Consider the following 57197-nt stretch of genomic DNA (forward strand, 5'->3'; position numbering starts at 1 on the left):
CGTGAAGACGAGCCGGCGGTGCCTGCCGCCTGGCTGGCACCAGACACCCCGCTGCGCCTGATCGGTGATTACCGCAGCGCCAGCGATGCCAGTAGCGGTACGGCCGACGGTACCGAACGCCGCGAACAGCAGCGCCTGTTGTCACTGCTGCTGACCTGGATCGAGACCAGCGGCCTGAACCTCTACGCCACACACCTGAAAAAGGACCTCACCGGCCAGTTCGCCGAGCTGCGCAGTGTCGCCAGCCGCTACCCGTTGCTCGAAAGGGTGCCGGCCAGCAACTACCTGGAAACCCGCCTGGACATGAAGCACATGATGATGCTCAAGTCCCGCCTGCGTGAAGCTACGGTGTTCGGCAACCACCGGCGCCATGGCCTGCTGCTGGACTGCGTCGACCAGATCAAGGGGCGCAAGCTTTTCAACAACCGCAGCGAAGACGGTTTCGATTTCCAGGGGCATCATCTGTATTGGGGTGGCAGCCGTACGTCAGGCCCGCTGCTGGCGCTGGCCCTGTACTCACCGACCACAGCGGGCAGCCACTTCTACGAACTGATCCACGTGGCCAGTGTGCCGGTGCTGTCACGCGCGCACCTGTTCCCGGTGTACCGTGACGAAGAGCGTGAACCGCTCAAGGCGCTGGTCTCGCTGATCGACTGGATGGCGAGCAAAGGCGTGAAAGTGCAGATGCGTCGCCCGGTGATCGGTGGGCAGGTGATGGATGAGCTCGTGCTGACCTCGGATCAGGACCGGGTCCTGTCGGTGTCGTTGCTGGAGAAGCCGATCGGGCCGGAGCCCGATGCCGAGAACTTCAAGCGCTACGCGGACTTCAAGAGCCTTGAGACCTTCCGCAAGTATGTGGCCGGGTTCTTCATGCGTGAGCGCTGAAGGCCGCGTCGCCTGCTTCGCGGCTGTAGGAGCGGCTTTAGCCGCGAAGAGGCCGGTGCAGCCACACATCCCTGACTATCAGAACGCAGCCCGGAAGATCCCCTCGATCTCATCCTGGCTGGCCGACCGCGGGTTGGTCAGCCCACAGGCATCCTTCAAGGCGTTCTCCGCCAGAATGCCGACATCCTCAAGCTTGGCCCCCAGCTCCGCCAGCCCCGCCGGGATACCCACCGCCACTGCCAGGTGCTCGATGGCCGAAATCGCCGCCCCCGCGCCCTGCTCCGCATCCAGCCCACACACCTTGATACCCATGGCCTTGGCCACATCGCGCAAGCGCGCGGCACTGACCTTGGCATTAAAGCGCTGCACATGGGGCAGCAGCACGGCATTGCATACACCATGGGGCAAATCGTAGTAACCGCCCAGCTGGTGCGCCATGGCATGTACGTACCCCAGCGAAGCATTGTTGAACGCCATGCCGGCCAGGAACTGCGCGTAGGCCATGTTCTCACGTGCCTGCAGGTCGTTACCGTCGTTCACCGCCTGGCGCAGGTTCTCGCTGATCAGGCTGATGGCTTTGAGCGCACAGGCATCGGTGATCGGCGTGGCTGCCGTGGATACATAGGCTTCGATGGCGTGGGTCAAGGCATCCATGCCGGTGGCTGCCGTCAGCCCCTTGGGCATGGCGACCATCAGTGCCGGGTCGTTGACCGAGAGGATCGGCGTGGTGTTGCGGTCGACGATGGCCATTTTCACGTGCCGCGCCTCGTCGGTGATGATACAGAAGCGGGTCATCTCACTGGCCGTGCCCGCAGTAGTGTTGATCGCGATGAGTGGCAGCTGCGGCTTGCGCGAGCGGTCGACACCCTCGTAGTCGCTGATATGCCCGCCATTGGTGGCGCACAGTGCAATACCCTTGGCGCAGTCATGGGGCGAACCACCACCCAGCGACACCACGCAGTCGCAACGCTCACGCTGCAACACCGCAAGGCCGGCCTCGACGTTGGCGATGCTGGGGTTGGGCTTGGCGCCATCGAACACCACCGAGTCGATATCCTGCAGGGCCAGCATGCGGCCGATGCGGGCGGCGACGCCGGCCTTGGCCAAGCCCTGGTCGGTAACGATCAGCGCCTTGCGCAAGCCATAACCGGCGATCGCGGCCATGGCCTCGTCGAGGCAGTCGATGCCCATGATGTTGACGGGCGGGATGAAGAATGTGCTGCTCATGACCGGATCCTCCTGGTGGGTCTGTCTACTCACGAGGATCCGCCCGTTCAATGCACCTGATGTTGATCCAGAGCAACGTTAGCCAAGGAACAGCTGGTACGCCGGATTAGCGGTTTCGTCCCAGTAGCGGTAGCCCATTTCGTCCAGTGCCACTAGCAGGCTGGCCTGCTCGTCGGCCGGCACTTCCAACGCCGCGAACACCCGCGCTTCAGCCGCCCCGTGATTACGGTAATGGAACAGGCTGATGTTCCAGCGCTTGCCCAGCCGTTCCAAAAAGCCCAGCAGCGCCCCAGGCCGCTCGGGGAACTCGAAGCGCAGCACCCGCTCATCGGCTCCTGGGGCTGCATGCCCACCCACGGTGTGGCGCACATGCAGTTTGGCCAGTTCGTTGTCGGTCAGGTCGAGCACGTTGTAGCCCTGCCCGCGCAGGCTGCCCAGCAGCTGCTCGCGCGGGTCGTGCAGCGGGTGGGTCTGCACGCCGACGAACAGGCGCGCTTCCTTGCCTGGGTAATAGCGGTAGTTGAACTCGGTGATCTGCCGCTTGCCCAGGGCTTGGCAGAAGGCCCGGAAGCTGCCGGGCTGTTCGGGGATGGTGACGGCGATGATCGCCTCGCGCTGCTCACCCAGCTCGGCGCGCTCGGCCACGTGGCGCAGGCGGTCGAAGTTGACGTTGGCGCCGGAGTCGATGGCCACCAGGGTCTGCCCCTGCACACCCTCGCGGGCCACGTACTTCTTGATCCCGGCCACAGCCAGGGCACCCGAAGGCTCGGTGATCGAACGGGTATCGTCGTAGATGTCCTTGATCGCCGCACACAGCTCATCGCTGCTGACGGTCACCACTTCATCGACAAAATGCCGGCACAACTCGAAGCAATGGGCGCCAACCTGCGCCACCGCCACGCCATCGGCGAAGGTGCCGACCTGCGGCAGGATCACCCGCTCGCCCGCCGCCAAGGCTGCCTGCAGACAGTTGGAGTCTTCCGGTTCGACACCGATCACCTTGACCTCGGGGCGCAGGTACTTCACATACGCGGCAATGCCCGCGACCAGCCCACCACCGCCGACCGGCACAAAGATCGCATCCAGCGCACCCGGCTGCTGGCGCAGGATCTCCATGCCCACGGTGCCTTGGCCGGCGATCACGTCCGGGTCGTCGAAGGGTGGCACGAACGTCGCCCCGTCGCTGTCGGCCAGTTTCAGCGCGTGGGCCAGGGCATGGGGAAAACTCTCGCCGTGCAACACCACATGGCCACCCCGCGAGCGCACCCCTTCGACCTTGAGCGACGGCGTGGTGATGGGCATGACGATAGCCGCCTTCATGCCCAGGTGCGCCGCGGCCAGGGCCACGCCTTGGGCATGGTTGCCGGCAGAGGCGGTGATCACACCCCGTTTGCGCTGGGCCTCGGTCAGGCGCGACAGCCGGGTGTAGGCGCCGCGGATCTTGAACGAGAACGTCGGCTGCAGGTCTTCGCGCTTGAGCAGCACCTGGTTGCCGAGGCTGGCAGACAGCGCGGGGGCGGCTTGCAAGGGCGTCTCGATGGCCAGGTCGTATACCGGCGCAGACAGGATGCGGCGCACCTGCTCCGACAGCAGTTGCTGCGCGCAGGTGGGTGTACGGGGGCTGACGTTGAGGCTGGTCATCGATTGCAACTCCTTGGCTTGTTTCACGTTGCCCAGGAGTCAGAGAGAAGAAACCCGCCTCCAGGGCGGGTTCGGTGCACGTACGCGCTAGCCCGCCAAGCTGATAATGGCGGTAATAATAATGGCGTTCACGTGCGGGAAGGTTTTCATGGGATGGGACGTTATCTCGCCTGGCTTGGCCAAGTCAACACTTTGCTTGTTGCGCCGACAGCGGCACGTCGAAGACCTTGTCGAAGCCCCACTGGAACACGAAGGCATAGACGAAGAAGAACACAAACAATGCCAGGTTGGTGAGCAACGCTGCCCACAGGCTGACATTCAGCCAGTACGCCACCAACGGCAGCAGGATCAGTACCAGCCCGCCCTCGAAGCCTAGCGCGTGCAGGACCCGGCGCAGCACGGTGCGCTCACGCTTGCGCTGGCGCGCCTCCCAGCGCTCGAACGCCCAGTTGTAGGCCATGTTCCAGCTCATGGCGATGCCCGACATCAGCACCGACAGCACCGTCGACTGCGCCATCCCGGCCCCGAACGCCAGCTCCAGCACCGGCGCCACGCAGGCCACAGCGATGGCTTCGTAGAGAATGGCCTGGACCACCTTGCGCGCCTTGCCTTGCATGTTCAGCTCCATCCGAAAAACGGCCTTCCAAAGTACAAGATGAAGGCTGTAAGAAAAAGCCTGAAATACTTTATTGACTGACCGTTCAATCAGGAATTATTAAGCTTTATCGTTTCTGCAATCCCCTTCCCCTGGCGTCCCGCCCCTGCTTGCCTGACACGGCTTCATCCGCTCACGCATTGGACAACCCTGCATGCGACTGCTTGTATCTATCACTTGCAAGCGGTGACATGCCGCACTTCGTCCAGGGAATTGAACGAGGAACAAGACGATGACGTACAGCGTCATGATGGTGTTCGGCACCCGACCCGAAGCGATCAAGATGGCCCCGCTGGCCCGCGTGCTGCGCACCTGGCCCGAGGTCGACCTGCATATCTGTTCCACTGGCCAGCACCGCGAGATGCTCGAGCAGGTACTCACCGCCTTTGGCCTGAGCGTCGATCAAGACCTCAAGGTGATGACCCAGAACCAGACACTTAACGGCCTTGCCCGTGACTTGCTGGACAAGCTCGACCAGGCCTACGAACAGGTCAAGCCCGACATCGTGCTCGTCCATGGCGACACCACCACCAGCTTCATCGCCAGCCTCGCGGCCTTTCATCGGCACATTCCCATCGGCCATGTCGAAGCCGGCCTGCGCACCGGCAACCTGCAGCAGCCCTGGCCCGAAGAAGCCAACCGGCGCCTGACCGGGGTGCTTGCCGACCTGCACTTCACCCCGACCCGCGACTCGGACGCCAACCTGATCCGCGAAGGCGTGCCGCCGGAGCACATCGAAGTCACCGGCAACACCGTCATCGACGCCCTGCTGTGGATGCGCGATCACCTGGCCGAACGGCAATGGCAGCCCGCCGCCGACTCGCCCCTGAGCAAGTTGCGAGCAGAGCAGCGCATGGTGCTGATTACCGGCCACCGCCGGGAGAACTTCGGCCCGGGCTTCGAGCGCATCTGCCTGGCCCTGGCGCAACTGGCCGAACGTTACCCCGACGTGCAGTTCGTCTACCCGGTACACCTCAACCCGCAGGTGCAAAAGGCCGTGTACGGCGTGCTGTCGAACCGCAACAACATCCACCTGGTCGCCCCTCAGGACTATCAGCACTTCGTCTGGCTGATGAACCGCGCCCAGGTCATCCTCACTGACTCCGGTGGCGTGCAGGAAGAGGCCCCGGCACTGGGCAAGCCAGTGCTGGTGCTGCGCAAGGTCACCGAGCGGCCCGCCGTGCTCAAGGGCGGCACGGTCAAGCTGGTGGGAACCCTGACCGAACGCATCGTCGAGGAAACCAGCCGGCTGCTCGACGACCCGGTGGCCTATGCACGCATGGCGCGGGTCTACACCCCGTTCGGCGACGGCCATGCCAGCGAACGCATCGCCGAACGGCTGACACGCTGGTTCGCGGAAACGGCCAGCCAGCGAGATGACGCATGAGCCTGGCCTTCATCGATTTCCTTACCTATGTGCTGTTCGGCCTGAAGGTCCTGGCAATCATCCTCGCCTCGCTGATGTTCCTGCTTGGCCTGGACGACCTGTTCATCGACCTGTGCTACTGGGGCCGCAAGCTGATTCGGCGTTTCCGCATCTACGACAAGTACGAAAAGGCCGATGAAAAACGCCTGTTCGAGGTGCCGGAAAAACCCCTGGCGATCATGGTCCCGGCCTGGAACGAGGTGGGCGTGGTCGGCGAAATGGCGCGCCTCGCCGCCTCGACCATCGACTACGAGAACTACCAGATCTTCGTCGGCACCTACCCCAACGACCCACAGACCCAGGCCGACGTCGACGCCGTGTGCCTGCATTACCCTAACGTGCACAAAGTGGTCTGCGCGCGCCCCGGCCCGACCAGCAAGGCCGACTGCCTGAACAACATCATCGACGCCATCCTGCGCTTCCAGGACGATGCCCGCATCGAGTTTGCCGGCTTCATCCTGCACGACGCCGAAGACGTGATTTCGCCCATGGAACTGCGCCTGTTCAACTACTTGCTGCCGAACAAGGACATGATCCAGATCCCGGTGTACCCCTACGCGCCGGAATGGAAGGGTTTCACCGCCGGCCACTACGTCGACGAATTTGCCGAGAACCACGGCAAGGACGTGATCGTGCGCGAGGCTCTGACCGGCCAGGTGCCCAGCGCCGGCGTCGGCACCTGCTTCAGCCGCCGCGCCATCAGCGCCCTGCTCGAAGACGGCGACGGTATCGCCTTCGATGTGCAGAGCCTGACCGAAGACTATGACATAGGCTTCCGCCTGAAACAGAAAGGCATGAAGTGCATCTTCGCACGCTACTCCATCACCGACCCGGCGCTGGCCCTCAAGCACGAGTGGCGGCCAGGTATGAGCCGTGAGTTTTCGCAGGTGATCTGCGTACGCGAGCACTTCCCGCGCGACTGGCAGCACGCCATCCGGCAGAAGTCGCGGTGGATCGTCGGTATCGTCTTCCAGGGCACCAGCAACCTGGGCTGGAGCCGTACCGGCGCGCTTAACTACTTCCTCTGGCGCGATCGCCGGGGGCTGTTCGCCTACCTGCTGAGCTTCCTGGTCAACCTGTTGCTGCTGGTGCTGCTGGCCATGTGGCTGGTGACCGTGATCGCCCCGGATTCCTGGCGCTTCATGTCAATCCTCAGCGACAGCCAGCTGCTCACCACCCTGCTCTGGCTCAACGGTCTGATGCTGGTCAACCGCCTGTTCCAGCGTGGCTGGTTCGTCACCCGCTATTACGGCATCTTCGAGGGCCTGCTGTCGGCGCCGCGGATGATGTGGAGCAACTTCGTCAACTTCTTCGCCAACCTGCGCGCCCTGCGCCAGGTCATGGAAATGGGCGACTCGCGGCGGGTGGCGTGGGACAAGACCACCCACGAGTTCCCCGCCCTGGCCTCGCCTGCGCGTACGCCGCTGGGCCATCGCCTGGTGGAAAAGGGCTATATCACCGAAGAACAGCTGGAGCAGGCGATCACCAGCCCGGTGCGTAGGCGCCTGGGCCGTGAACTGCTGCTGCGGGGCTGGCTGACCAGCGAGCAGCTTGTACAGACGTTGGCCGAACAGCTCGACCTGCCTTGGGCTCCGCTCAACCCGTTCAAGCTCGATCCGCAACTGATCGCCCAGTTGCCACGCCGGTTGGCCACCCACTATGGCGTGCTGCCGGTCGGCGAAGATGGCAACACGTTGCTGCTGGCCAGCGAGAGCCCGGTCAGCCAGGTGTCGCTGGGGGTGATCAGCCGCCAGCTGAAACGCCCGGTCAGCTGCCGCCTGGCGCCCCAGGGCCGGGTCACCCTGGGCCTGCGCTATCACTACCCGAGCCCATGGCAGAAGCCCGAAACCCACGACATGCTGGCCGTGCTGGAGCGTCACCAGGATGATGCCGACCTGATCGAGCGGGTCAGCCACCACCAGGTGATGCTTGGCGCCCTCTTGCAGGTACGCGGCATGGTCCCGGTCACCCTGTTCAATCAGGCACTGATCGATTTCGACCCCGAGCATCAGAGCCTCGGCGAGCACCTGATCGCCCGCGGCATCATTACCGAAGCGGTACTGCAACAGGCCCTCGCCGAACAAGCCAGCGAACAGCAGGCTGCCTTTGACCTGACCCGGGAGGTGGCATGAAGCCGCGTCTGTCCCTCACCCTTTCCGGCCTGTTGCTGTGCTCCACCGCACTGGCTACCCAGGCGGCGCCGATGACCGAATTCCAGCGTTTCACCAGCTACCCGTTCATGGAGCGCAGCTACCGCGAAGCGAAGAAGGATAACTGGGCCGAGGTCGAACGCCTCACCCGCCACGTACTCAGCCGTGTGCCGAACAACGACGAGGCCCGTGCGCTGCTGGTCGAGGCGCTGGCGCACCAACGCCGCTACAAGGAAGCCGAAGCCGTGGCCGAGCAACTCGGCCATGGCCCCGAATATGCCAACGCCCTGCTGGAGCTGCGCCTGACCTGGATCGAGCAAGACCCGCCACCGGCCAGCCAGGTGGAAGCCTGGCTGGGCAGCGCCGATGGCAGCCAGCGCGTGCGTCTGTGGCAGGCCTACAGCCTGAGCCTGGCCAAGTTCGGCGGTGCCGGTAAAGCCCTGGACTGGCTCAACCAGCTGCCGCCGCGCGACGATGGTCAGGTGTTGCGCCTGGCCCGGGCCAACTTTGCTGAGCAGCTGCGCAACTGGAAGGAAACCATCGACCAACTCCAACCGTTGGCTGACAAGGGCCAACTGCCGCCAGAGGACTGGCAGCGGCTCGCCAACGCCTATGTCCAGCAAGTCGACGAAAAGGGCCTGGAAAAGCTGCTGCAAAGCGCCCCCTCCCCTGCGGTGGCCAACCAGACCCGCCTGGCCATGGCCAACCGCGCCATCGCCGTCGGTCATAACCAACTGGCGCAGCGCTGGTTGGAAAAATTGCCCACCGAGCAGTTGCAGCAACCTGAGCAACGCCAACAGTTGTGGGAACTGGCCCGTGAAGGTGATGACGCACCGCTGGTGCGGCGCTTGAGCAACGAGCTGCAGCGACCTTGCCTGGAGACCGTCGACTGGTTGTCACGCCGTGACCCGGACGTTGCCCGCGAACAGCTCAAGGACTGCCCTGCCAGCGCAGACCCGCGCGCTTATGCAGTGCTCAAGCAACGCCTGTATGGCGACCCGGTGCAGCCGCCACAACCCCGCACGGCCGCCGAATGGGAAAAACGCTACCGCCAAAGCGGTGACCTGGCGGCACTGGAGCAAGCGACATTCCTGTTGCTGCAACAAGGCCAGGGCGAGCACGCCCGCACCTTGCTGGAGCAGGCCTACGACCGTCGCCAAGGGCGCCTGACACCTTCGCTGCTACAGCGCCTGGGCAATCTCTATGCACGCAACGATGGCCCGCTGAACAGCCAACGCATGCTTGGGCTGATCCCCAGGGTCGACGCCAATACCCGCACCCAGCTGCTCGGCCGCCTGGCTGAAAACGGCCAGTGCGATGCCGTGCGCCGGGCCATCCCGGCAACCCCGACCGAAGCCGGCCAGTACCGCGCCCTGGGCCGCTGCGCCATGCCCGATCAACCCGGCGAAGCGGTGGTCTACTACCAGGCTGCCGAGCGCCTCGGCGACAGTGGCAACCGCCTGCCCCTGGCCTATGCCCTGGAAGCCGCTGGCGATTCCGAAGCGGCGCTGCCGATCTGGCGCGACCTGCCACCCGGCGCCTGGAACGACAATGCCCGCCTGACCGCCGCGCGCGGAGCCTTGAATGCCGGCGATGCCAACGCTGCACGCCGCTACTGGGAGGCTGCCGCCCACAACAGCGCCGATGACTGGGCGCTGGGCGCCGCCATCGCGCAACGTCAGGGCGACCTGCAAGCGGCCCTGGGCTTCCAGCGCCAGGCCTTGGCGCACAACCCGCGCGCCGACCACTACTATGCCGCCGCCAGCACCGCGCAACTGGCCGGCGATAGCGCGCAGAGCACCGCCTGGCTGGCCGAGGCCGTGCGCCTCGAGCCCAACCAGCCGCGCTACCGCGCCGATTACGGCATGCGCCTGGCTGGCTCGCAGGACAAAGCCCAGCGCCGCCAGTCGATACCCTACCTGGAACGCGCCACCCACGATTTCCCAGAGGACTATCGCCTGGGCGAGACCCTCGCCCTGCGCTACGACGAAGCCGAGAACAGCGCCGCCGCCCGCCGCGAACTGCGCCGGGTGATCGACGTGGAAGAGAACCTGGTCGATGCCGATGACGAATACGGCAGTCTCGAAGCCCGCAAGTACCGCCAGCGCCGCGCCCACGAAACCCTGTCACGGCGCGACACCATCACCCTGGCCAGCACCTGGTCGCCCGCCGGCACCTCGACCAACGACAAGTTCCTCGATAACGGCCAGCGCAGCGGCACTTCACGGCGCGCGCAATCGCAGAACGTGCAGCTGGCCATGTGGGACCACGCCCTGGGCGAGGAACCCAGCCGCAACGGCAGCACCTTGTCGGTCTATGGCCGGGTGCTGTTCGGTGGCCAGAGCCGCACCGATTACGCGCAGAGCATGGGCACCGGCGTCGGCCTGCGCTACAAACCGCTCGGCCAAGCCAACCTCAACCTGTATGCCGAGCTGTACCACCAGCGGCAGATCGACGATAACCATTACAGCGGCCTGAGCCTGGGCGAGCTGTTGAGCCCGGCCAAGGTCGGCGGCAACTGGGGCGATTTGCGCCACCATGCCGAATCGAGCAACGACCTGTTGCTGCGGGCCACGGCCTCGTTCCTCGACCAGGGCGACTGGCGCAACGACTGGCGGGTCGACGAGGACGACTGGAACGAGCGCTTCCTCTATCTCGATGCCGCCTGGTGGACCCGCACCGGTGACCACGCCTGGCTGTCGCGCTACCAGCAGGGCCACGCCTGGAAACTGCCCGGCAACTCGCCGCAGACGCTCATGCCTTATGGCTTCTTCGAATTTTCCAGCCAGGACCCGAGCAGCGACTGGCGCCAGGACGCCCGCGCCGGGGTGGGTGTGCGCTGGCAGTGGTGGTTCGACGACGACCGCTACAACGCCTACCGCGGCTCGCTGAAAGTGCGCGCCGAATACCAGCAGTCGCTGGGTGGCAACCTCTACAAGAGCGCCAATGGCGTACTGGTTGGCGCGGAGATGACCTTCTGATGCGTACGCTCCTGGCAATCTGCATGCTCGCCCTGTGCCTGCCCGTCCTGGCCGACCAGCGCCTGTTCTACCAGCCGCTCAACCGCGATGCCGCGGTGACCCCGGCGCAGTGGCAGCAATTGTGGCGCGCCACCAAGGCGCAAGGCGGCAAGACCCTGATCGTGCAATGGAGTGCCTATGGCGACAGCGATTTCGGCGGCGCCCAGGGCTGGCTGGCCAACAGCCTGCGCGAGGCCCACGCCCAAGGCCTGGAGCTGGTACTTGGGCTCTACATGGACCCGGCCTACTACCAGCGCATCGAAGCGCTCGACGGTGACGGCCTGAGCACCTACTGGAAGTCGCAGCTGGGCCGTTCGCTGAGCCAGTACCAGCACGTTCGCGAGGGCTGGCAGTTGCCGGTCGCCGGCTGGTACCTGCCCATGGAACTGGACGACCTGCACTTTCGCGATGCCGCCCGCCGTGAGGCGCTGTACAGCCAGTTGCAGGCGCTCAACCGGCGGCTGGACAGGCCGCTGCACATCAGCGCGTTCAGCGCCGGCAAACTGGCACCGCGGGTCAATGGCGCCTGGCTGGATCAACTGGCCGGGTTGGGCTTGACTGTGTGGTGGCAGGACGGCGCCGGGACCGGGCGCTTGCCACCGCTGGTGCGCCAGAACTACGAGCAGGCGCTGCCATGCCGGGTGGGCGTGGTGCGCGAGGCGTTTCGCCAGGTAAGCGCGCCGGGGCAGGCGTTTCGGGCTGAGCCTGCGGAGCCGAAGCTCAATGCGGGGTGCCATGCCGAGGCGGTGTTTGCCTTGCGCTACCGGCCTTGGGCAAGAGGTGTTCTGCCACAGAATTGAGTCAGCGTTCGCCGGCACGCCCGCTCCCACAGGGATTGCACAGTTTTCAAAAACTGTGGAGATCCTGTGGGAGCGGGCGCGCCCGCGAAGAGGCCGGCACAGGTGATGCAGTACTCCCAGGAGCCCACCGATGCTCAAGACCATCGAAGAACACGTGCGCAAGCAGGTCGCCCCCGCCGCGCTGCGTGCCGAGTTCCGCCAGCACGAATTCGAGTCCATGCGCCCGTTCTGCATGCTGGTGTTCTGCGTCAGCATCGCCATCTGGCTGGTCTTCGACCTGCTCGTCAGCTTCCTCGGCGGCCAGGGCTTCACCTGGCTGTCCTACCTGTTCATCGCCTTGCTCGGCTGCCTCACCGTGGTGCTGCGCTTTACCCGCAACAGCCATCACTTCGACGTGCTCAACCTGCTGTTCATCGCCGCCATCACCCTGGGCATGCGCCTGGTGATCGAAGGTATCCCAATGAACCTGCGCCCGGTGTGGTTGGTGCTCGGCGTGTCGACCGTGCTGTACGCCGTGTCGGTGCTGCCGGTGCGGCGCTGGTCGTTCTTTTGCGCCATGGTCATCGCCTGGACCGTGCTCAACCCGTTCTACCACACACGCATTGAGCCGGACGAACTCGAAGGCGCGATGCTGATCAGCTACGCCGTGTTCCTCAGCGGGCTGGTGATCTACAGCTACCTGCAGATCCGCCAGGCCAAGCTGCACAATTTCTACCTGTCCAAGGTGCTGCTGGAGCAGGCCTATGTCGACGCCCTGACCGACATCCCCAACCGCCGCTCGTTCATGGCCAAGGCCGAGCGCCAGTTGCGCCTGGCGACGTCAGCGCAGTACCTGGCGATGATCGACATCGACAATTTCAAGCGAGTCAACGACCGCTTCGGGCATGACGTGGGTGATGAGGTGCTCAAGCGCGTGGCGGTGCATATCAAGGCCGGCGTTGACGGCAATGAGTTCGCCCGGCTGGGTGGCGAGGAATTTGCCATCTTTTTCCAAGGGCTGGACCAGCAAGGGGCCGAGCAGCGGGTCAGGGCCCTGTGCCAGCGGGTGCGTGACGACCAAGGTGTGCCGCCCGTGACCATCAGTATCGGCCTGGCCCGGGTCGACCGCGGTGACAGCCTGAGCACCGCCCTGGTGCGCGCCGACCAGGCACTGTACGAGGCCAAGCACAGTGGCAAGGATCGCTTCGTGCTGTGGACTAGCCAGCTGGCAAGCGAATCCTGAACTGTGCCCCACCCAAGGCAGACTGCGCGACCGTCAGGGTTCCGCCCTGCCCTTCGATCGCCCGGCGGCTGATTGCAAGGCCCAGGCCAAAGCCGCCAGTATTGCGATCGCGGCTGCGGTCCAGGCGGTAGAACGGCTGGAAGATCCGCTCACGCTCCTCGGCCGGGATACCGATGCCATCGTCCTCCACGGTCAACAGGCAGGCACCGTCTGCCTCCAGGCGCAACCTGAGCAACAGGCTTTCATCGCAATAGCGCATGGCATTGCGCACCAGATTCTGCACCGCCCGGGCGGTCAGCCGTGGGTCCAGCACGAAGCGTGGCAGGTTGTCCTCGGCCTGCACTTCCCACTGGATCCCACGGGTGTCGAGCTCTTCGGCAAAGCTGCCGAGCACGCTGTCGACCAGTTCCAGCAACGACACTTCGACCCGCTCGCGGGCCTGGTCGGCATTGTACAGGCGGCTGTACGACAGCAGTTCGAGCACCAGCTCGTCCAGCTCGCGCACATGCCCGACCAGTTCCAGCAGGCGCTTGCGGCTGGTTGCTGGCACTTCGTCGAACAGCAGCACCAGGCCGAAGTCCAGCCGGGTCAACGGTGTGCGCAACTCATGGGAAACCGCGTTGAGCAGCTCGCGCTGCTGATTGACGTGGCGTTCGAGGTCGCTGGCCATGGTATCGAACACGCCCGCCAGCTCGCCAATGTTCGAGTGCGGTGAAATGTGCGTGCGCTCGGCCATCTGCCCCTGGCCGAGGCGCCGGGCGGTCTCCTTCAGGCGCTCCAGGTCGCGCCAGTGCGGCCATACCCACAGCAGCAGGCACCCCAGCATGGCCGCACCGATCAGCACGGTCACCCCCCAGGACAGTACGTTGATATCCAGCGGGTCCGGCGGTGAATGGAGGCTTACCAGCCAGCCCTTTTCCAACGGTGCCAGCACGGTCTGGTAGTAACCCCAGTCACCGATGCGCACAACGTACAGACCGTGTTCCAGGCGCGCCCGCTCCTGCGGGCTCAGGCCGGCCTTTTCGCTGCGTAGCAGCTCGACCTCCAGTGGCGCGAAGGCTTTGGCCAGCTCCTGCTCCACCGCTGGCCATTGCGCTTGTGGCGCCTGGCGGAACTGGCGGACGATCAGCGATTGCACGCCCTTGGCCTGGTCCAGGTTATAGGCCATGAAGCGGTCATGGAACAGGCCGACAATGGCATCGGGAATCAGCAGCAACGCCCCGGCGTAGGCGACGATGATCACCAGATACAGGCGCACCAGGATCTTCAGCATGGGGCGTCAGCACTCCCACTCGACGCGGCTGAACAGGTAACCCTTGCCCCACACGGTCTTTATCTTGCGCGCCTCGCCGGCACTGTCATCGAACTTGCGGCGCAGCTTGGAGATCGCCACGTCCACCGAGCGGTCTGTGCCGTTGAACTCGATGCCACGCAGTTGCTGGAGGATGCGGTCACGGCTGAGCACCACCCCGGCATTGCGCGCCAGCACCACCAGCAGGTTGTATTCGCCGCTGGACAGCTCCACCTCTTCGCCGCGCCAGCTGACCAGGCGCTCGGCCAGGTCGATGCGCAGGCCGCCGATGAGGATCTGGTGGTTGTCCAGGCGCGGTTCGTTGACGCTGCTGCGGCGCAGCAAGGTGCGCACACGGGCCAGCAGTACCCGTGGCTCGCACGGTTTGGTCACGTAGTCGTCGGCGCCCATCTCAAGGCCCAGCACCTGATCGTGGCTGTCGTCGCGGGCCGTCAGCATCAGGATCGGCAAGCTCTGCGACTCCTGGCGCAGCAGGCGGCACAGTTGCAGGCCATCGATGCCCGGGAGCATCAGGTCGAGAATCACCAGATCGGGGTTGTCCTGCCGGAACGCATCCAGCACATGGTCGCCACGGGCAATCACCCGGACATGGAAATCGTTGCGTTGCAGGTAGCTGGCGATCAGCTCGGACAGCGCACTGTCGTCTTCGACCAGGAGAATGTTGGGCATAAAGGTCAGCTTGTAGGAGCGGATTCATCCGCGATAAGGCCAGAACAGGTGCCTGCAGAATATAGAAACCTACAAACCGGTAGGACTGTTCTTAACACTTTTTCACACAGGCCCTACAGGTGTTAACAGCCTCCCGCGGAACGGTTGCCTTAGTATACGCAAGGTCATCATCGGAAGATCCGCATGCCTATTACCCTCCCCCCGCACCTGCGCCCCCTGGCGCTCGTGGCGCTGCTTGCTCTGCCCCTGGCCGGTTGCGACGACTCGGCCGAGCAGGACGATAAACAACCCACGCCCCAGGTCCGCGTAGAAACCCTGCAACTGCAGCCGCTGGCCATCAGCACCGAGCTGAGCGGGCGCATCCTCGCACCGCGCACGGCAGAAGTGCGTGCGCGCGTCGCTGGCGTGGTGCTCAAGCGGGTGTACCGCGAAGGCAGCGACGTCAAGCAAGGCGATGTGCTGTTCCTCATCGACCCGGCGCCGTTCAAGGCCGACCACGACAGCGCCCGCGCGACCCTGGCCAAGGCCGAGGCCACGCTGTACCAGGCGCGCCTGCAAGAGCAGCGCTACCGCCAGCTGGTCGACGACAAGGCGGTCAGCCGCCAGGAATACGACAACGCCCGCGCCGCGTTCCTCCAGGCCGACGCTGCCGTTGCCGAAGCCAAGGCTGCACTGGAGCGCGCCCGCCTGAACCTGGGTTACGCCACAGTCACCGCACCCATCTCCGGGCGTATTGGCCGCGCCCTGGTGACAGAGGGGGCTCTGGTCGGCCAGAACGAGACCACGCCGCTGGCGACCATCCAGCAGCTCGACCCGATTCACGCCGACGTCACCCAGTCGACCCGCGAGCTCAACGCCCTGCGCCGTGCGCTGCGCGCCGGTGAGTTGCAGCAGGCCGGCGACGGCCAGGCCCGCGCCACCCTGATCCAGGACGATGGCAGCGCCTACCCGCTGCCGGGCAAGCTGCTGTTTTCCGACATCAGTGTGGACCCGAGCACCAACCAGATCACCCTGCGCAGCGAGTTCCCCAACCCGGACCTCGACCTGCTGCCAGGCAGCTATGTGCGCGTGCGCCTGGAGCAGGCCGTGCAGCCCAAGGGCTTGAGCGTGCCGCAGCGGGCCATCCTGCGTGACAGCGCCGGGGTGCCGAAAGTGCTGGTGGTCGACGACCAGGCGCGTGTCAGCGAACGCCAGGTGGTACTGGGCAACGCCCAGGGTGACCGCTGGCTGGTCAGCGAGGGCCTGGCGCCTGGCGAGCGCGTGGTGGTCGAAGGCCTGCAGCACGTCAAGGCGGGCGATCAGGTGGAGGTCGACCCCGCCGCTCAGCCCATCGTTCAGCACACCGGCCAGTGAGGGCCTGATCCATGCCGCAGTTCTTCATCGACCGCCCGATATTCGCCTGGGTGGTCGCGCTGTTCATCCTGCTCGCCGGCGCCCTGGCCATCCCCCAGTTGCCGGTGGCGCAGTACCCCAACGTGGCGCCGCCCCAGGTGGAGATCTACGCCGTGCACCCGGGCGCCTCGGCGGCGACCCTGGACGAAAGCGTGGTCAGCCTGATCGAGCAGGAGCTCAACGGCGCCGACAACCTGCTGTACTTCTCATCGCAGAGCAGCCTGGGCAGCGCCACCATTACCGCGACTTTCGAGCCGGGCACCCACCCCGACCTGGCCCAGGTCGACGTGCAGAACCGCCTCAAGGTGGTCGAATCGCGCCTGCCGCGCCAAGTCACCCAGCAAGGCCTGCAGGTGGAAAAGGTATCCACCGGCTTCCTGTTGCTCGGCACCCTCACCTCGGAGGATGGCAGCCTCGATGAAACCGCGCTGTCCGACATCCTCGCGCGCAACGTGATGAACGAAATCCGCCGCCTCAAGGGCGTCGGCAAGGCGCAGCTGTATGGTTCCGAACGCGCCATGCGCATCTGGATCGACCCGCGCAAGCTGATCGGCTTCAACCTCACGCCCAACGACGTGGCCGAGGCCATCGCCGCGCAGAACGCTCAGGTTGCCCCCGGTAGCATCGGCGACCTGCCCGCCCGCGGCACCCAGGAAATCACCGCGAACGTGGTGGTCCGGGGCCAGCTGAGCACGCCCGAGGAATTCGCCGCCATTGTCCTGCGCGCCAACCAGGACGGCTCCACCGTGACCGTCGGCGATGTCGCCCGGGTCGAGATCGGCGCCCAGGAGTACCAGTACGGCACCCGCCTGAACGGCAAGCCGGCCACTGCCTTCAGCGTGCAGCTGGCACCGGGCGCCAACGCGATGGAAACCGCCACCCTGGTGCGGGCGAAGATGAAAGAGCTGTCGCGCTACTTCCCCGAAGGGGTCAAGTACGACATCCCTTACGACACCTCACCGTTCGTCAAGGTGTCGATCCAGCAGGTCATCAACACCCTGTTCGAAGCCATGCTGCTGGTGTTCGCGGTGATGTTCCTGTTCCTGCAGAACCTGCGCTACACGCTGATCCCGACCCTGGTAGTGCCGGTAGCGCTGATGGGCACCTTCGCCGTGATGCTGGCCATGGGTTTTTCGGTCAACGTGCTGACCCTGTTCGGCATGGTGCTGGCCATCGGCATCCTGGTCGACGACGCCATCGTGGTGGTGGAGAACGTCGAGCGGATCATGGCTGAGGAAGGCCTGCCGCCCAAGGAGGCTACGCGCAAGGCCATGGGCCAGATCAGCGGCGCCATTATCGGCATCACCCTGGTGCTGGTGGCGGTGTTCTTGCCGATGGCTTTCATGAAAGGCTCGGTGGGGGTGATCTACCAGCAGTTTTCGGTGTCGATGGCGGTGTCGATCCTGTTCTCGGCGTTTCTCGCCCTGAGCCTGACCCCGGCCCTGTGCGCCACCTTGCTCAAACCGCTGGCCAAGGGCGAGCACCATGAACGCAAAGGCTTCTTCGGCTGGTTCAACCGCCGTTTCGACAGCATGAGCAACGGCTACCAGCGCTGGGTGCTGCAGGCGCTGAAGCGCAGCGGCCGCTACCTGCTGCTGTATGGCGTGCTGCTGGCCGTGTTGGGTTATGGTTTCAGCCAGCTGCCCACGGCGTTCCTGCCCACCGAAGACCAAGGCTACACCATCACCGATATCCAGTTGCCACCGGGCGCCAGCCGCATGCGCACCGAGCAGGTGGCGGCGCAGATCGAGGCGCACAACGCCGAGGAGCGGGGCGTGGGCAACACCACGATGATCCTTGGTTTCAGCTTCTCGGGCAGCGGCCAGAACGCCGCGCTGGCCTTTACCACCCTCAAGGACTGGTCAGAGCGCGGCAGCGATGACAGCGCGCAATCGATCGCCGACCGGGCCACCCTGGCCTTTACCCAGCTCAAGGACGCCGTGGCCTATTCCGTGTTGCCGCCACCGATCGACGGCCTGGGCGAGTCGACAGGCTTTGAATTGCGCCTGCAGGACCGCGGCGGCATGGGCCATGAGGCGTTGATGGCGGCCCGCGACGAACTGCTGGCCGGCGCACACAAAAGCAAGGTACTGGCCAACGTGCGCGAGTCCTCGCTGGCCGAAAGCCCGCAGGTACAACTGGAAATCGACCGCCGCCAGGCAAACGCCCTGGGCGTGTCGTTCGCCGACATCGGCTCGGTGCTGGACGTTGCCGTGGGCTCCAGTTACGTCAACGACTTCCCCAATCAGGGCCGCATGCAGCGGGTGGTGGTGCAGGCCGAAGGCGACCAGCGCAGCCAGGTGGAAGACTTGCTGAAGATCCACGTACGCAACAACAGCGGCAAGATGGTGCCACTGGGTGCTTTCATCCAGGCCAAATGGGTCAGCGGCCCGGTGCAGTTGACCCGCTATAACGGCTATCCGGCGGTGTCGATTTCAGGCGAACCGGCAGCCGGTTACAGCTCAGGCGAAGCCATGGCCGAGATCGAGCGCCTGGTCGCGCAATTGCCGGCTGGTGCCGGCCTGGAATGGACCGGCCTGTCGCTGCAGGAAAGGCTGTCCGGTAGCCAGGCACCGCTGCTGATGGCGCTGTCGCTGCTGGTGGTGTTCCTGTGCCTGGCGGCGCTGTATGAAAGCTGGTCGATCCCCACTGCAGTGTTGCTGGTGGTACCGCTCGGGGTGCTCGGCGCGGTGCTGGCAGTCACCCTGCGCGGCATGCCCAACGACGTGTTCTTCAAGGTCGGCCTGATTACCCTGATCGGCCTGTCGGCGAAGAACGCCATCCTCATCATCGAGTTTGCCAAGCACCTGGTCGACCAGGGCGTGGACGCCACCGAAGCCGCCGTACAGGCCGCCCGCCTGCGCCTGCGGCCGATCGTCATGACCTCGCTGGCGTTCATCCTCGGCGTGGTGCCGTTGGCCATTGCCACGGGCGCGAGCTCGGCGAGCCAGCAGGCGATCGGCACCGGGGTGATTGGCGGCATGCTTAGTGCCACGCTGGCGGTGGTGTTCGTGCCGGTGTTCTTCGTGGTGGTGATGCGCCTGGCCGGACGCAGCCGCACCAAGGCCGAACAGGCGCAGGCCCGCGAAGCCTGACTGGACAAGCCGGGCGTTGAATGAGAGGGTTCCGGGCATTGAATGCCCGGAACCCTTTTTCATGTCTGATGCCCTGCCCTCCTGTTCCGTCCTGATCCTCGCCGGTGGCCGTGGCCAGCGCATGGGCGGGCGCGACAAAGGCCTGGTGGAGTGGCGCGGCGAGCCCTTGGTTGCGCATGTCCATCGTACCGTGCGGCCGCTCACTGATGACCTGGTGATTTCCTGTAACCGCAACCAGCAGGCGTATAAGGCTTATGCCGAGCAGCTGGTCGGCGACGCCGAGGCGGACTTCCCCGGGCCGCTGGCCGGGGTAATTGCCGGGCTTAAGGCGGCAAGGCACGAGTGGGTGGTGCTGCTGGCGTGTGATGCGCCTTTGGTTGACCAGGCGTTGATCAACGCGCTGCGGGAAGTAGCCGTGTCCAGTGACAGTGCTGCGATGGTGCGCCAGGGTGGGTATTGGCAGCCGATGTTCAGTGTACTGCCGCGTCGGGTGCTGCCGGTGCTGGAGCAGGCCTGGGCCCGGGGTGAGCGGAGCTTGCAGAAGGCCTTGCTGCGGGAGACTGTGAAGGGGGTCGAGTGTGCCGAGGATGATCGCAGGTTGAGCAACTTCAATAGCCCTGAGTTGCTTCAAGGCTGAAATCTCTACTGCCCTTGCCGACCTCTTCGCGGGCTCGCCCGCTCCCACCGGATCTGCGCATTACTTGAGCTATGCGCTGTACCTGTGGGAGCGGGCGTGCCCGCGAAAGGGCCGGCACAGGCGATACATCAACTGGCAGTCAGTTCATCGATGCTGATCTCGCGCATCCTGAACTTCTGCACCTTGCCGGTCACCGTCATCGGGAACTCGTCGACGAAACGGAAATACCGGGGCACCTTGAAATGCGCAATCCGCGCCTTCGCCCACTCGCGCAACTCGTCCGCGCTCGCGGTATGCCCCGGATGCAGCCGCACCCAGGCGACGATCTCCTCGCCGTACTTGCTGCACGGCACGCCGATCACCTGCACGTCGGCCACCGCCGGGTGGGTGAAGAAGAACTCTTCCAGCTCCCGCGGGTAGATGTTCTCACCGCCGCGAATGATCATGTCCTTGCTGCGCCCGACAATGCGCACATAGCCTTGTTCGTCCATCACCGCCAGGTCACCGGTGTGCATCCAGCCGTCACCGTCGATGCTTTCGGCGGTGGCTTTGGGGCTGTTCCAGTAGCCGAGCATCACGCTGTAGCCACGGGTGCACAGTTCGCCAATCTCGCCACGCGGCACGGTGTTGCCGTCGCTGTCGATGACTTTGTTTTCCAGCCGTGGCTGGGTGCGGCCGACGCTGGTCACCCGGCGCTCCAGATCATCGTCGGGCCCGGTCTGCAGCGACACTGGACTGGTCTCGGTCATGCCGTAGGCGATCTGCACCTCGGCCATGTGCATCTCGCCGATCACCCGGCGCATCACTTCGATCGGGCAGGTGGCGCCGGCCATGATCCCGGTACGCAGGCTCGACAGGTCGAATTCGCCGCGCTGCGGGTGGTCCAGTTCGGCGATGAACATGGTCGGCACACCATACAGCGCCGTGGCCTTCTCCTCGGCCACAGCGCGCAGGGTCGCCAGCGGGTCGAAGGCATCGTTGGGGTAGATGAGCGTGCTGCCGTGGGTCATGCAGCCGAGGTTGGCCATGACCATGCCGAAGCAGTGGTACAGCGGCACCGGTACCACCAGGCGGTCGTGCTCGGTCAGGCCCAGGCTTTCGCCGACCATGTAGCCGTTGTTGAGGATGTTGCTGTGGCTGAGCGTGGCACCCTTGGGGAAACCGGTGGTGCCGGAGGTGTACTGGATGTTGATCGGGTCGTCGCAGTGCAGTTGCGCCTGACGCTCGACCAGGGCTGCACGGCTGACCGCCTCGGCGCGGGCTTGCAGGTCATGCCAGGCGAGGAAGCCGGACGGTGGTGAGACCGCCAGGCTGACCACCCCGCGCAGCTCGGGGAAGCGTTCGCAGGTCAGCGCGCCGGGCTGGCCGTTCGCCAGGCCCGGGATCAGGCCCAGCAGCATGGCGTGGTAGTCGGAGCTCTTGAAGGCGTCGGCGCAGATGACCCAGCGGCAGCCGGACTGGCCGAGGGCGTAGTCCAGTTCGCTGGAGCGGTAGGCCGGGTTGATGTTGACCAGAACCGCGCCGACCTTGGCGCTGGCGAACTGGGTGATGCACCACTCGGCGCAGTTGGGTGCCCAGATCCCCAGGCGATCGCCGGGTTGCACGCCCAGGGCCATGAGTGCGCGGGCGTGCTGGTCGACGGCTTCGGCCAGCTGTTGCCAGGTGTAGCGCAGGGCCTGGTGGCGGACCACCAGCGCATCGCGCTCGGGGAAGCGGGCGACGGTGGTGTCGAAGGCGTCGCCGATGCAAAGGCTGAGCAAGGCCTTGGTCTGGTTGCCCTGGGAGTAGCTTGGCTGGGGCATGGGCGTTCTCTTGTTGTTCTTGTGTAGTTTGAACTGGCCTCTTCGCGGGCATGCCCGCTCCCACAAGGATTTCCACTAGTCTGACCCTGTGGGAGCGGGCACGCCCGCGAACAAGCTCACACTGATTTAACGGATGAACACCTGCGGCGTAGTGGTGGACATGTCCCCCCCAGGCAACTTGATGTTCTTCACTTTCTCCAGCGTCTCGGGGTTGAACACCGCCAGGTCGTTGAAGGTGCCGCCCAGGTACAACTTCTCGCCCTTCTTGTCGAAGGTCACGCAGTAATAGGTGTGCTCCAGATTAGCCGCCTTGATCAGCTTGCGCTGCTTGATGTCGTACTTGGCCAGGCGGTTGAGCACGCCGTAGATCTGGTTCGGGTCCTTTGGTGAGCGCAGGCCGGTGAAGTAGAGCTCGGTCAGGTCGGCGAACTCCTGGGTGTGGGTCTTGCCGGTCTTGAGGTCGACGCTCAGGTAGCCATACAGCGGCTGCGCCTCGTTCGGGTCTTGCTTGGCATCCTTGAACCTGGCGATGGTGTAAAGCATCGAGAACTCGTGGCGCGGGCTCTGGTGCGGCCAGAAGTACAGCACATCCGGGGCGCTGTAGCCCTTGCGGTTCCAATTGCGCAGCGGCAGGGCCACGGTGTATTTGCCGGTCTTCACGTCCATCTTGTAGATGTCGGGCCCGGCAACGTACAGGCTGCCGTCGTCGGCCGCTCGCATCAGGTACACCTGCCGCGGCATCGGGAAGGTCCGCACCGGCTTGGCCTCCAGGCCGTCGGCGGTGTTGTACACCTCAAGGCGCGGCGGCTTGACCACGTAGTGGTCGTTCAGGCGCTGGGTCGGGTTGACCGTGGCGTACACCTCTTTGCCATCCGGGCTGAGGGCAAAGGAGTACATCGACTTGCCGACTTCACCGGGCACGCTGGACAGGTTGGCGTGAAAGGTGGTCTTGCAGGTGTCCAGGTCGATGCCGTAGATGTCGGCATAGTGGTTGTTGAGCACGTAGGCGGTACGGTTGTCCGGCGCCATCATTGCGGTGCCGGGGCCGAACCTGTCGGGCATCTGGCAGCTCTTGTACAGCGTGTCGCTGGCCACGTCGATGACGTGCAGGTTGTTCGGGTAGTTGGTGGTGATCAAGTATTCCTGGCCAGCCTTGAGGGCCGGCCCGGCATCATCGGCCTGTACCGCCCAGGCGCAGGCCGTGGCGGCGATGGTCAGCGCGAGTTGCGCGCAGCGTCCAGCTTTCATGCGGTTTCCCCTTGTCATGCTTGTTGGGCCGGTCACTTGTCTTTCGGGAACACGGTGCCGAGGTTGCGCCAGTCTTCCTGGGAGTTGTTCGCCTGGGCGTTCCAGTCCTGGTAGGTGCTCATCATGTCCGGCACCTGGGCCGGCCACCAGCAAGGGTCGGAACAGCCATACAGGTCGGCCTCCATCGGCTGGCACAGCGAGCTGACGCCACCAAAGGCGTCCACTTCCCAACCCGGGTCGGTGGTGGCGGTGCAGCCGGCCACCGCGCTCATGGCCATGACTTCTTCGACGCGGTCTTCGGCGGCGGCCTGCTCGAGGATGCGCGCCTTGTTGTTCAGGGGCTTCAAGTGCTTCATGTCAGTGGCCCTTGCGCGGGGTGATGTAGCGGTCGATGAAGGCCGGGTTGGCGGCCATGATGCGGCTGTAGACTTCGATGCCGAAGTCGACCCAGTCGCGCATCAACTCGCAGTAGTGGTAGGTCGGGTGCTGCGGGTCGCCGTAGCGGGCGTAGCTCTCGTGGTAGCAGCCGCCGGAGCACAGGTTGCGGATGCGGCAGCTGTCGCAGCCGGTGTTGCTGCGGTCCAGGCGCTGCGACAGGAAGTCGTTGAGCTGCGCTTGCTTCACGCCTTGGTGCACGTTGCCGAAAGTCGGCAGGCTGGAGCCGGTGAAGCGGTGGCACAGGTTCAGCTCGCCCTCGTGGTCCACGGCCAGCATCTTCAGCCCGGCCCCGCACGGCAGGGCCTTCTTGTGACCTTCGTGGATGTCGGTGATCAGCTGGTGCAGGTTGGAGAAGCCGATGTTGCGGTGCTCCAGCGCTGCTTCCAGGTACTGGCGGCCCAGCGCCTTCATGTTGGCGAACACCTGCACCAGCTCTTCGCCGGTGAGGTTGAAGTCGGCCATGTCGCCGGAGGTGACCGGGGCAAAGCCGACTTCGGCAAAGCCCATCTCGTTGAACAGGTGGTTCCAGATGGTCTCTACGTCGGTGATGCCACGGGTCAGCGTGACCCGCGCGCCCACCGGGCGGCTGGTGTAGCGCGACAGCAGCAGGTCGGCCTTGCGCCGTACCACGTCATAGGTGCCCTGCCCGCCGACGGTGATGCGGTTGCGGTCGTGCACGGTCTTCGGGCCGTCGATGCTGATCGACAGGCCGAAGCGGTGAGCGTTGAGCCAGTCGATGATCTCTTCGGTCAGCAGGGTCGCGTTGGTGGTCATGATGAACTCCACCTGCTTGCCGGCTTCGGCGAAGCGCCGTTCGCAGTAGGCGACCATGTGCTCGATCAACGGCCGGTTGGACAGCGGCTCGCCGCCGAAGAACACCACGCTGTAGCGCTCCTCGTTGGGCGATTCCTTGAGCAGCATCTCCACGGACGCTTCGGCGGTGGCGGTGCTCATCTTCTTGCCAGCGGACGGTTTGTCCAGGTCTTCCTTGTAGCAGTAGGTGCAGCTGAGGTTGCAACCGGTGTTGACGTTGAGTACCACGGTGTTCAGCGCCGTGCGCTCGACCTGCTTGAGGGCGATTTCCGGGGTCAGCGGCGAGCCGTCGCTGACCAGCTCCAGCGCAATCAGCTCGCGCAGGGTGTCCTGGATATCGTCGCCGGCGAACTGCTGGCCAAGGCGCTGCATCAGCTCCTCGGCCGAGCAGCCTTGCTGGCGCAGGGTGTCGATGATGCCGCCGGTCACCGCGTCAGCGGTGAACAGCGAACTGCTGGGGATGTGGAACAGCATGCGGTCAGCATCGACCTGCACTTCGTGCAGGTTGCGTTCGACCAGGTTCAGTAGCGCGCCCATGGCGACCTCCCGATAATCGATTCGTTGGAAAATCCGTTACGCCCTGCCCTTACGGCAGCGGCGGGTTGTTCCAACGCTGAACGGTGACGATCATGTGGCCTGCACCCCGCTGGCCGCCATCTGCCAAGGTGGCGACCACCTTCAGATTGCCGGCGTTGTTGGTCATCATCCTGCGCGCCGGGTTCGGCCCGGCACCGCCTGGCACGAACACGCCGTCGGCTTGCATCTGCCCGGCGAACTTGACGTCTTCGTCCTCGGCGGCACGCTCGTTGAACGGCTCGACCGCCCAGCTGGCCGGCAGGTAGCCGATACGCAGCGGCTGGCCGCTGGCGTCCTTGCCCCAGGCTTCGGCTTCAAAACGGCCCTGGACCTTGGGCACCGAAGCACCGTTCTCGCCGATACGGGCGATGGAGAACGCCGGCACGACCTTCACTTCATCGACCTTGTCGTAGACCGCCAGCTTGACGCCCTTGAGTTCACCTACCGCGACCTCGCGCTGGCCAGGCTTGGCATCGGCCGCAGCCCGGGCTTTCACGCGTACCAGGGTCGGGGTCTGTTCCAGTACCTCAGTCACTTCCACGCCAGCACCCAGTTCAGGCTTGCCGGCCAGGCCGGTGCCGACCAAGGTAATTTCGCTCTCGCCCCCGGCCTTGATGAACTCAGGCTGAACCGCCAGCAGGCGCGCCTTGCCCTGTTTGGCTGCGATGAAGTCCAGGCCGCGCTCGTCGTGATCGGCCTCGAACATGCGCCCCTTCATTTCGCCATCCAGTGCGGCGAACACCTGGCGCAGGTTGCTGTCGCCCACCTGCACATTGCCGCGCCACTCATAGCCGTTGTAGAGAATCGCCGAGCCACTGCCGTTGAACGGCGTGCCGTCAGCGTAGCTGCCCTTGACCTCGACCTTGAAGGTATCGCCCTGGTCGGCGCTGACCGTCATCACCCCGTGCACATCGCCCTTGGCCAGCATGTGGCCGCTGAACGCCCACTGCCCCGGCAGCGCGGCGGCGGTCGGCTTGGCCTTCTGCCATTCGGCCCAGGCCGGGCTTTGCAGCGGGAAGCGCTTGGCCAGGTCCGGCACCACTTGCTTGAGGGCGATTTCCAGCCAGTCACGGTCACGTGCCTGGGCCTGGTATTCGAGGGACGGCCATTGGCCCAAGTGGAAGTTGACCAGGTGTTCCCATTCCTGCGCCGGGCGCCGCTGCAAGGCGACACGGGCACCGGAGTGGCAACGGCCACAGGTTTCGCTGAGCTGGGTGTCGAAGTGCTCGACGGTGTTGAGCCGGCGCTCCATGGCGTAACGCACGCCCTCGGTCTCGCTTGGCGCCAGGCCTTGCTTGTCGGCCAGGTACTTGACCAGGGTTCGACGGTCGTCGTCGCTGATCTGCAGACCATGCATGACCTGCATGCGGGCGATGCTCATCAGCCAGCCTTCCGGCGTCTTGCGTTGGTGGCTGATGCGGCTGTAGGTATCGTTGCCCTCGGGGATATGGCACCCCATGCACTTGTTCTGCAACAAGCTCGGGCCCTGCTCGGCCGCCATGGCCTGGGTACCCAGCAGTGCGGCAGCGACCAGCGCCAGTGTGCCCGCATGCCGCCGGAGTCGAGTCGTCTTCAAGGTCAGACCTCCACGGTTGTTGTTCTTATCGTTTTCACACGCTTTGGTACAGCAGGTGTGCTTGTGACGGTTGTGATACAGAAACTGTGCCAAGTGGGGCAAAAACTTTGTATTTCAGGCTTTTAGCAGTTTTCGTCAGGGCTGTTGGAGGGTTGCCTTGGCCGTGGGAGCGTGCCATTTCGCGACAGGGTGTTTCATCCTGAGACAGGGCCTGCAAAGCCACTGTTTCACACCGTCTCACAGCGTCTCAATGTGCAACAGCGCACGCCTGCAAGGCTGGCCTTGCACAAAAGCAAAACCCAGCCAGTTCAACACCTTGCGCCCATTGCACCGGTTTGGCACGCGCCTTGCGCCAGTGCCTGCCACATCCAATGACAAGAGGCACAGCCCCATGCTTTCCGACCTGCCCATCCTGCCCGCCACCCGCGCCTTTCTCGAGCGCAAGCTGAAGATGCGCATCGGCGCCGACTGGCAGGACGCCGCCAGTGGCCGCACCCTGTCGTTCCGCAACCCGGCCACCGGTGAAATCCTGGGAGAAGTGCCCGCCGCCGAGCAAGAGGACGTCGACCGCGCCGTGCGCGCCGCCCGCCAAGCTTTCGACGACTCGGCGTGGAGCCGCGTACGCCCACGCGAGCGGCAGAACCTGCTGTGGCGCCTGGCCGACCTGATGGAACGCGACGCGCAGCAACTGGCCGAGCTGGAGTGCCTGAACAACGGCAAGAGCGCCGCCGTGGCCAAGGTCATGGACGTGCAGCTGGCTATCGATTTTCTGCGCTACATGGCCGGCTGGGCCACCAAGATCGAGGGTAGCACCGTCGAGGCCTCCATGCCGTTGATGCCCAACGACCAGTTCCATGGCTTCGTACGCCGCGAGGCCGTTGGCGTGGTTGGCGCCATCGTCGCCTGGAACTTCCCGCTGCTGCTGGCCTGCTGGAAGCTTGGCCCGGCCTTGGCCACCGGCTGCACCGTGGTGCTCAAGCCAGCCGACGAAACCCCGCTGACGGCGCTCAAACTGGCCGAACTGGTAGACGAGGCCGGCTACCCGGCCGGGGTGTTCAACGTGGTCACCGGCACCGGCCTGAACGCCGGCGCCGCGCTGAGCCGCCACCCGGGCGTGGACAAGCTGACCTTCACCGGTTCCACCGAAGTGGGCAAGCTGATCGGCAAGGCGGCCATGGACAACATGACCCGCGTCACCCTCGAGCTCGGCGGCAAGTCGCCGACCATCATCATGCCCGACGCCAACCTGCAGGAAGCCGCTGCCGGCGCCGCCACGGCGATCTTCTTCAACCAGGGCCAGGTGTGCTGCGCAGGCTCGCGCCTGTACGTTCACCGCAAGCACTTCGACAACGTGGTAGCTGACATCGCCGGCATCGCCAACGGCATGAAGCTCGGCAGCGGCCTGGACCCGGCGGTGCAGATGGGCCCACTGATCTCGGCCAAGCAGCAGGACCGGGTGACCGGCTACATCGAGCTGGGCCGTGAACTGGGCGCGACCATCGCCTGTGGCGGTGAGGGCTTCGGCCCGGGCTACTTCGTCAAGCCGACAGTGATCGTCGACGTCGACCAGCACCATCGCCTGGTGCAGGAGGAGATCTTCGGGCCGGTGCTGGTGGCGATGCCGTTCGACGACATCGACGAAGTGATCGGCATGGCCAACGACAACCCTTACGGCCTGGGTGCGAGTATCTGGTCCAACGACCTGGCGGCGGTGCACCGGATGATTCCAAGGATCAAGTCCGGCTCGGTGTGGGTCAACTGCCACAGCGCGCTGGACCCGGCGCTGCCGTTCGGGGGGTACAAGATGTCGGGTGTCGGCCGTGAAATGGGGGCGGCTGCCATCGAGCACTACACCGAGTTGAAGTCGGTGTTGATCAAGCTCTGAGAGTCAGCCTGGGGCTGCTTTGCAGTCCCAGGCACTCAGCTGTAACCCTGATCAGCCAGCCACCGGCGAAGCATCATCTGCTGCGCAGCAGGCTGCCCCTTCAGCAGGCCCTCAATGGGCAAACCCGCCTGCAACCCTGACACCACCGGCGCCAGCTCTACCCCCTGCAGATGCCACACCCCCAGCGGCTGATCCGCCGTCACCACCACCTCGGCCTCGTCCACCAACCTCTCCCGCAACACCGGCCGCCGCGCCACCCGCACCGCCGTCCAGTCCGCCGCCAGATGCAACGGCTGCGCATCCGGCCATGCCCGGCGGCGTTCCCAGAATGGCTGCCCTACCCGCTCAAGCTCCTGCCCATGGAAATCCCGCCCGATGCGGGCAAAGCGCAAGAACAGCTGCTCGATCCGCTGCTGATGAAACTGCTTTGCCAAGGCGGCACGCTCAGGCCGGCGCAGCAAGGTATTGATCACCACCGGCGCCTGCAACGCCGAGGACAGCGACTGGAAAATGCCATTTCCCGACAATGGGTCAACCGCCATCGCTGCATCACCCACCCGCAGCCAGTCATCCCCGATACACTCGCCCGCGAGGATCGCCGTGCTGCTGCGGGCATGCACCTGCGCAGGTTCCAGCGCCCGCGCATCGAACACCTCGGCTACCAGTGCCGATGCACCACGGCGTGCGGCGCAATACTCAGGCAGCGCCGCCTTGCCCGGCAGCCCTCCGGCGTCCAGGGTCACCTGCCAGTAGCACCGCCCATCGGCCAGCCGGGCCATCCAGGCCCAACCATCGTCCAGGCTTTCCACTGCCGACGCAGGCGCGCCAGGTTCCGACTGCCAGAGGTTGAGCAGGCTGACCGTTTCCGGGCCACGCAAGCGGTCAGCTGCCAACGGCGCCTGTCGGCCACGCGCCTCGACCAGAAAGTCGCACTCAAGCAGCTGCCCGCCATCCAGCCGAACCTGATAGCCCTCCGTGCGCGAAATCTCCCGCACACGCCCTTCCACCAACCTCACCCCTGCGCGCAGCAAGTCATCACGCAACGCACGATCGAAGCGCTGGCGGTCGAGCAGAAACTCCTGATTGAGTTGCAGGTGCTGGCCATTCCAGCGCACCTGACGTGTCGCCGGCACCGCCGCCTCGGCCAAGGCACCGCCCAAGCCGGCATGGCGCAGCCCTTCCAGCACGCGTTGCGAAACCCCTTCCACGGCAGCGAAACGCCGCCAGTCGGAAGCCACCGTCACCGGGTAACCCAACCGGCGCAGGCCAAGCGCGGTAGCCGCACCCGCAGGCCCGGCGCCCAGCACCAGAATACGTGGCTCACGCATCCGCCACGCCTCGTCGCTCCGGCCCGCGGTAAGCCGCATGAGCCTGTAGCCAGGCGTAGACCTGTTGCCGGTTCAGGCCAGGCTGCTGCTGCAACAATTTCGCAATCCGCCCGCTTACCGCCGCGCAGCCAAGACTCGCACCCGCCCGCCCGCGTTCGCCCACATGGCCACCGAAGTCGGCCTGAGCGCTGCCGAGCCACGACCACTGCCCTGGCGCGCAGCGGGCATCACCGGTAATGCGGATAACCCCCGGATACGCCGCCGGGTATACCGCATTGCCCTGCGCCGGGCTGGACGCGCACAGCAGCACCCCAGCCTGCTGCACTTCAACGCAGGCCTGGCGCAACACCGCCCGATCCTGCTGCAGGCCAAGGCTCAGGTTGATCAACATCACCCCCTGTTCCACCAGCCAGAACAACCCGGCGGCGACCTGCAAGGCGCTAGTGCTGCCTTGCTCGGTAAACACCTGGGCCAGCACCAGCGGAAGTTCGCCCGCCTCGGCGTGCAGGCTCGCCAGCACGGCGCTGCCATGGCCGAGGCGATCAGGTTGCAACGCCCCCTCGCACAACACGCCCTCGTCCAGCCAGAAGCGCCGGGCCGAGACCAGTGCCTGCGACGGCGCACAACCACTGTCGATCACGCCAACCCTGAACTCAGTGGCCATGCTTGATCGTCTCCTGAGGCAGTACGCGCAGTTGCCCACCTTGCAGATGCAGGTGCAGGTCGGCATCGGCCAAGGTTGATGCGCGGTGGCTGATCAAGATACGTGTACGGCCGGCGAACAGTTCGTCGATGGCGGCAATCACTTCGCGCTCGGTAGCTTCGTCTACCGCCGAGGTGGCTTCGTCGAGCACCAGGATCGAGGGCGCCTGCAGCACTGCCCGGGCGATGGCGATGCGCTGCTTCTGCCCGCCCGAGAGCTGCTGGCCGCGCTCGCCGAGCAGCCCGTCCAGGCCCATCGGCAAGCTCTCGACCAGGCTGTCGAGGTGGGCCAATTGCACCACCCGTTGCAACTGCTCACGGCTGGCCTTGGGGGCACCGTAGGCAAGGTTCTGCGCCAGGGTGCCGCGGAACAGCACGATGTCCTGGCTGACCACTGCGATACGCTGGCGCACGGCGCCCAGATCGAGCTCGCGCAGGTCGGCGCCATCGAGCAGGATGCGCCCGGCATCCGGGTCGTAGAAGCGCTGCAGCAGGTCGATCAGGGTCGACTTGCCGACACCGGAGGCACCGCTGATGGCGACTTTCAGGCCGCCGGCGATGCAGGCATCGACCTCTGCCAACACCGCGCCCTGGCGCCCGTCATGGGCAAAACTCACGCCTTCCAGGCGCAGCTCGCCCGGCCCTCGCGGCATGGGCCTGGGCGATTCGGCTTCGCGCACCGCCACGGCTTCCTGCTTCAGCTCCATTACCCGGCCCAGGCTCACCGCCATGCGCTGCACCGCCACGTACAGGCCCAACAGGCTCTGCACCGGGCCGACTGCCATGCCCATGTAGGTGGAAAACGCGATCAGCGCGCCAAGCTGCCAGGTGCCCTGGATCACCCACCAGCCACCGACCAGAAACGCGCAGGCGCGGCACCACGAGGTCAGGGTGCCGGGGATTGCCTGGGTGAAGAACTCAGTCACCTGCACCTTGAGCAGCTGGCGCATGTAACCCTGCCCCAACTGATCCAGGCGCCCGGCCTCACGGTTTTGCTGGCCGGACGCCTGGATGAACTTCATCGCCGGCAATGTCTCGACCAAAAACGACGACACGTCGGCCGAACGCTCGCGCAGGGTGCGCACCTCGCGCTCGACCTTGCGCCGCATCCAGCGCAGCCACAGCACTTCGATCGGGATCAGCAGTGCCAGCAGCAGCGACAGTTGCCAAGACAGCATCAACATCAGCGTCACCGCACCGGCCAGGCCAATCACCGCCGACACCGCCGAGAACAGCGAATCCACGGCAAAACGCTGGATCTCGGCGACATCACCGTCGAGCCGCGAGAGGATGTCGCCGGTGCGCCGACGCCCGTAGAAGGTCGGCGACAGTTGCTGCAAATGGCGGTACAGGTCATCGCGCAGGGCAAACAGGATGCGCCCCGACAGACGTGTGTGCAGGTAGCGGTTGACGCCGGCCAGCACAGTGCCCAGCAGGCCGGCGCCAATCATGATCGCTGCCATGTGCCAGAGGGTCTGGTAATCCTTGGCCAGCAAGCCCTCGTCGATCAGCGTCTTGACCAGCCAGGGTTGTGCCAGGGCCAGCAGCGACGCGCCGAAGGACAAGCCCAACAGCACGCCGATGGCCCGTTGATGAGGGCGGACGAAACCATAGAGCCAGGCCAGGGCCTGACGCATGAGTACCGGGTCGCTGGTGTGCACCAGCCTTGCGAACAGGCCACCCATGTCAGCCACGCAACTGTTTGAGTTTGCGGTACAGCGTCGCCCGGCTGATGCCCAGGGCTTCGGCGGCGGCCGAGACATTGCCTTGATGACGGGCCAACGCGCTGCGGATCAGCTCCAACTCGTTGTCCTTGAGGCTACCGGAGGGGGTCGTACCGCTGGCCAGTTCATCCAGCAGGCAGTCGGTCAAATGATCGAGGGTCAATACCCGCTCGCCGTCCTCGCGCATGGCCACGGCGGTGCGCACGACCATTTCCAGCTGGCGGATATTGCCCGGCCAGTCGAAGCCTTCGAGCAACGCCGCCAAAGCTGGGTCGAGGCTGACGCCTTTGGCCCCGGACTTGTCCAGCAAGCCCTCGATGATGTTCGCCAGGTCATCGCGCTCGCGCAGCGCCGGCAGGCGCAGGGAGATGCCATTGACCCGGTAGTATAAATCTTCGCGAAAGTGCTGTTCCTGCACCCGGCGCTTGAGGTCGCGGTGGGTGGCGCAGATCAGCGCGACGTCAATCTCCTGCTCGTCGCCCGCACCCAGCGGTGCCACCCGGCGCTCCTGCAGCACGCGCAACAGCCGCGCCTGCAGGGCCAACGGCATGTCACCGATCTCGTCGAGGAACAGCGTGCCGCCATGGGCCTGCATCAGCCGCCCGACCATGCCGCCCCGGCGTGAGCCGGTGAAAGCGCCCTCACGGTAGCCAAACAGTTCGGACTCGATCAGCCCCTCGGGAATCGCCGCGCAGTTGACCGCGACGAACGGCTTGTCTGCGCGCGGGCTGGCCTGGTGCAGGGCACGGGCCACCACTTCCTTGCCGGTGCCGGTCTCGCCCAGCAGCAATACGGGCAGGCCATTGCCCAGGCCCTGGCGGGCCATGCGCAGGTTACGCGCCAGCCGCGCATCACCGCCGGCCAGGGCATCGAGTGCCGGTGATGTGGCGGATGCTGCTGGTTTGGCATGCGCCGCGCTGCCATTGAGCGGGCTGTGCCGCGGCAGCTGCAGCGCACGGAAGAAGAACTCGCCCTTGGCCGTTTGCACGTTGCTCACCCCGCCCTGCCACAGGCGGGCGATGAAGGCCGGTGAGCGTTCGCCCAGCAGGTCGCTGCTACGCCGTCCGATCAGGCCCTGGCGCGGCACCTGGAGCAATTGGCACGCATTGTCGTTGGCGGCCAGCACTTCGCCATCCAGACTCAGGGCCAGCAGGCCTTGCCAGGCGCTGTTGAGGTATTGCGGGCGGCTGTGGAAGGCCAGCACCCACTGCTCGGGGTGGCACAGGCCGAACATCCGGCTTTCGATGTTGCCAGCTGCCAGCATCAGCAGGCTCAGGCTGTCCTGCGGCTGGGCCATGACCCCTTCGCGGGTGATGTCGAGCACGCCGATCACTTCGCCGCGTGGGTCGCGCAGCGGTACCGAGGTGCAGGAGAACGGGCTGAGCCGGTCCAGGTAATGCTCGCCGCAGTTGATCAGCGTCGGTCGGCCTTCGACCACGGCGGTGCCGATGGCATTGGTGCCCCGCAGCGATTCGCTCCAGCAGCTGCCGGGGTGCAGGTCGCGCAGACCTTCGCGCTCCAGCACGTGCTTCTGCCCTTCGATGGCCAGCACGTTGGCCTGGGCATCGCCGAGGATGATGATGCCGGCCTTGCCCTGGCGTGATACCAGGTAGTCCAGTTCGGGGGTGACGGCGTCCATTAGCAGCCGGTTGCACTCCAGCAGCGTGCGCAGGTCATGGCTGTGTTGCAGGCACAGTCCGACCTGCTCGCCCTGCAGGCAATCCAGGCCATGGCCGAGGCTGCGGCGCCAGGAGGCGTCGATTTCATCGCGCAGCATGCCCAGCGGCAGCTCGCCTTCGCTGGCAAGGCGCATGCGCGCCTGGCGGGATTCGTGCAGTGGGTCTTGGGCGTTTGTTATGGGAAATTGTCGCGCCATTGTCTACTCCAGCTGTGCCCTCGCAAGGAAGGGCAACGGGCATCAGGACTTGCAGCAGTGTGCTTGAGCCTGACGTTTGCGTAAAGCCGGCAATCGTCAACCCAGTTCCCCCAATGCTGGGGGACACCGCCCACCCCACACGCCTGGGAAAAGCCCGGCATCCAAGTGCGCAGCCCTTGCCCCGCAAGGCCTGCAGCCTGATGTGAAAAAATTGGCACGGCGGTTGCCCTAGTCCTCCCAGACGCCCGAAGTCCATGGGCCCGTTAGCAGGAGGAACCGACTCATGCTCCGACCGATACCCAACACGCTGGCAGCGGCGATCGTCGCCGGCCTGTTCCAGCTCCCGGCGCAGGCAGCGCTGTATGCCGTCGACACTGGGCCCTATACCGCCGCCAATGGCCACTACGCCGCCTGGTACCAGGACACCCATGGCCGAACCCTCGACCTGTGCCTGTCCAAGGCGGTGAGTTCACGTGTCGCCGGCGCCCCTGGCGCACCGTCGTACATGTGCACGCTGTTGCCTGCGCCAGGCATCTTCGACGACACCAAGCCTCTGGTCTTTCCCACCAACTGGCCGGATGAATCGTTCTGGTTCACCGCCGACGCAGCCATCACCGACGCCGCCCGGGGGGTCAACCTGACCTATGTCAGCGCGCTCGAAGCCGCGTTCGGCGGTGGCGACCCGGCAGAAAACGACCAGATCAGTTTCGCCCGTGTGCGGATCCGGGTCGACGTTCCCGTGGCCGGCACCTACGTGGTCACCCACCCCTACGGCGTCGAAGTGTTCGATGTACCTGCCGCCGGGCGCCGAGCGATCAACATGACCCGCGATATCGGCATCGGCTCCGCTGGCACCTATACCGGCGCATTGAAGGGCGACATTGGGCCGTTCCTGCGCAGCGTCAACGGCCCCTACATTGAAGGCAGCGAGAAATTCATCGGCGACCCCAACCTCAACGAGCGTGTCACCGGCAGCCCGTTCAACACCAACTTCGTACGCATCGAAGGCCCCAACGGCATCGACCTGCGCACCGACCTGTTCGCCGTTTCCGGCAAGCTTTCCGAAGTGGTCCGGCCAACCCCGTTGATCCCCCTGCGCAGCACCTACTCACGGCACACCGAGAACGGCGACCTGCGCGCCCAGCAGGACGTGTTCGTGCTGGCCCCGCCACCACCAGGCAGCGCCACCCTGACCAGCCAGAGCCCTAACTTGCCGCTGACCGAAGCCAACGGCACCGGCACCTGGTATGCGCAGTCGGCGCTCAACCCTGCATTGCCGACCAGCCTGCTGGTCAGCGCCGACAACAGCGTGGCCATCCCCACCAGCAGCGTGACCACCGCCGACATGCCGCTCACCGACCTGGTGACCATCACCAAGGCCGAATACAGCCTGGCCAACGCCACGCTCACCTTGATCGCCACCAGCAGCGACGAAACCAGCCCGCCGGCAATGACTGCCCGTACCGGCAACGGCACCTTCATCGGCAACTTCACAGGCGACGGCGCGCAAAAAAGCCTGACCGCCAACTTGTCGCCCGTCCCGCCGGCCAAGGTGCAGGTCACCAGCGCCAATGGCGGCAGCGACATCGAAGACGTGGTGCTGGTGCCATGAACAGACAAAGGCTCCGCCTTCAAGGAGGCAGCATGAATACTTGGCAACGCCGCGCGCTGTTGGCCGCCGGTTTCTCCCTTACCCTCAGCAGTGCCGCCTGGGCTGCACTGTCCGACGTCGACCCGGGCCCCTACACCTTCGCCACTGGCGGTTTCCCGTTGTGGTACAAGGACACCGATGGCCTGTCACTGGAGCTGTGTCGCTCGCACGCCGTCAGCACCTTGGTTGCGGGTACACCCGGTGCACCGGCCTATATGTGCACGCTGCTGCCGGAGCCGGGGGTCTTCGACGATACCCTGCCCTTGGTGTTCCCTGACAACTGGCCTTCAGAGATGTTCTGGTTCCTGGCGGAAACCACCATTCCTGCCGTCGGTAACAGCGGCTATGCGCTCGACGCGTATGTGGCTGGCATAGAAGCCGCATTCGCTGGCGGCAACCCGGTCGATGGTGACCAGCAGAGTTTTGCCCGCATCCGTATGCGTGTCTCGGTGCCAACTGCCGGCACCTACACCATCACCCACCCCTACGGCGTAGAGACGGTCAACGTCACCACACCCGGTCGGCGGGCGATCAACATTACCCGTGACATCGGTATCGGCGCCCCAGGCAACTTCACCGGGGCGCTCAACGGTGCCATCGGGCCGTTCATCCAGGGCTTCGGCGCTCCCTACCCCGCGGTTAACCCCGATACCGGCAGCACAGACACCTTCATCGGCGACCCCAACCGGCCGGAGGCGATCAAGGGCAGCCCGTTCAACACCAACTTCCTGCGCATCGACGGCCCGCCCGGGCGCATCGAAACCAACCTGTTCACGGTCTCCGGCAAGGTGCTCGACCCACGTCCGCAACTGCCGGCGTCACTGGAACGGGCGACCTACTCGCGCAATGGCAGCGGCACCCGGGTGGAGGTATTCGCCAAGGCGCCAAGCACCGCCAGTGTCTGCTTGCGTAACGGCCTGGCGCTGGTCGGCACACCGCCCTCGCCTTGCCAGTTCAACATGACGTCGGACAACAACGGGCTGTTCTTCAGCCAGCAACTGAGCCAGGTGGCGCCGCCGCCGGTGGTCGTCGTGACGGCCAGCAGCAGCGACATCAACACCCAGCCGACCGCCATTTCGAGCAAGCTTTCCGATGTGGTCAAAGTCAGCACCGCGCGCTATGAGTGGGCCAACAAACGGCTGACCATCGAAGCGCGCTCCAGCGATGAAGTGGTGATCCCGGACATGGTCGCCCAGGGCTATGGTCGCCTTTCCAAGTCTGGCACCCTGCAGACCCTCACCATCAATGACGTGACCCAGCCGCCTGCGACCGTCACCATCAAGTCGAGCCATGGCGGCGTCGATGTCGAACCTGTGGTGGTGGTCGGCACCGCACCGGTCGAAGCGGCCAACAAGCCGCCGCTGGCCCAGGCCGATGTCGGCAGCACCAGCGTCGGCGTGCCGCTGACGATGAACCTGCTGCTCAACGACAGCGATCCGGACGGCAACCTGCCACTGAGCATCACCGACGTTACCCAGCCGGCGACCGGCCAGGGCAGCGTGGTGCTCAACGGCAGCACGGCGGTGACCTACACCCCACCGGCAGGTGCTACGCAGCCGGTGGTGGCCACCTTCACCTACCGGGTGATGGACGCCAAGGGCCTGAAGTCGGAACCGGCCACCGTGACCGTCAACGTCGCGCCCAACCAGGCACCGACTGCCAATGCGGACACCGCGACCACCCTGGCCGCGCCGCTGACCATCAACGTGCTGACCAACGACACCGATCCGGAAGGCAACGTGCCATTGACCGTCACCAACCTGACCCAACCAGCAGCCGGTCGCGGCACCGTGAGTACCGATGGCACCTCGGTCAGCTACACCCCTCCGGCCACGGTGACGACGGCGTTCACCACCACCTTCACCTACCAGGCACGTGACTCCCTGGGTGCGGTCTCGGCACCGGCCACCGTCACGGTCAACGTGCAGCCACGGCCTGCAGCCGGCGAGACCTTCGCGGTCACCGCCGCCACCGTCCTGGCCCGCTCGAACAACCGTTACAACTGGGATGTCAGCGGCACCTCGTCGGTGACCACCGGCAACACCATCACCGTGCGGGTCACCACCACAACTGGCGTGCAGACCCTTGGCACCACCACGGTACCGGTGACCGGCCGCTGGCGCCTGACGGTGAGCAACAGCACCACGATCGTCCCGACGGCCGCACCGACCGCCACCGTGACGAGCAGCCAAGGCAGTACCCGTACCGTCAACGTGACTGTGCAGTAAGGCCAGGAGATCGCCATGAAGTGCCTGTATCCATTGCTGCTGAGCCTGGCCCTGGCGGGCCAGGCCGGGGCCGATGACCTGATGGACAATGCCGACCTTGCACCCGGCAGCGACCTCGGCGAACCGGTGATCATCCGCCTGCTGCCGGTCGGTGCCGGCCAAGCGGCGGTGATCGAGCAGCAAGGCAACGGCAACCGCGCCGCCCTCGACCAGAACGGCCAGGCCCTGCTGGGCCGCATCGTCCAGGCCGGGGGCGCGCAGGAGGCGTACATCCTGCAGGAAGGCAGTGACCTGATGGCCAACATCAGCCAACAGGGATATGGCAACAGCGCTGCGATCCGCCAGAGCGGCTCCCGCAACAGCGCCAGCATCGAGCAGATCGGCAACAACAACAGCGCCAGTATCGAGCAGGCCGGCACAGGCCTGAACAGCTCAGTGACCCAAGCCGGCAATGGCCAGCGTGTTCAGATCACCCAATACCGATAGACCTGGAGGCATCACCATGTTCAAGCTCGCTCCCCTAAGCGCCGCTATCGTCCTGGCTCTGGCCGGCCAGGTCATGGCTGACGACAGCACCTCGAACCAGTCGCAGACCGGTAACCAGAACATCGCCGAGGTGCAGCAGACGGTTGCACCGTTCGCCGCGGCCACCCAGACGCAGACCGGCAAGGGCCACAACCACCTGGCGGTGCAGGAAAACAGCACCAGCTACATTAACCAGAACGCCACCAGTGGTTCGTACAACGCCGCCTACGGCGAGCAGCTGTTCGAAAATGGCAGCCAGATCACCCAGCAGGCCGCCGGTTCCTACAACGATGCCTTCGCCAGCCAGTCGGTGGGCGAGAACAACCAGTCGCTGCAGAACCAGCAAGGCAGCGAAAACCGCTCGACCGTGTGGCAGGACACCCAGACCAACAGCCAGGCCAGCACCACCCAGAGCGGCCAGCGCAACGAAGCCTTCGTCGAGCAGCTGTTCGGCGGCAGCAACAACCGCGCAAACATCGGCCAGGATGGCCAGGACAACTACGCCGCCTCCGAGCACATCCTGCACAACGACGGCTACGTGCAGATCTACCAGCAAGGCAAGCAGAACTTCGCCTACGGTGACCAGCGCGACGGCCATGGCGGCACGATTTCCATCGACCAGTACGGCACCGGCAGCTCGGTGGAAGTCTGGCAGGACACCCAGACCGGCAGCCGCGCCACGGTCAACCAGACCGGCCAGACCAACGAAGGCTATATCGACCAGAGCTTCGGCAAGGACAACGTCGCCAACCTGTATCAGCAAGGCCAGTCCAACGCCAGCTGGTCGGATCAGTTCGAGACCAACAACTCGAACACCACCGTTTCCCAAGGTGGCAAGAGCAACAGCAGCTTCACCTACCAGACCGGTGACAATCAGAGCCTGACCGTCAGCAGCAAGGGCACCGGCAACAAGGTCCTGGCCAGCAACTGGAAAGGCGACAAGATGGGCGGCCAGTTCGGCAAGAACCAGACCGCCAACATCAACCAGAACGGTACTAGCAACAGCGCCAACCTGACCCAGAACGGCGAGTACCAAGTGGCCACGCTGAGCCAGAAAGGCACCGGCAACACCATGCAGACCAAGCAGGCCGACAGCTACAACGAGCTGTACTTCGATCAGAACGGGAGCGACAACAGCCTCATCGCCGACCAGCGCGGCACCGACAACTACGCCTACGGCTCGTCCACCGGCAGTGGTAACAGCATCAACCTGGACCAGTCCGGCTACGCCAACCAGAGCTATACCACCCAGCTGTACGGCAGTGGCAACAGCGCAACCATCAAGCAGGCTGACAGCGCCAACGTCGCCTACGTGACCCAGGGCGGCAACAACAACGCGGCCATCGTCAACCAGAGCGGCGCCTACCAGAGCGCCACCATCAGCCAGATGGGCAACGGCAACACGGCCACCGCTACCCAACGCTGACCAGCTCCCCCCTTGAACCGCGGCGTCTTCTCTCCCTGGCGTCGCGGTTCCTTTTTATTTCCCTGCATTGCACATCAGTGATGACGCGGTCCTTGTAGGAGCGGCCTTGTGTCGCGAAAGGGCTGCAAAGCAGCCCCGGCAATATCTGCGGCGAAGCTGAAATCCTGGGGGCGCTTCGCACCCCTTTCGCGACACAAGGCCGCTCCTACAAGGACCGCGTTGGGCTTACAATGCCTTGTACTCACTTACGCCACCGCCCTGATGATCCAGTCCGACCTCGACCTGTTCGGCCCCCAGCCACACCGTACTGCTGCCCGGCTTCGCCCTGGCCGTCATCGAGCCGCTGCTCGACGACCTGCGCCCGGTGCTACGCGCCGGGTCGTTCCGGCACATGCAGACACCGGGCGGCCTGAACATGGCGGTGGCGTTGAGCAATTGCGGCGCGCTGGGTTGGGTCAGTGATGCCAAGGGTTATCGCTACAGCCCCACCGACCCAGTTTCTCTTTTGGCGGGTTGTAGCGCTCGGACCGGACTCAGCGGATACCGTTGAGGCATGGTGATGTGCTGGTGTGGGGGGCGAAGACCGACTGCGCTTTCATGGGGTGTTGCCCATAAAGCCGGGTGTGCATCCACGGATGGGGGAGCGGCGGACCAATCTGACCTTGCGCAAGGCAGGATGACTGACTTTTTGCCAATGGACGACAGCATCGATGCTTTCGAAAACCTATTTAATTGCATGAAAAAACCTAAAACTATCAGTTCTGATAGTTTAAGCGAAGCCTCAACCCCTCTAGACTTCCATCAAGGAGGGACAGCACATGCGTGAAACAACAGTCATCACCACCTTGGCCAACGGCGACGAATCAGCACCTGTAAGCTATAACGCTTATGGGTATGCCGTCACTGCCCGAACCCATAAAAAAAGACTTCTTTACAACGGCGAGCTCGTTCTTGACGGCATCTATCTATTGGGTTTGGGCCATAGAGCCTATAGCCCAAATCTTATGCGCTTTTACTCAGCCGATGAACACAGTCCGTTCTTCCTGGGTGGCATTAATAGCTACGCCTATTGCTCAGCAGACCCTATCAATTATTCTGACCCGGATGGACGGTGGAAGCATAATAATAGAGTTGCGCAGAAAGCTAAATTAACAGCAGCCAATATCCATCGTCAAACGCCGACAGCCACACCATCAACCAACTCAACAACGCTGCAGCATGCCAGATCCTCTCGAGCGACCGACAACCCGATTCCTAGACAGGGACGACCTGCGCATGTCTCAGATAGATTCCGAGCACAGTGGAGCGGAACGCATCCTCAGCCCTACAATCCGGAAAACAGACAACGTTATACCGAAAGAATCGGCCGATTACCTAATAGCGTGGACCCGCGCGAATACTCTCGAGGACACCCAGCTATAACTAATTCCGAGGCTGGAGTTTTGCACATGTGGAACAATTCGAATACCCGAACGTTTGGGTATCTAAACAAAAAATGGAGCACAGTCGCCAGATATATCGTCATAGAGGACAGGCTGGCAGGGCTCAATCCAATGGATAACCTCAGGAGGGCTTTCCCACGCATGCCCAATCGGAATTTGTCCAAAATGGTCTATGCAGTAGACCGTTATGTAGCCGAACTGCGAGACCCTTCCAAGTCTACCCATTAGAATTTTTATCTCTCGCTGAAGACGCCAGCCTCCCCACCGGTTTATCCACTCCTACGGAGACAGCATCTTGCTTGAGATTACACGGTACCTGTGGGAGTCGGTTGATCCGCCAAGAGGTTAACAATCACTGCGGTTGATTCTGGTTCAGGAACTTGTCCACCTCAGCCTTGCCCTCCCCCGGATCCCCAGCCACCTGCCACAGGTTGAACGTAAACGTGACCTGGTCGACCCGGTACTCGCGGGAGATGTCGGCGGCCAGCAACGGGGACGACTGCCATCATCGACCAGAACGGCGCCTACCAGAGCGCCACCATCAGCCAGATGGGCAACGGCAACGCAGCCACTGCGACCCAACGCTGACCAGCTCCCCCCTTGAACCGCGGCGTCTTCTCTCCCTGGCGTCGCGGTTCCTTTTTATCCCCCTGCATTGCACATGAGTGATGACGCGGTCCTTGTAGGAGCGCGTTGGGCTTACAATGCCTTGTACTCACTTCCGCCACCGCCCTAATGATCCAGTCCGACCTCGACCTGTTCGGCCCACAGCCGCAGCGCCTGGCCAGCCACACCGTGCTGCTGCCCGGCTTTGCCCTGCCCGTAATCGAGCCGCTGCTCGACGCTCTGCGCCCGGTACTGCGCGCTGCGCCGTTCCGGCACATGCAGACACCGGGCGGCCTGAACATGGCGGTGGCGTTGACCAATTGCGGGGCGCTGGGTTGGGTCAGTGATGCCAAGGGTTATCGCTACAGCCCCACCGACCCGGTCAGCGGCCAACCCTGGCCCGCCCTGCCCCAGGTTCTGCTGGAGCTGGCGGAGCGTGCAGCGGCGTTGGCCGGTTTCGAGGGTTTTGTGCCGGATGCCTGCCTGGTCAACCATTACCTGCCCGGCACCCGCCTGAGCTTGCACCAGGACCGTGACGAGCAGGACTTCGGCCAGCCGATCGTGTCGATTTCACTAGGGTTACCGGCGATATTCCTGTTTGGCGGGTTGCAGCGTTCGGACAAGACTCAGCGGATACCGTTAAGCCATGGTGATGTGCTGGTGTGGGGTGGCGAAGATCGGTTGCGCTTTCATGGGGTACTACCGATCAAGCCAGGTGTGCATCCGCGGATGGGGGAGCGGCGGATCAACCTGACCTTGCGCAAGGCGGGGTGAAAGGCGTGTGTCCGGCGAGGGATTTACAGTGTCTGTGAGATCGAGCGCCGCCCGCGCGGCGCTTCGCGGGGCAAGCCCGCTCCTACATCTGTTTCGGGCCAATTATTCCTGTTTCCATTGGCGCGCGGTCCCTTGCTGGTACGACGCGATATCGTGTCATGTGCCACGGGTCCGCGCGCCAATGGTGGCAGGAGATACTGGCCCGAAACAGATGTAGGAGCGGGCTTGCCCCGCGAAGCGCCGCGCGGGCGGCGCTCGATCTCAAAACCGCCAGAAACCTCAAGCCAACCACCATGGCCATTCACTGCGGCTGATTCTGGCTCAGGAACTTGTCCACTTCCGCCTTGCCTTCACCCGGTTCCCCCGCCACCTGCCACAGCCGCCGCTCGATCCCCTGAGCCAAGAGGTGCCCCACCGCTGCCTCAATCGCCGACAGCACGCACAGCTGCGCCGGTTCGTTGGTGGTGTAGCCCACCTCCGCTTCCAGCAACTTCTTGAACTCGATGAACTTAAACACCCCGGCATTACGCCCGACCGAGTAGATGGTCTTGCTGGTCATGACGTTGGCCAGCACCTGCCCGGTGCGTACATCCACCGCGCGCAGGTTGACCGTGACCTGGTCGACCCGGTACTCGCGGGAGATGTCGACGCCCAGGTAACGGGCGCCCTCGCCGCCGCTGCGCACGTTGGTGTCGTAGGCGATGATGCCGCCCTCAAGCATCAGGTTGGCGGCCTGAAGCGGTGGCAGTTCGCTCATGATGTTCTCGGGCACGTCGGGCTTTTTCTGCGAAGCACGGATGATCTTGCGTTCGGTCAGCAGGTTCTGCAGGCCCTCGCGCTCCAGCACCACGAACCAGCCGCTGGCATTCAGGGCATCCATCAGCATGCTCGCCGCCCCCTGGGTGACGCTGGTGGAGAACGAACTGGCCGGGGTCGGCTTGTATTGCCCGGTCTGGTCGCGGAAGCCGTACACCACAGCCATCAAGCGGCCTTTGGGGCGCGGCATGTTGATCAGGTCGTAGTAGGTCGAAGCCCGCGGCGTCAGGGTCGGGGTTTCCGTGTCCTGTTCGGCCGGCATCGGTTCGCGCAGGCCGCAGCCCTGCAGGCCAGCCAGCGAGGCGACAATCAGTAAGGTGCTCAGCAGACGTTTCATGGTGCTCTCTCCCCAGCTAATCGACCCGTCCCTCTCAGGGGTTCAGGCCACTGACCTCAATGAGCGACGTTTCTCCGGTGGCACGGTCGGTGACCTTGATGCTCAAGGCACCTGAGTCATCGATGACATCGATCAGGAACGCGTCGGTGGCCATGCTGCCGGTCTTGCCATTGCTGATGTTGTCCATCAGCTGCGACAGCATCCGTGACTCCAGCTGGTTGCTGAAGCGCTCCAGGGCCGAGGTCCCGCCAAAGGCGGATGCGCGGTCCTTGAGGTCCGGGTCGTCGTAGTCGTTCTGCGCCTGGGCGTTGTTCAGCAGCCAGGTGCCGTTCAACGGGTTGCCACCGAACGACGGGTTGATCGGGGTGTACACCAGTTCGGTGGCGTGGACGGCGCAGGCACCTAACAGCAGGCCAGCCGCAAGGCAACGGGGTATGCACGTGTTCATAGCTCATCCCTATCCAGATCAGTGGTGTCCTGCAGCAGCCGTTGCAGCTTGCGCTGAATGACTTCCTGCTTGACCAGGTCGGCGGCCGCGACGGCCTCTTCTTTTAATTGCGTGACGTTCGGCGGCAGAAAGCGCCGGTACAGCACGTCACGGTCGAACTCCACGGTCACCAGGCTGCCCCAGCGGGCATCCGGGCGTTCGCGCACCACCAGGTTGAAATCCAGCCGGCTGGTGGCGCGCAGGCGGTCGGCGAAGTAGTAGTAAAAGTCGTGGCCGATGTGCGAGATGGTGTTGTCGACGATAAAGCCCTTCATCTCGTCCTCAGCGTCGGCCATGGCCGCGCCCGGCATCCCGCTTGCCAGCAGCAGGCTCAGGTACAGGGCGTGCAGGCGTTTCATGGCGTGTCTCCCGGGCCTGCGTGGGTACGGGCACCGCCAGCACTTTCGTTGAAGGCCTGCTCGGCGACGAACTGCCAGTCGCTGTAATGCTCCAGTCCCTCGAAACCGGAAAACTGCGTTTCAAAACCACTGCGCTTGAACGGGGTGGCATCGGAGCGGCTGTGCACGCCAGTGATGCGGCCATCGATGGCACGCAGCAGGCCCCAATCGTCGCTGTTGGTGATCGGGTCCGGGTACAACCGACGGATGTGCCGTTTGGCCTCCGGGAAGCGGTTGTCCTCGAGCAGGTCGGCCAGCTCCTTGGGGTACTGGGCAAGGCCCGGCGAGGCGCGATAGTAGCTGCGCAGGGCCTGGGCATACTGGCCGCCGACCCACAGCAGCTCGCGCTCGTGCTCGCGCTGGGCGATGCTCGACCACACCGTGCCGGTGGCCGCCAGGGCAATGCTGCTGACCGCGATCAGCAGCAGCACGCCCAGGTAGGTGAAGCCGGCATCGGCCTTACCACTCCGCGAAAAGGCTGCCATCACGCGCCCTCCCTGTGGCACCGCTCTTGATGTCGGCAACGCCGCCAGCCACGCCTTCGGGCGGTGGCACTAACTGCCAGGCGTCGCTGCGCTCGGTGATCGGGTCGACCGGGGTGTTGCGCAGGTAGCGCTGTTCGACCAGTTGCTCCAGCGATTCCGGGTAATGGCCGGTGTCGCCGTAGTAGTGGTCCAGGGCTTCGCGCAACACCGCCAGGCTCTGGCGCAAGGTGGCCTCACGGGAGCTGTCCAGGCTGTTGAAGTAGCGCGGCATGGCGATGGTCATCAGCGTGGCGATGATCGCCATCACCACCAGCAATTCGATCAGGGTGAAGCCCTTGCTGCGTTTCATGGCTGTCACCATTGCCCGTATGGGATGTTGTTGAGGCCTTTGCCGCGGGCCTTGGAATACACATCGAACACGTCTTCGCCTTCGCGCGGGTTGTCCGGGCTGCTGGCATAGGCACGCAGGCCCCAACCGCCGTCGTCCTGGTTCTTGGCCGCCAGCAGCGGGTCGTGGGGGATGCGCCGCAGGAAGTAGAACTTGGCGCCCTTGGCACTGCGCACATCGCGCACGCCATCGACCAGCACCTGCAGGTTCGGCGGATAGCCACTGGCATCCAGGCGCTTTTCGATGAAGCCGGCGTCAAAGGCACGCTTGTAGGCGTCGATGGCGTCGCGGATCTGGTAAAGCGCCTCGCGCAGCTGCTGCTCCTTGCCACGGCGCACCACTGTTTCGGTCAGCGGTGCAGCCATGGTCGCGAGCATGCCGAGCAAGGCCAGGGTCAGCACCACTTCGATCAGGCTGAACCCCTGCTGGCGGCGTTTCATGGCCGAGGGCTCACAGTGACGGTGGCGGGGGCAGTGGCGACCTGGCTCTGGATCGCCGGCGCGCTGTCCTGGCTATCGCTCGGCACGTCGCCCGGCACGTCACGCACTGGCAGCGGCGCCGCCTGGCGCACCTGCATGCTCGACTCGGTACCGGTGCCGAACTCCATGTCCGACGGGCTCTGGTACGGCAGGTTGCGCACGATCCGCGGGGTAATCGCCAGCACCAGTTCGGACTTGCTCATGTCGTCCTTGTTGCTGCCGAACAGCCGCCCCAGGCCAGGGATGTCGCCAAGGCCGGGGATCTTGTTGCCGGCGGCGTTGTGGTCGTTGCGCACCAGGCCGGCCAGCACCTGGGTTTCGCCGTCGTGCAGGCGCAGGCTGGTCTGCGCGTTGCGGGTGTCGACCTGGACCGGGATGGTGCCCTGGCGGGTGGCCTCCAGCGGGGTGGCGTTACTCACTTCCAGGGCAATCTTGATTGCCACTTCGTTGTTCAGGTGCACGGTGGGCTGCACTTCAAGTTTAAGGCCCACATCCAGGTAGGTAACGCTTTCGGTGATCACCGGGCCCTGGGTGGACGGCACCGAGGTGGCACTGATGATCGGTACCCGCTGGCCAATATGGATGCGCGCCTGCTCACGGTTGCTGACGCGGATCACCGGGCTGGCCAGGGTGTTGATGTCCTTGTCCTGGGCATTGATCTTGGCCTGCGGTGCCGGCGCAATGCTGATGCGGCTGGAGTTGATGCCGCGCAGCTGGTCGAGCACGCTGACCGGGTTGCCGTCGTCGCTCAACACGCCGAAGGTATTGGGCCATTGCAGGCCAAGGTCGAGGATGCGCGAGGTGGCCACTTCCATAACCTCCACTTCCAGCACCACTTCGGGGTTGGACTGGTCCTGCGACTGCAGCAGCTTCTCGGCCATGCGCACGGCGTCGGGGGTGTCGCGCATGGTCAGGGTGTTGAGGCGTTCGTCGACGAACACGTCACGGGTCTTGAGCATGGTCTTGACCATGTTCAGCGCGGTGTTGGCGTCGATGCTGGTCAGGTAGAAGGTGCGCATGACCAGTTCCTGGTAGTCCTTGGTCTTCTGCGGCGAATCGGGGTAGATCAGCAGGGTGTTGTCGTTAACGATCTTCTGGCGCAGCTGGTTCTGTTCCAGCAGCAGCGCCACGGCATCTTCGATGCGCACGTCGCGCACGAAGATGGTGGCTTTCATGTCTGGGCGCAGGTCCTTGTCGAAGATGAAGTTGATGCCGGCGACCTGCGACAGCACCTCGAAGATGGTCTTCAGGCCCGCGTCGCGGAACTCCAGGGTCACCGGGCGCTCCAGCTTGCTTTTCAGTTGCGGGAACGGCGTTGCGGTGCGCGCCTGGACGTTCTCGATGTCGGTGCGCAGGGCGATGCCCTTCTGGTTTTGTGGGTCCAGGCGCAGCACTTCGCGCATGTAGCGCTCAGCGCCGAACAGGTCGCCCTGGCGCAGCGCCGCCTGGCCCAGCGCCACGCGCTCATCGAGGGTGCGGATCAGCTCCAGGTGGCGTATGCCTTCCTGGGCGCGGCGGTTGTTCGGCTCGATGGTCAATACCCGGCTGTAGCCCATGCGCGCACTGGTGAAGTCGTGGCGGATGCGGTCTGCGTCGGCCTGGCTGATCAGCGCCTCCACCGCCGCCTGGCGCCCGTGGGCCAGGGCGATGTTCAGCTCGGTGTCGCGCGGGTCTTCCCTCAGGGCTTCCTCCAGGCGGGCGATACCGGCCTCATACTGGCCCTCCTTCATCAGTTCGGCGCTGTCCTTGCGCACCCCGCTTGTGCCGCAGCCGGCAATGGCCACGCACAGCGCCAGGAGCATGAACGGAGCAGGCTTGCACAGCTTTGACGACTTCATGGTGCGCTCCCTACAGACAAGGTCTGTGACTGATGCAAAGGCAGGTAAACCAGGTCCAGCTCATTGGCCGAGACTCTGTCGAGGCGGTAGGTGCTGTCGATCACGTCGCCCTTGCGCACGACATAGAGCTTTTCTCCGCTCTGCAGGAAGATCTGCAGGTCGTCGCGGTCGCCCATGCGGCCGACGAACTGGAACGGCAGTTCCGGGGCGGTCGGGGCCGCCGCTACGACGGGCGCGGCGGCTATGGGTTGTTCGGTGACCGTGGCCAGGGTTTGTGGCTTGGTCCATTGCTGGGCTGGGAACAGATCTGTGGAGGCCTGTACTGGCCCTTTCGCGGGCGCGCCCGCTCCCACAGGTTCTGCAGGCACCGCCGACCCTGTGGGAGCGGGCGAGCCCGCGAAGGGAGCAACGCTGTCTTCCTGCTGGAACCAGTGCCCCGGCGCCCACGCCAACGCGGCACTGATACCCAGGAAGCCGACCCACATCACTGCACGTTGTGTGTTCATCACGACCTCGACAGGTAGAGGGTCAGGCGTACCCGGCCGTTGAGTTCGGTGTCGCCGATGGTCTTGCGTTGCAGCTCGAGGTCTTCGAGCACCAGGGTTGGCAACTGGCCGATCAGGCCACGCAGGAAGCCGCGGATCTGCGGGTAGCTGCCGCGCACCGGCAGGATGATCTGGTAGCGCGACAGCTGGGTCTTGGGATCGACACCCAGGGCGTACTCACCGCGCGCCAGGCTGATGTGTTCGGCGCTGGCCAGATGGTACAAGCGCTCGATCAGCTCGCTCGCCTCGGGCTGCCCGGGCAGTTGCTGGCGCAGGCTGTCCAGGGCCTGCTGCTCGGGCTTGACGGCAATCTTCAGCTCGCCACGCTTGACCCGTTCGACCTGCACACTGGCATCCGCTTCGCTGGCGCGCAGTTCGCGCACGGCTTGCCACTCGGGGACTACACCGGCCAGCGCGATACCGACGGAGAGTGCCGCGACGGCGGCAGCGCCCAGGCCGACCGGGCCGATGCGGCGCAGTTGCTCGTGGAGGATAAGGCTAGGGACGCGCATGGCCGGTCTCCCAGGTGGCGGTAAGGTTGAAGCGCACCGGGTGCTCTGGCTGCCCGGCCACCACTTCGTGGTTGAGCAGCGAGACATCGCTGAGCTCGTCGCTCTGCTCCAGGCGCTGGTGGTACTGCAACATGGCTTCCAGGTTGCGAGCCTCGGCGGTGATGCGCACCTGGCCCTTGCGGGCATCCGGGGTCAGGGTCAGCAGTGCGACGTCTTCCTGCGGCTGCGCTTCGAGCATGGCGAACAGTTGTTGCCAGGGCCGTTGCAGCTGCTGCGAGACGCTGCGCATCTGCGCCAGGCGTTCGGCCTGCTCGCGGCTGGCGGCGCTGTTCTGCGGGGCGACCGGCGCCGGGCGGCGGCCCAGTTGCCGTTCCAGGCTGTGCACGTGGGCTTCCAGGTTTACCTGCTCGGCCTGCAACTGCTGTTGCACCAGCACCAGCCCGGCGACGGCGACGGCACCCAGGGCCAACAGCGACCAGGCCAACGGGCCATTGCGACGGGGCTGAAATTCCAGGTCGAGGCGGCGCATGTCAGGCCACCGCCCGCCACATGGCGCACAGCGGGTCGGTGTCAGCGGCCGGTTGACACAGCTGCACCGCCGCCAGTTGCGGCACGTCGCCCCGCCCTGGGGCATGCAGGTAAACCCGTGGCAGATGCGCGCCGTACAGCTCGCAGGTGCGCTCGATCAGGGCCTGCAGGGCCTGGTCGCTGTCGGCGCAGCCTTGGGCGAGCACCTGTTGCCAGGCACCTCCGGCGGCCAGCAGCAGCACGCTGCGACGGGGTTCGGCAAGCACGAAGAGGAAATCGCCTTGCTCCAGTTGCGCCGAGCAGCGGTTGTAGGCGGCCATCAGGTAGGGCTGCACCGAGCGCAGGCTCAGACGGCTTTCCCGGCCGAGGGTCTGCAGGCCTTGCAGCAGGGCTTCGGGCAGCGCGGTGGCGATGCGGGCGGCACCGGCAGGCTCGGGCGAGAGGACGATGCGCCAGTCATCCAGCGACTGGCCGTAGAGGTTCTCGAAGCAGGCCCGGGCGTAGGCATCCAGCTCGCGGGGCTGGCCGATGGCATCGCTCCACGGCACCAGGCAGAAGCGGCTGTAGCGGGCCGACAGCAGCACGCGCAGCTGGGCGCCTTTGACGGCGTGTTCGGCCAGCAGTGTACTCAAGGCTTGCAAGGCCGCTTCCCAGGCAGGTTGTGCGGCATCGCAGGTGAATTCGTGGCTGCCAAGCCACTCATGTTGATTACCGTGCCAGCAACCCAGGCCGACACCCTCGGCGCCGACGACGGCGCAGAAACGTTCAGATGAATGTGACACGGTTGATCTCCTCGAGTGTGGTGCGGCCATCACGGACCAGGTCCAGGGCCGAGGCACGCAGCAGGCGCAGGCCGCGCTGGCAGGCCAGCTGCTTGATCTGCGACAAGGGGCGGCGTTCGACGATCATCTGCCGCAGGTCATCGTCCAGGTGCAGCAGTTCGGCAATCGCGCTGCGGCCGCGGTAGCCGCTGCCGCGGCACTGGCCGCAGCCCTGGGCGCGGACGAATGTCCAGCCGGTGACCGCTTCGCGGGTCAGGCCCGAGACGGTCAGGGTTTCGTCATCGGCCTCGCACGGTGTGCAGCAGTGCGGGCAGGCCAGGCGGATCAGGCGCTGGGCCAGCACGGCGTTAAGGGCGGAGACGAAGCTGTAGGGGTCGACCTGCATCTGGCTGAAGCGGCCGATCACATCGAAGACGTTGTTGGCGTGGATGGTGGTGAACACCAGGTGGCCGGTGAGCGCCGACTGCACGGCGATCTGGGCGGTGTCGGGATCGCGGATTTCACCGACCAGGATCTTGTCGGGGTCGTGACGCAGGATCGAGCGCAAGCCGCGGGCGAAGGTCAGGCCCTTCTTCTCGTTGACCGGAATCTGCAGCACGCCGGGCAACTGGTATTCGACCGGGTCTTCGATGGTGATGATCTTGTCCACGCCGTGGTTGATCTCGCTGATCATCGCGTACAGGGTGGTGGTCTTGCCGCTGCCGGTGGGGCCGGTGACCAGGATCATGCCGTAGGGTTCACAGGCCAGCCGGCGCAGGGCACGCAGGGTTTCGTCGGCAAAACCCAAAGCCTGCAGCTGCACGCCGCTGACACGGTCGGACAGGTCCTGCTTGTCGAGCACCCGCAGTACCGCGTCCTCACCGAAGATGCTCGGCATGATCGATACGCGGAAGTCGATCTGCCGTTCGCCGATGGCGACCTTGAAACGGCCGTCCTGAGGTACACGCTTTTCGCCAATGTCCAGCTCGGCCATGACCTTGATGCGCGAGATCACCTGGTCGGCGAAAGCGCTGCCGCTGGCCTTGCCGGCGCCATTGAGCACGCCGTCGATGCGTTACTTGATGGTCAGGCCCTGGCCGGTCATCCCCAGGTGAATGTCGCTGGCGTGCTGCTTGAGGGCGTCGTACAGGGTCGAGTTGACCAGCTTGACCACCTTGCTCTGGTCTTCGCTGATGCTGGTCAGCGACAGGCGTTGCAGCGGGTCGACCTCGCCGCTGGCTTCGGCGTCATGGTCGAGGGCGTCGACGGCGTGGAAGCTTTCTTCGTGGCGGGCCAGGAAGGTGGCCAGGTCGGCGGCGTGGGCCAGGTACAGCGGCGCGCCTTGCAGGTTGTCATCGATCCAGGCCAGGCGGGCGTGGTCGAAGGGGTCGGCGAACACACCGATCAGCGCGCCTTCCTGTTCGATCAGCACGAACTCGCGCTTCAGGCACTGGGCCAGGCTGACCTTGTCGAAGCGCGCGGTGCTGGCCAGCAGCGCCTGGGTCTCGAGGACCGGGTAATGCAGGGTCAGGCCAAGGCGCTGGATGAAGCGGTCGGGGGTGTCGTTAGCCAAGCGTTCCAGGCAGGTGAGCAGACGCTCGTCGCCGACTTGCAGGCGGGCCTGGGCCAGGAGGTCGCGGGGGTAGGCGCTGTGCTTGCCTGCAATTAAATCGAGTACGTCCGACATGGCCTGCGACTCCGCTCAGGGGCGCGTCGCAGGCTGGCTTGGCCAGGGCAGCGGGCGCCGCTATTCCCCGGTGAGCAGTTGTTTGTCGTCAGGTCCTGGGGGCTTGGCGCCATTACGGCGGCGATCGGCCAACACCCAGCTGCCATCGTACAACTGCAAGGGGAACGATTCGTTCCTGTTCTGGCGTCGTTCGATAAACCCTTCGGCTGGATCGTCAGTGGCCCTGCGCCGGCGCTCGATGCCCATCAGGTCGAAGATCGCACGTGCCAGTTCCGCCAGCGGGAACGGCTTGAACAGGACATGACTCACGCCCAGTTCGGCGGCCCGTTCACGGACCTCTACAGTCGGGTGAGCGGTGATCAGCACGAAATGGCACTGCCTGTTCTTGCGTACGGCCTCCAGGACCTGAAACCCCTCCATGTCGGGCAAGCGGTAATCCAGCACAATCACTTCCGGTGCCAGGCTCAAAGCCTGCTTGATACCAGTGGCACCGTCGTGGGCGACGTGAACGTCCAGGCCTTGTGCCTGCAAGTACGCTTGCAGGTTCTGCGCAAGGGTCTGTTCGTCATCGACTACCAATACTCTGTTCACCAAGGTCGACTCCCAAATACTGCCCGGTTACCCGGTGTGCGAAGTGCGGCCTTGGTAAGGCTTGAGCAGGCTTCGTGCCAGGCGTGAATAGTCATTTCGCACCACTGTAAGTCATTGATCTTGCTGGGCTGTGCCAAACCCCGCATTTCACGCGTAGGCCCAGTTCCCCATATCCGGGGAAGATGATGGCACTTTGCCAAATCGCTATTCCCCAGCTTTGGGGAAATCCAATCGAGGGCCTCAGTCAGCGACCTCCACTGTAGCCGATTCGCGCAAACGTTGGCGCACGGATTGACGAGACTGGGTCTGCAATTGGCCGATGAGCGCGGCCTTGGCCAACTCAAGGGCCGGTTCGGGTATGACCGAAGTGTTATCACTTTGGTTCTGCGCTCCTTGCAAGGTTTGCCGGTTGGCCTGGTAGAACGCCTCGACTTCGGCCCGGCTGGGCTCGTCTACCGCGCTGAGCCGGGCGTACACCTGCTGCGCGGCCATTTCGTGGCGCATGTAATCAGCGTATGCCGGCCGATCAAATCCTGCCTCTGCCAGGCGCCTTTCGAACAGCGCGGAGCTGCCGAAGGCGGCCTCGATCTCGCCTATCTGCGCTGATAGCTGCTCATCACTGATGTGAATACCCTGACGCCGGGACTCCTGCCAGAGCAGTTCCTTGTCGATCAGTTCGTCGAGTGCCTGCTGGCGCAAGCGCTTGTACAGCGTCGGGTTGCGGATGCTGGCCACTGCCCTGCCCTGAGCCTGCAGATATTCGGTGAAATAGCGCTCCAGGCGCATGAGGTCGATATTCACGCCGTTGACCCGCGCAGCGGGCACATCGGCCCAGCTCGCCTTGGCGATCACCAGCAACAGGCACAGCAACACGGTACGCATGGCCACCTCCACTCAAGGGCTGTCTGGCACCGGCCGGTACGGGGCAACGGCGGTAAAGCGAGGCCCAGGTAGCGCCACCGCGACGACATGGGCGCCGGCCATGCCCTGGCGTTTGCCGGGGCCGAAACCCAGCGCCGGGGTCAGGCCGGTGTCTACATCGTGCAGGCCCTCCAGGGCGGCCACCAGCTGTTCACGGCTGGCATCGCGGCCCATCTGCTTCAGCGCTTCGGACAACAGCCTCAGGGCGCACAGGGTGTTGACCTGCAGCGACGCCTGGCGCGGGTCGAGGCCCTGGCGCTGTTGCAAGCCGGCCAGGGTCGCCATGCCCTGCGCGGTCCAGTCATCAGGCACGAACGGATAGGCCAGGAACACCCGGTGCGACCACTGCGTCGGCAAGTTGGCTACCGCTGCCGCCACCTGGCTGGAGGCAGCGAACAGATATGGCTCACGCCCTTCAGCCTGCAGCGCCTGGGCGAGTGCAGCAAAGGCCTGGGCGCGGCCGATGAAGACGATGCCGGGCCCTTCGACGGCCTGGCCGTCAAAGGCTTGCACCGCTGGCAGTGCCCAGCCTTGCTGGCGCAAACGTTCGCGCACCTGCTCGGCCAAAACCGCTTGTTCGTTGCCGGCGTACACCACGCGCAAGCCGTAGGGCGCCAAGCCCAGGGCGCCCTTGGCATGGGCAGCCAGGCTCAGCAATTGGCTAGCAATACCCGGCAAGGGGTCGAAAATCTGTGAACTGCCACCGCTGCGCGGCGTGCTGCCAATCAACGGCACGCCCCGTTGTTCAAGCAGTGTGGGCAGTTGCTGATCGAGCATGGGCGCCAGCGGCGTGATCAACGTGAACACCTGGTCCTGGTCGAGCAAACGCTGCAAGGCCTGCCCGGCACTGGCCGGGTCGGTGCCGGTATCGGCCACCACCAGTTCCAGGCGCCGGCCATGAATGCCGCCCTGCTGGTTGATCTGGTCTACGCCATCCTCCAGCACGGCACGCACCACATGCCCGGCGTCCGCCAGCGGGCCACTGGCTGGCAACAAGGTGCCCAGGCGCAGCACGCCCTCTTCCACGCCGGGGTCGCGTTCCTCGCCCAGGCGTTTGAGGTAGGCCGTGAGGTTGCGCTGGTCGGCCAGCGTCAGTTCGAAGCGCGGCATGGCCGGGTCCAGCCGTTGGCCAGCCGGGTCGACGCCGTACTGGATGACACGGGCCAGCGTGGCGTCGCTGTAGGCCGGGTAGCTGCGACCGTTGCTTTGCCGCTCCCCCTGCCCTAACGCCAGGCGCTGCCATTCGAGGCTGGGGGGGCGTACCCCGCCTTCGGCACGCCCGCGCCCGTCAGTGCCATGGCAGCTGGCGCAGGGCAGCACGCTGGCGGGGACACTCATGTCGCTGGCACCGACACGGGCCGTCAGCTGTGCATCGCTGCTCGATATCCCGTGGCGGTACAGGCGTTTGCCGGCCTGTTCGTTGGGGGTAAGGTCGAGCGCCAGCGCCGGGCCACAGAGGGCCACGCTCAGCATCACTGCCCAAGGCGTCATGGCTCAACGCCCCGCCAGCGGTTGCGCCAGCAGCTGCAGGCGCTGGGCGATGGCGGCAGGCGGTGCGTCCGGGCGGATCTTGCTCCAGCGCTTGCCGGCCACGTCACCGGCAATCAGCTGGGTCGAGTGCTGCTCGGGGCTGGGCAGGAACTGGCCGATGCGCCCCAGCACCAGGTCGACATCGGCCTTGTCACCGGTGAGGAACAGCCAGTTGGCGCTGTCCACGCCTTGTTTCTCGGCAAACGCCTTGAGCGCTGCCGGAGTGTCGTTGAGCGGGTCGCTGCTGATCGACACGAAGGTCACCTCGCTGGCCAGTTCCGGCCCCATGGCATCACGCACATCACGCAGCTTGCGGGTAATCAGCGGGCAGGCGTCGGTGCAGTGGGTGAAGATCACGTTGAGCATCACCACCTTGTCCTTGAGCACATCGCTGTAGAAGCGCAGTGCGTGGCCGTTCTGGTCCTTGAGCACGGTGTCGGTGAACCAGGCCTGCGCATCGCGGGTGCCGCCACCACTGGTCATGGTCGGCGGCGCCGGCTGCGGGCTGGGCCCCTCTGGCGCATGGCCCTCGTGGGCGAAGGCAACCGAGCTGAGGATCCACAGCACGGCCACCAGGGCCAGCCAGTCGGTGCTGCGCATCGTGGTGTGGCGGGCTGCGCTGCTCATGGCTGCACCTCACTGTGTTCGGCGATGGCGGTGCTCTTGGCGTGCACACGGCGCGCGCTCAGGCGGTTGATTTCTTCGACCAGCACGGCCGGGTCGGTGAAGCCGTAGTAGCGGGTCCAGTGGCCCGTGCGGCCGTCACCCACCAGAATCAGCGGCGGATGCTGGCTGAGGTCGGCACTGAAACTGCCCAGGCCCTTGAGGGTTTCGGTAATGGCGTACTGCGAGCCAGTCAGCCAGCTCCAGCCCGGGCCGTGCTGGAAGGCCTTGGCGTAGTGCTGCAGGCGCTTGGCGTCGTCACGCTGCGGGTCGACGCTGATCGACACCAGCTGGATCTCCTCGCCCACACGCCCCCCCAGCTGTTGCTGAACCTTGCCCATGATCGACGACACCACCGGGCACACCGTGGTGCAGCTGGTGTAGATGAAGCCCATGACCACCAAGCGCTCGCCCACCAGGTCCCGCTCCAGGCGCACCGGCATGCCGTCCTGGTTGAGCAGCGCAACATCGGCAAAGCGCACGCTGGCTTTCTCCTGCTGCGCCGCCGGCGGTTGCCCGGCGTGGCCGTCGTGGTCATGGCCGGCATGGGCCAGCGCCAGGTTGCTGGCCAATGCCAGGCTCAGGGCAAGCAGCTGGAAAGAATGCTTGGCGTTCATCGCACATGCCTCACTTCGGTCTGGGAAGCGGTAGCCGCTGCGGCGGGCAGCACGCGCAGGCTGGTGTAGTTTTCTTCGGTGAACGTGCGCCCGAGCGACGGCGACTGCACGTGCAGGTACCAGGCTCCGGCTTCGGGCAAGGTCAGCGCTGCCTGGTACACACCCTCCCCCACCTCTTCGAGCGGCAGGTTGCGCGGCAGCGACGAGGGCGCCAGGAAATAGCGCAGGGTCAGGTCGTCCAGGCCCACCCGTGGCCGGCCGTCGTCGCCGACGATGCGCACCTTGGCGGTGAACACCGTTTGCTGCGGCATGGGCTGGTCGAGGCCGATGAATTCGGCATGCGCCCCCCGCCGCTTGCTCGCATCCGGTGCGGCAGCCACGTCGGTGCTGAAGCAGTGGATGATCTGTGGCTGGTTGAGCAGGAAGGCCACATCGAACGTGCCCGCCGCCGGCATCTTCACCGTCGAGCCATACACGCCCGGTGCCAGTTCGCGCAGGCTTCGGTCGATGACCAGGGTCGCGCGGGCCTGGTGGCCACGGTTGTTGTAGCCGGACATCGGGGCGTTCATGCCCTCGGCATAGAAGTAGGTGGTGTTGTCCACCGGGTTGACCACGAACACCGAATTATCGTCCCGCGACACCGACAGCCCCTGGGCCAGTGGCAGGTCACCGGCCTGGCGCGGCGCTGCAGGGCCGGCTTCGAAGCCCTGCACGATCGGCGTGCGCCCTTCGCCCAGGCTGCTCAGGTTGACCATGCTGACCTTGGGCGAAGCCAGCCCGCGGATGTAGGCGTAGCCCTTGGTGAAGGTCAGCTGGTAGGGCTCGGCCGCCACCGGAACGCGGTGGATCAGCTTGTCGGTACT

At 64.9% G+C, this 57197-nt stretch carries 48 protein-coding genes and 3 pseudogenes (1 of these 51 only partly in view); 18 read left to right on the forward strand and 33 right to left on the reverse strand.

The features are described 5' to 3' along the window. On the forward strand, positions 1-885 hold the 3' portion of the coding sequence (locus APH28_RS01685) for a hypothetical protein (RefSeq protein WP_060507312.1). Its footprint begins 303 nt before the window's first position; the window shows 885 of its 1188 coding nt (coding positions 304-1188); its start codon lies beyond the left edge, outside the window; it ends in the stop codon at positions 883-885. 78 nt (positions 886-963) lie between these two features. Here APH28_RS01685 and yiaY read toward each other — a convergent pair whose 3' ends face one another. The 3 genes from yiaY to APH28_RS01700 all read right to left on the reverse strand — a co-directional run bounded on the left by yiaY (position 964) and on the right by APH28_RS01700 (position 4369). Next, positions 964-2112 carry an L-threonine dehydrogenase gene (yiaY, locus tag APH28_RS01690; protein ID WP_060507313.1) on the reverse strand — a complete coding sequence of 383 codons (1149 nt, stop codon included), beginning with the start codon at positions 2110-2112 and terminating at the stop codon, positions 964-966. A gap of 78 nt (positions 2113-2190) precedes the next feature. Then, positions 2191-3753, reverse strand: a complete 1563-nt coding sequence (ilvA, locus tag APH28_RS01695; protein WP_082432237.1) for a threonine ammonia-lyase, biosynthetic — start codon at positions 3751-3753, stop codon at positions 2191-2193. 184 nt (positions 3754-3937) lie between these two features. Next, the gene (locus tag APH28_RS01700; protein WP_060507314.1) at positions 3938-4369 is read right to left on the reverse strand and encodes a PACE efflux transporter; all 432 of its coding nucleotides are present in this window, start codon (positions 4367-4369) and stop codon (positions 3938-3940) included. A 271-nt stretch (positions 4370-4640) separates the two neighbouring features. On the opposite strand from APH28_RS01700, the gene wecB reads away from it, so the two are divergent. From wecB to APH28_RS01725, 5 genes are all read left to right on the forward strand, one after another. Then, positions 4641-5795 carry a non-hydrolyzing UDP-N-acetylglucosamine 2-epimerase gene (wecB, locus tag APH28_RS01705; protein ID WP_060507315.1) on the forward strand — a complete coding sequence of 385 codons (1155 nt, stop codon included), beginning with the start codon at positions 4641-4643 and terminating at the stop codon, positions 5793-5795. Beyond that, complete coding sequence (gene nrfB, locus APH28_RS01710; RefSeq protein WP_060507316.1) at positions 5792-7966, forward strand: cyclic di-3',5'-guanylate-activated glycosyltransferase NrfB; 2175 nt, start codon at positions 5792-5794, stop codon at positions 7964-7966. Before wecB ends, nrfB begins: the two co-directional genes overlap by 4 nt. Then, entirely contained in the window at positions 7963-10965 is a 3003-nt protein-coding gene (locus APH28_RS01715) for a phage receptor (RefSeq protein ID WP_060507317.1), read from the forward strand. The genes nrfB and APH28_RS01715 overlap by 4 nt, the downstream gene beginning before the upstream one ends. Continuing rightward, on the forward strand, positions 10965-11804 hold the full coding sequence (locus tag APH28_RS01720) for a DUF4434 family protein (protein ID WP_060507318.1): 840 nt from the start codon (positions 10965-10967) through the stop codon (positions 11802-11804). Before APH28_RS01715 ends, APH28_RS01720 begins: the two co-directional genes overlap by 1 nt. A 130-nt stretch (positions 11805-11934) precedes the next feature. Next, positions 11935-13026, forward strand: coding sequence for a diguanylate cyclase (locus APH28_RS01725; RefSeq protein ID WP_060507319.1), 1092 nt, complete (start codon positions 11935-11937; stop codon positions 13024-13026). On the opposite strand, the gene APH28_RS01730 is transcribed toward APH28_RS01725, so the two are convergent. Then, positions 13001-14299 carry an ATP-binding protein gene (locus APH28_RS01730; protein WP_060507320.1) on the reverse strand — a complete coding sequence of 433 codons (1299 nt, stop codon included), beginning with the start codon at positions 14297-14299 and terminating at the stop codon, positions 13001-13003. The genes APH28_RS01725 and APH28_RS01730 overlap by 26 nt on opposite strands. Positions 14300-14305: 6 nt before the next feature. Next, a complete protein-coding gene (locus tag APH28_RS01735) occupies positions 14306-15007 on the reverse strand; it encodes a response regulator transcription factor (protein ID WP_060507321.1) in 702 nt (233 codons plus the stop codon). A 183-nt stretch (positions 15008-15190) separates the two neighbouring features. On the opposite strand from APH28_RS01735, the gene APH28_RS01740 reads away from it, so the two are divergent. The 3 genes from APH28_RS01740 (at position 15191) to mobA (ending at position 20131) form a co-directional block, all read left to right on the forward strand. Then, positions 15191-16360, forward strand: a complete 1170-nt coding sequence (locus tag APH28_RS01740) for an efflux RND transporter periplasmic adaptor subunit (RefSeq protein WP_060507322.1) — start codon at positions 15191-15193, stop codon at positions 16358-16360. An 11-nt stretch (positions 16361-16371) separates the two neighbouring features. After that, positions 16372-19494, forward strand: a complete 3123-nt coding sequence (locus APH28_RS01745; protein ID WP_060507323.1) for an efflux RND transporter permease subunit — start codon at positions 16372-16374, stop codon at positions 19492-19494. 61 nt (positions 19495-19555) lie between these two features. Beyond that, complete coding sequence (mobA, locus tag APH28_RS01750) at positions 19556-20131, forward strand: molybdenum cofactor guanylyltransferase MobA (RefSeq protein WP_060507324.1); 576 nt, start codon at positions 19556-19558, stop codon at positions 20129-20131. A 128-nt stretch (positions 20132-20259) separates the two neighbouring features. Here mobA and APH28_RS01755 read toward each other — a convergent pair whose 3' ends face one another. The 5 genes from APH28_RS01755 to peaA form a co-directional block, all read right to left on the reverse strand. Beyond that, positions 20260-21933: a fatty acid CoA ligase family protein gene (locus APH28_RS01755; RefSeq protein WP_060507325.1), complete on the reverse strand. Its 1674-nt coding sequence runs from the start codon at positions 21931-21933 to the stop codon at positions 20260-20262. Positions 21934-22059: 126 nt separating this feature from the next. Beyond that, on the reverse strand, positions 22060-23181 hold the full coding sequence (gene peaD, locus APH28_RS01760) for a quinohemoprotein amine dehydrogenase subunit beta (protein ID WP_060507326.1): 1122 nt from the start codon (positions 23179-23181) through the stop codon (positions 22060-22062). Positions 23182-23213: 32 nt separating this feature from the next. Beyond that, positions 23214-23537 (reverse strand): quinohemoprotein amine dehydrogenase subunit gamma, encoded by a 324-nt coding sequence (qhpC, locus tag APH28_RS01765; protein ID WP_027916687.1) that lies wholly within the window; start codon positions 23535-23537, stop codon positions 23214-23216. 1 nt (position 23538) lies between these two features. Continuing rightward, complete coding sequence (gene peaB / locus APH28_RS01770; protein WP_060507327.1) at positions 23539-24969, reverse strand: quinohemoprotein amine dehydrogenase maturation protein; 1431 nt, start codon at positions 24967-24969, stop codon at positions 23539-23541. 49 nt (positions 24970-25018) lie between these two features. Next, the gene (gene peaA, locus APH28_RS01775) at positions 25019-26584 is read right to left on the reverse strand and encodes a quinohemoprotein amine dehydrogenase subunit alpha (protein ID WP_060507328.1); all 1566 of its coding nucleotides are present in this window, start codon (positions 26582-26584) and stop codon (positions 25019-25021) included. 391 nt (positions 26585-26975) lie between these two features. Between peaA and APH28_RS01780 the strand changes: the two genes are divergently transcribed. Then, complete coding sequence (locus APH28_RS01780; protein WP_060507329.1) at positions 26976-28469, forward strand: aldehyde dehydrogenase; 1494 nt, start codon at positions 26976-26978, stop codon at positions 28467-28469. Positions 28470-28504: 35 nt separating this feature from the next. Here APH28_RS01780 and APH28_RS01785 read toward each other — a convergent pair whose 3' ends face one another. The 4 genes from APH28_RS01785 to APH28_RS01800 are packed head-to-tail and all read right to left on the reverse strand — an operon-like array spanning position 28505 to position 34099. Next, positions 28505-29797, reverse strand: coding sequence for an NAD(P)/FAD-dependent oxidoreductase (locus APH28_RS01785; protein ID WP_060507330.1), 1293 nt, complete (start codon positions 29795-29797; stop codon positions 28505-28507). Then, positions 29790-30461 (reverse strand): S8 family serine peptidase, encoded by a 672-nt coding sequence (locus APH28_RS01790; protein WP_060507331.1) that lies wholly within the window; start codon positions 30459-30461, stop codon positions 29790-29792. Before APH28_RS01790 ends, APH28_RS01785 begins: the two co-directional genes overlap by 8 nt. Next, positions 30451-32184, reverse strand: a complete 1734-nt coding sequence (locus APH28_RS01795) for an ABC transporter ATP-binding protein (RefSeq protein WP_060507332.1) — start codon at positions 32182-32184, stop codon at positions 30451-30453. The genes APH28_RS01790 and APH28_RS01795 overlap by 11 nt, the downstream gene beginning before the upstream one ends. A gap of 1 nt (position 32185) precedes the next feature. Next, positions 32186-34099, reverse strand: a complete 1914-nt coding sequence (locus APH28_RS01800; RefSeq protein ID WP_060507333.1) for a sigma-54-dependent Fis family transcriptional regulator — start codon at positions 34097-34099, stop codon at positions 32186-32188. A 283-nt stretch (positions 34100-34382) separates the two neighbouring features. On the opposite strand from APH28_RS01800, the gene APH28_RS01805 reads away from it, so the two are divergent. The 6 genes and pseudogenes from APH28_RS01805 to APH28_RS27715 all read left to right on the forward strand — a co-directional run bounded on the left by APH28_RS01805 (position 34383) and on the right by APH28_RS27715 (position 41599). Further along, positions 34383-35711 (forward strand): hypothetical protein, encoded by a 1329-nt coding sequence (locus APH28_RS01805; protein WP_060507334.1) that lies wholly within the window; start codon positions 34383-34385, stop codon positions 35709-35711. Between the two features lie 32 nt (positions 35712-35743). Further along, on the forward strand, positions 35744-37978 hold the full coding sequence (locus APH28_RS01810) for an Ig-like domain-containing protein (protein WP_060507335.1): 2235 nt from the start codon (positions 35744-35746) through the stop codon (positions 37976-37978). A gap of 15 nt (positions 37979-37993) precedes the next feature. After that, positions 37994-38464: a curlin gene (locus APH28_RS01815; protein ID WP_060507336.1), complete on the forward strand. Its 471-nt coding sequence runs from the start codon at positions 37994-37996 to the stop codon at positions 38462-38464. Between the two features lie 16 nt (positions 38465-38480). Further along, the gene (locus APH28_RS01820; RefSeq protein WP_060507337.1) at positions 38481-39929 is read left to right on the forward strand and encodes a curlin; all 1449 of its coding nucleotides are present in this window, start codon (positions 38481-38483) and stop codon (positions 39927-39929) included. A 261-nt stretch (positions 39930-40190) separates the two neighbouring features. Further along, positions 40191-40609 (forward strand): annotated as a pseudogene (locus tag APH28_RS27710) (alpha-ketoglutarate-dependent dioxygenase AlkB). Between the two features lie 138 nt (positions 40610-40747). Then, positions 40748-41599, forward strand: coding sequence for an RHS repeat-associated core domain-containing protein (locus APH28_RS27715; protein ID WP_082432238.1), 852 nt, complete (start codon positions 40748-40750; stop codon positions 41597-41599). Between the two features lie 124 nt (positions 41600-41723). On the opposite strand, the gene APH28_RS28555 is transcribed toward APH28_RS27715, so the two are convergent. Further along, positions 41724-41861 carry a hypothetical protein gene (locus tag APH28_RS28555; RefSeq protein ID WP_156340856.1) on the reverse strand — a complete coding sequence of 46 codons (138 nt, stop codon included), beginning with the start codon at positions 41859-41861 and terminating at the stop codon, positions 41724-41726. Between the two features lie 17 nt (positions 41862-41878). On the opposite strand from APH28_RS28555, the gene APH28_RS29390 reads away from it, so the two are divergent. Further along, on the forward strand, positions 41879-41959 hold the full coding sequence (locus APH28_RS29390; protein ID WP_371263056.1) for a hypothetical protein: 81 nt from the start codon (positions 41879-41881) through the stop codon (positions 41957-41959). Between the two features lie 147 nt (positions 41960-42106). Continuing rightward, positions 42107-42751: a DNA oxidative demethylase AlkB gene (gene alkB / locus APH28_RS01830; protein WP_060507339.1), complete on the forward strand. Its 645-nt coding sequence runs from the start codon at positions 42107-42109 to the stop codon at positions 42749-42751. A 301-nt stretch (positions 42752-43052) separates the two neighbouring features. Here the strand turns inward: alkB and APH28_RS01835 are convergent, their stop codons facing one another. From APH28_RS01835 to APH28_RS01920, 18 genes and pseudogenes are all read right to left on the reverse strand, one after another. Further along, positions 43053-43904 (reverse strand): CsgG/HfaB family protein, encoded by an 852-nt coding sequence (locus APH28_RS01835; protein ID WP_060507340.1) that lies wholly within the window; start codon positions 43902-43904, stop codon positions 43053-43055. A 34-nt stretch (positions 43905-43938) separates the two neighbouring features. Next, positions 43939-44352: a curli assembly protein CsgF gene (locus APH28_RS01840; protein ID WP_060507341.1), complete on the reverse strand. Its 414-nt coding sequence runs from the start codon at positions 44350-44352 to the stop codon at positions 43939-43941. Continuing rightward, positions 44349-44750, reverse strand: a complete 402-nt coding sequence (gene csgE, locus APH28_RS01845; RefSeq protein ID WP_060507342.1) for a curli production assembly/transport protein CsgE — start codon at positions 44748-44750, stop codon at positions 44349-44351. Before csgE ends, APH28_RS01840 begins: the two co-directional genes overlap by 4 nt. Beyond that, positions 44747-45274 carry a type II secretion system protein gene (locus tag APH28_RS01850; RefSeq protein WP_060507343.1) on the reverse strand — a complete coding sequence of 176 codons (528 nt, stop codon included), beginning with the start codon at positions 45272-45274 and terminating at the stop codon, positions 44747-44749. The genes csgE and APH28_RS01850 overlap by 4 nt, the downstream gene beginning before the upstream one ends. Then, positions 45249-45623: a type II secretion system protein gene (locus tag APH28_RS01855; protein WP_060507344.1), complete on the reverse strand. Its 375-nt coding sequence runs from the start codon at positions 45621-45623 to the stop codon at positions 45249-45251. The genes APH28_RS01850 and APH28_RS01855 overlap by 26 nt, the downstream gene beginning before the upstream one ends. A 5-nt stretch (positions 45624-45628) precedes the next feature. Continuing rightward, the gene (locus APH28_RS01860) at positions 45629-46102 is read right to left on the reverse strand and encodes a type II secretion system protein (protein WP_060507345.1); all 474 of its coding nucleotides are present in this window, start codon (positions 46100-46102) and stop codon (positions 45629-45631) included. After that, positions 46099-47979 carry a secretin N-terminal domain-containing protein gene (locus APH28_RS01865; protein WP_060507346.1) on the reverse strand — a complete coding sequence of 627 codons (1881 nt, stop codon included), beginning with the start codon at positions 47977-47979 and terminating at the stop codon, positions 46099-46101. The genes APH28_RS01860 and APH28_RS01865 overlap by 4 nt, the downstream gene beginning before the upstream one ends. Continuing rightward, a complete protein-coding gene (locus tag APH28_RS01870) occupies positions 47976-48485 on the reverse strand; it encodes a hypothetical protein (RefSeq protein WP_060507347.1) in 510 nt (169 codons plus the stop codon). Before APH28_RS01870 ends, APH28_RS01865 begins: the two co-directional genes overlap by 4 nt. Further along, positions 48485-49036: a type 4a pilus biogenesis protein PilO gene (gene pilO / locus APH28_RS01875; RefSeq protein ID WP_060507348.1), complete on the reverse strand. Its 552-nt coding sequence runs from the start codon at positions 49034-49036 to the stop codon at positions 48485-48487. Before pilO ends, APH28_RS01870 begins: the two co-directional genes overlap by 1 nt. Continuing rightward, a complete protein-coding gene (locus APH28_RS01880) occupies positions 49023-49565 on the reverse strand; it encodes a PilN domain-containing protein (RefSeq protein WP_060507349.1) in 543 nt (180 codons plus the stop codon). The genes pilO and APH28_RS01880 overlap by 14 nt, the downstream gene beginning before the upstream one ends. A gap of 1 nt (position 49566) precedes the next feature. Further along, complete coding sequence (locus tag APH28_RS01885) at positions 49567-50346, reverse strand: hypothetical protein (RefSeq protein WP_060507350.1); 780 nt, start codon at positions 50344-50346, stop codon at positions 49567-49569. Beyond that, positions 50330-52012: pseudogene (locus APH28_RS01890) on the reverse strand (GspE/PulE family protein). The gene APH28_RS01885 and the pseudogene APH28_RS01890 overlap by 17 nt, the downstream one beginning before the upstream one ends. Before the next feature lie 60 nt (positions 52013-52072). After that, complete coding sequence (locus APH28_RS01895; RefSeq protein WP_060507351.1) at positions 52073-52606, reverse strand: response regulator; 534 nt, start codon at positions 52604-52606, stop codon at positions 52073-52075. Positions 52607-52843: 237 nt separating this feature from the next. Further along, a complete protein-coding gene (locus tag APH28_RS01900) occupies positions 52844-53485 on the reverse strand; it encodes a SurA N-terminal domain-containing protein (protein WP_060507352.1) in 642 nt (213 codons plus the stop codon). Between the two features lie 12 nt (positions 53486-53497). Next, positions 53498-55015, reverse strand: a complete 1518-nt coding sequence (locus APH28_RS01905; RefSeq protein ID WP_156340857.1) for an ABC transporter substrate-binding protein — start codon at positions 55013-55015, stop codon at positions 53498-53500. A 3-nt stretch (positions 55016-55018) separates the two neighbouring features. Next, positions 55019-55654, reverse strand: a complete 636-nt coding sequence (locus APH28_RS01910) for an SCO family protein (protein WP_371263057.1) — start codon at positions 55652-55654, stop codon at positions 55019-55021. Positions 55655-55677: 23 nt separating this feature from the next. Then, positions 55678-56334: an SCO family protein gene (locus tag APH28_RS01915; RefSeq protein WP_060507355.1), complete on the reverse strand. Its 657-nt coding sequence runs from the start codon at positions 56332-56334 to the stop codon at positions 55678-55680. Next, positions 56331-57197, reverse strand: a pseudogene (locus tag APH28_RS01920) (FixH family protein); the annotation flags it as partial. The pseudogene APH28_RS01920 and the gene APH28_RS01915, both read right to left, overlap by 4 nt.

Origin of the sequence: Pseudomonas sp. NBRC 111124 (assembly GCF_001320245.1) — a bacterium.
Lineage (GTDB): Bacteria > Pseudomonadota > Gammaproteobacteria > Pseudomonadales > Pseudomonadaceae > Aquipseudomonas.

Excerpts from the sequence above, each read along its gene's own strand:
- APH28_RS01805 (WP_060507334.1), top strand. The coding sequence starts at position 34,383 with ATGCTCCGACCGATACCCAACACGCTGGCAGCGGCGATCGTCGCCGGC.
- peaD (WP_060507326.1), bottom strand. The coding sequence starts at position 23,181 with ATGAAAGCTGGACGCTGCGCGCAACTCGCGCTGACCATCGCCGCCACG.
- wecB (WP_060507315.1), top strand. The coding sequence starts at position 4,641 with ATGACGTACAGCGTCATGATGGTGTTCGGCACCCGACCCGAAGCGATC.
- APH28_RS01735 (WP_060507321.1), bottom strand. The coding sequence starts at position 15,007 with ATGCCCAACATTCTCCTGGTCGAAGACGACAGTGCGCTGTCCGAGCTG.
- pilO (WP_060507348.1), bottom strand. The coding sequence starts at position 49,036 with ATGCGCGTCCCTAGCCTTATCCTCCACGAGCAACTGCGCCGCATCGGC.
- APH28_RS01730 (WP_060507320.1), bottom strand. The coding sequence starts at position 14,299 with ATGCTGAAGATCCTGGTGCGCCTGTATCTGGTGATCATCGTCGCCTAC.
- APH28_RS01905 (WP_156340857.1), bottom strand. The coding sequence starts at position 55,015 with ATGACGCCTTGGGCAGTGATGCTGAGCGTGGCCCTCTGTGGCCCGGCG.
- APH28_RS01820 (WP_060507337.1), top strand. The coding sequence starts at position 38,481 with ATGTTCAAGCTCGCTCCCCTAAGCGCCGCTATCGTCCTGGCTCTGGCC.
- APH28_RS01715 (WP_060507317.1), top strand. The coding sequence starts at position 7,963 with ATGAAGCCGCGTCTGTCCCTCACCCTTTCCGGCCTGTTGCTGTGCTCC.
- APH28_RS01915 (WP_060507355.1), bottom strand. The coding sequence starts at position 56,334 with ATGAACGCCAAGCATTCTTTCCAGCTGCTTGCCCTGAGCCTGGCATTG.
- APH28_RS01745 (WP_060507323.1), top strand. The coding sequence starts at position 16,372 with ATGCCGCAGTTCTTCATCGACCGCCCGATATTCGCCTGGGTGGTCGCG.
- yiaY (WP_060507313.1), bottom strand. The coding sequence starts at position 2,112 with ATGAGCAGCACATTCTTCATCCCGCCCGTCAACATCATGGGCATCGAC.
- APH28_RS01840 (WP_060507341.1), bottom strand. The coding sequence starts at position 44,352 with ATGAACACGTGCATACCCCGTTGCCTTGCGGCTGGCCTGCTGTTAGGT.
- APH28_RS01815 (WP_060507336.1), top strand. The coding sequence starts at position 37,994 with ATGAAGTGCCTGTATCCATTGCTGCTGAGCCTGGCCCTGGCGGGCCAG.
- APH28_RS01860 (WP_060507345.1), bottom strand. The coding sequence starts at position 46,102 with ATGAAACGCCGCCAGCAGGGGTTCAGCCTGATCGAAGTGGTGCTGACC.
- peaB (WP_060507327.1), bottom strand. The coding sequence starts at position 24,969 with ATGGGCGCGCTACTGAACCTGGTCGAACGCAACCTGCACGAAGTGCAG.
- APH28_RS01865 (WP_060507346.1), bottom strand. The coding sequence starts at position 47,979 with ATGAAGTCGTCAAAGCTGTGCAAGCCTGCTCCGTTCATGCTCCTGGCG.
- APH28_RS01800 (WP_060507333.1), bottom strand. The coding sequence starts at position 34,099 with ATGGCGCGACAATTTCCCATAACAAACGCCCAAGACCCACTGCACGAA.
- APH28_RS01780 (WP_060507329.1), top strand. The coding sequence starts at position 26,976 with ATGCTTTCCGACCTGCCCATCCTGCCCGCCACCCGCGCCTTTCTCGAG.
- APH28_RS01720 (WP_060507318.1), top strand. The coding sequence starts at position 10,965 with ATGCGTACGCTCCTGGCAATCTGCATGCTCGCCCTGTGCCTGCCCGTC.
- APH28_RS01790 (WP_060507331.1), bottom strand. The coding sequence starts at position 30,461 with ATGGCCACTGAGTTCAGGGTTGGCGTGATCGACAGTGGTTGTGCGCCG.
- APH28_RS01785 (WP_060507330.1), bottom strand. The coding sequence starts at position 29,797 with ATGCGTGAGCCACGTATTCTGGTGCTGGGCGCCGGGCCTGCGGGTGCG.
- APH28_RS27715 (WP_082432238.1), top strand. The coding sequence starts at position 40,748 with ATGCGTGAAACAACAGTCATCACCACCTTGGCCAACGGCGACGAATCA.
- nrfB (WP_060507316.1), top strand. The coding sequence starts at position 5,792 with ATGAGCCTGGCCTTCATCGATTTCCTTACCTATGTGCTGTTCGGCCTG.
- APH28_RS01850 (WP_060507343.1), bottom strand. The coding sequence starts at position 45,274 with ATGGCAGCCTTTTCGCGGAGTGGTAAGGCCGATGCCGGCTTCACCTAC.
- ilvA (WP_082432237.1), bottom strand. The coding sequence starts at position 3,753 with ATGACCAGCCTCAACGTCAGCCCCCGTACACCCACCTGCGCGCAGCAA.
- APH28_RS01795 (WP_060507332.1), bottom strand. The coding sequence starts at position 32,184 with ATGGGTGGCCTGTTCGCAAGGCTGGTGCACACCAGCGACCCGGTACTC.
- APH28_RS01855 (WP_060507344.1), bottom strand. The coding sequence starts at position 45,623 with ATGAAACGCAGCAAGGGCTTCACCCTGATCGAATTGCTGGTGGTGATG.
- alkB (WP_060507339.1), top strand. The coding sequence starts at position 42,107 with ATGATCCAGTCCGACCTCGACCTGTTCGGCCCACAGCCGCAGCGCCTG.
- APH28_RS01700 (WP_060507314.1), bottom strand. The coding sequence starts at position 4,369 with ATGCAAGGCAAGGCGCGCAAGGTGGTCCAGGCCATTCTCTACGAAGCC.
- APH28_RS01880 (WP_060507349.1), bottom strand. The coding sequence starts at position 49,565 with ATGCGCCGCCTCGACCTGGAATTTCAGCCCCGTCGCAATGGCCCGTTG.
- csgE (WP_060507342.1), bottom strand. The coding sequence starts at position 44,750 with ATGAAACGCCTGCACGCCCTGTACCTGAGCCTGCTGCTGGCAAGCGGG.
- APH28_RS01910 (WP_371263057.1), bottom strand. The coding sequence starts at position 55,654 with ATGCGCAGCACCGACTGGCTGGCCCTGGTGGCCGTGCTGTGGATCCTC.
- APH28_RS01755 (WP_060507325.1), bottom strand. The coding sequence starts at position 21,933 with ATGCCCCAGCCAAGCTACTCCCAGGGCAACCAGACCAAGGCCTTGCTC.
- APH28_RS01900 (WP_060507352.1), bottom strand. The coding sequence starts at position 53,485 with ATGCGTACCGTGTTGCTGTGCCTGTTGCTGGTGATCGCCAAGGCGAGC.
- mobA (WP_060507324.1), top strand. The coding sequence starts at position 19,556 with ATGTCTGATGCCCTGCCCTCCTGTTCCGTCCTGATCCTCGCCGGTGGC.
- APH28_RS01835 (WP_060507340.1), bottom strand. The coding sequence starts at position 43,904 with ATGAAACGTCTGCTGAGCACCTTACTGATTGTCGCCTCGCTGGCTGGC.
- qhpC (WP_027916687.1), bottom strand. The coding sequence starts at position 23,537 with ATGAAGCACTTGAAGCCCCTGAACAACAAGGCGCGCATCCTCGAGCAG.
- APH28_RS01870 (WP_060507347.1), bottom strand. The coding sequence starts at position 48,485 with ATGAACACACAACGTGCAGTGATGTGGGTCGGCTTCCTGGGTATCAGT.
- APH28_RS01725 (WP_060507319.1), top strand. The coding sequence starts at position 11,935 with ATGCTCAAGACCATCGAAGAACACGTGCGCAAGCAGGTCGCCCCCGCC.
- APH28_RS01740 (WP_060507322.1), top strand. The coding sequence starts at position 15,191 with ATGCCTATTACCCTCCCCCCGCACCTGCGCCCCCTGGCGCTCGTGGCG.
- APH28_RS01810 (WP_060507335.1), top strand. The coding sequence starts at position 35,744 with ATGAATACTTGGCAACGCCGCGCGCTGTTGGCCGCCGGTTTCTCCCTT.